Below are 49,006 nucleotides of genomic sequence, written 5' to 3' on the forward strand. Positions count from 1 at the left end.
GAGGCAGGAGGAGGGCGATCCTGGCAGAGATGCTGGCGAGCATGGCAAGCGCGCCAATGGTTTCCATGAGTGCGGCAATCATCGAAGTCTCCCGGTTTCCCTGAAACTCGCGCAAGTGCAACATGCACGGCGAGGCGGTTCGGGCCTGCCACGGCCACCTGGATCGGCGGACCACGGGTCTACCAGGGCCGTACAGGCATATAGGCACGGACGAAGAACGCCAGGGTGATGCAGGCCGTCAGCGTCAGGGTCACGGCGCGCACCACGTTTGCAGGCGTGCGGCGGCCGATCTGCGCGCCCGCGTAGCCGCCGACGGTTGCCGCCAGCAGCATCACGATCGTGTTCGGCCAATGCACCGCGCGCGCGGCCATGAAGATGAAGACCGCCATGGTGTTGGCGGCGGTGACGAGCAGGGTGCGCGGGGCATTCAGGCTCTTGAGGTCGCGGCTGTCGAGCAGGCCCCACACGGCCATCATCATGATGCCTACCGCGCCGCCGAAGTAGCCGCCGTAGACCCCCAGCCCGAACTGGACGGCGAGAACGGCCGCAGGCCGGATGTGGTAGCGGCTCCGCAGCCATTCCCCGGCCCGGCGCCCGAACGACAGCGCCAGGCTGGCCACCAGCAGCAGCCAGGGCAGCACGACGTCGAAGGTCTTTGCCGGCGTCCACAAGAGCAGTACCGCACCGACCACGCCCCCGATGACCGTCGACAGCAGCAATGGCCGCAGCGACACGGCACCGACCGGCCCGAGGTCGCTGCGGTAGGCCCACGCACTCGCGATTCCGCCCGGAAACAAGGCAACCGTGCTCGAAGCATTCGCTTGAACCGATGGCACGCCGGTGGCAATCATGGCTGGCAGGCTGACGAACGAGCCGCCCCCGGCGAGTGCGTTCATGGCGCCTGYAGTCAAGCCGGCCAGGGAGAGCAGCAGAGTATCGTTCATGCCAGCCATGGTAGGTGCGCGAGCTGGCATGGGCAATCTGGCAATTCCAGTGCTAGTCTTCGGAGAAACCGAAAGCAGCTAAGCGAGGACCGACCCCATGCGCTTCGATCTCACCGATATGCGCCTGTTCCTGAGCGTGGTCGAACAGGGCAGCCTCACGGCGGGCGCGCAGGCCGTGAACCTGGCGCTGGCTTCCGCAAGCGAACGCGTGTCCGGCATGGAGGCCGCACTGGGCGCGCCCCTGCTGGAGCGCACCCGGCGCGGCGTGCATACGACCGCGGCCGGCGACGCGCTGGTGCGGCACGCGCGTCTGATCCTGGGGCAGGTGGAACAGATGCGCGGCGAGTTGCGGACCTACGCCACCGGCCTCAAGGGCCGCATCAGGCTGCTTTCGAACACGGCGGCACTGGCCGCGTTCCTGCCGCGCGAGCTGCGCCGCTTCCTGGTGGCTCACCCGGACCTGTCGGTCGACCTTGACGAGCAGCCGAGCGCCGAGATCGTCCGCGCCATTGCGGAGGGGCGCGCCGAGCTGGGCATCGTCGCCGACATTGCCGACCTGGCGGCGCTGCAGACCCGCTTGCTGGCAAGCGACCAGCTTGTCGTGGTGGCGGGCAGCGCGCACCGCATCAGCGGCCAGCCGCGGGTGGCCTTCGCGGACATCATCGGCGAACCCTTTGTCGGCCTGGCGGATGCCGCGCTGGAAAGCCACCTGGGCGAACGCGCGACCCGTCTCGGGCGCCAGATCGGATACCGGGTCCGGCTCAGAAGCGTGGCCAGTGTCGGGGAGATGGTGGAGGCGGGCGTCGGCATCGCCATCCTGTCCGAAGCCTTCGCGGCGGAACTGCGCCGGCCCGGGCTGGCGCTGGTTGCGTTGTCGGAGCCGTGGACGTCGAGGCAGTTGCACCTGTGCGCGCGCGATTTCTCCGCACTGACACCGCATGCGAACCTGCTCGCCCAGCAGCTCATGGCGAGCGGTGCCCGAGCGCCGGGCGAATCGGCCTAGGGCAGGCTGGGCGGGAAGAAAATCGTGCGCCGGGCAGCGGGAAAGTCCCCGGCGCACGAAAAGTGCGTATCACGCACAACACATGGCGCCGGCTTTCCGGCGCCCCCTTCTACTGACCCCTCATTGCTCTTTCATTGCACTGTCACTGCGCGGGCTGCGCTCAGGCGCCCGCCAGCCGGAACGTGCCGACCGCCTTGTGCAGGGCGTCGGCCTGGTCTTCCAGCGAGGCCGCGGCCGCGGCGGCCTGTTCCACCAGCGCGGCGTTCTGCTGCGCCATCTGGTCCATCTGCGTGACGGCCTGGTTGACCTGCTCGATGCCGCCGGTCTGCTCTTCGGTGGCGGCGCGCATCTCGCCCATCAGGTCGGTCACGCGCTTGACGGCCTGCACGATCTCGTCCATGGCCTGGCCCGCGGTTTCCACCAGCGCCGCGCCGTCGTCCACGCGCTGCGCGGAGTTGCCGATCAGGCTCTTGATCTCCTTGGCCGCGGTGGCGCTGCGCTGAGCCAGGCTGCGCACCTCGCCGGCCACCACCGCGAAGCCGCGGCCCTGGTCGCCGGCACGCGCCGCTTCCACGGCGGCATTGAGCGCCAGGATGTTGGTCTGGAAGGCAATGCCTTCGATCACACCGATAATGTCCACCACCTTGCCCGAGGCCGCCTTGATCTCACCCATGGTGTTGACCACCTTGCCGACGATCTCGCCGCCGCGCACCGCGATCTCCGAGGCGCCTTCGGCCAGCCGGCTGGCCTGGCGCGCGTTGTCGGCGCTCTGGCGTACCGTGCCGGTGAGCTGCTCCATGCTGGCCGCGGTCTGCTCCAGCGAAGCCGCCTGTTCCTCGCTGCGGCGCGACAGGTCCGAGTTGCCGGCGGCGATCTCGCGCGCGGCGTTGGCGATCGAATCGGCCGAGCCGCGGATGCTGCCGATGGCGCCGGTCAGCCGGTTCTGCATCTGCTGCATGGCGAACAGCACGCTGTGGCGGTCGTTCTGCGCGAGGCGCACCTCGCTGGCCAGGTCGCCTTCGGCAATCCGCGCGGCAATCTGCGAAGTCAGCGCCGGCTCACCGCCCAGCTGTTTGTGCAGGCCGCCGGCGATGCGCATCACCACCACCGTCATCAGCGTGCCGATACCCAGCAGCAAGGCCAGTGACTTCAGCAGGGACTGGCGGAAGGCGGCGTCGATATCGTCCAGGTAGACCCCGGCGATGAAGTTCCAGTCCCAGGGCTTGAAGTTGGCCACGTAGCTCAGCTTGGGCTGCGGCGCCTCGGAGCCCGGCTTGGCCCACAGGTAATGCACGAATCCGTGGCCCGCGCCCTTGCCGATCTCGGCGATCTCGCGGAACAGGAAGGTCCCGTTGGGATCCTTCATGTCACTCATGTCCTTGCCGTTCATCTCCGCCTTGAACGGGTGCATCACCACCACGGCGTCGGAACGCATCAGGGTGAAATAGCCGTCTTCGCCGAAGCGCATGGCGCGCACGCGGTCCAGCGCCTGCTGCCGGGCTTCGTCCATCGGCAGCTTGCCGCTGCGGCCCAGCGCCTCATATTCCTTCACCATCGATAGCGCGGTATCGGTCACATGCGCCAGGTCCAGCTTGCGCTCGTCCAGGCGCAGTTCGCGCATCTGCCAGGCATCCCACAGCGTCAGGCCCAGCAGGCAGACCCAGCTCAGCAGCAACGGCAACAGTAATTTCTTCCTCAGGCTCAGGCGCTCCAGCATTCTCTCCCCCTTCTTTTAGGTATCGCGATTCATTTCATTGCTGACGCGATAACGGCCGCGACAAAGCCAAACTTGACGGTAGCGGAGTAGGGAGTTTCCTCAAGTGCAGCAAGGGTTGCAGCCGTAGACAGCGTAAGTGTGTACTACTGCACAAACGGATTCGCGGGGCTGGCGCGGCCCGCCAGGCCATGTAATTCCGCGTAATCTTCGCCCCCCGGGCGAGGCATTGCGGTTTCAAATGAGAACCATTATCCTTTCGCCTTATTTGCCTGAAGCGTCACCTCGCGGGGCGCCGTAGCATCAGCGCGCATCGGGCAGGCCGGCCAGCCAGGCGCCATCCATGGCCTCGCACCGCTTGCCGCGCGCCGGAAAACCGATATGACCGAAATCTCGCTGGGAGCCGGCCAGCAGCGCCGCGCCTTCTGGCTCAAGCACCTGCATCAGTGGCACTGGATCAGCTCGGCGCTTTGCCTGATTGGCATGCTGCTGTTTGCCGTGACCGGATTTACGCTCAACCACGCCGGCCAGATCGAGGCCAGGCCGCAAGTGGTCACCCGCACGGAAAGCGCGCCCGCCGCGCTGACCGGTTCGCTGCGCCAGCTCAAGCACGGCGACAAGGGCCCGGTGCCCCCCGTGCTGGCCGAGTGGCTGGCACGCACGCTGGATATCGACGCCGCCGGGCGCGAGGCCGAGTGGTCGGGCGAGGAGATCTATGTTTCGCTGCCGCGCCCGGGGGGCGATGCCTGGGTAAGCCTGGCGCTGGATACCGGCGAAGTGCAGTACGAGAAGACCAGCCGCGGCTGGATTTCCTACCTGAACGACCTCCACAAGGGCCGCAATACCGGCCGCGCGTGGAGCCTGTTCCTCGATGTCTTCGCCGCGGCCTGCCTGATCTTCAGCGTCACGGGGCTGTTCCTGCTCAAGCTGCATGCGGGCGGGCGCATGGCGACATGGCCGCTGGTCGGCCTGGGGCTGGTGGCGCCGCTGCTGCTGGCCCTGCTGTTCATTCACTGAGCGCGCGCTTCGCCGTTCAACCGTTTCACCTTCAGCTGCTAAAAACGAGGTTTCGCTATGCGTCGATTGCTCACCGTCACTCTCACCGGCATGGCCGCGGTACCGTTCGCCAGCCCGGCCGTGGCGGCCGAAATGAACGTCAAGGTCGAGATCCCGCGCCTGAACGTCGCGGAATACCACCGGCCCTATGTCTCGATGTGGATCGAGCGCGCCGACCAGAGCCCGGCCGCCACGCTGGCGGTCTGGTATGACGTCAAGCACAAGGATGGCGAAGGCACCAAGTGGCTCAAGGACATGCGCCAGTGGTGGCGCAAGGCCGGGCGCGACATGCAGATGCCGGCCGACGGCATCTCCGGCGCCACGCGCGCCGCCGGCGAGCAGACGCTCACTTTCAGCGACGGCAAGACGCCGCTGGGCAAGCTGCCCGCCGGCGACTACCAGCTGGTGGTGGAAGCCGCGCGCGAGGTCGGCGGCCGCGAACTGCTGCGCGTGCCGTTTGCATGGCCTCCCAAGGCGGCCGCTTCGGCCAGGGCCAGGGGCGAGCACGAACTGGGCACGGTCTCGGTCGACCTCAAGCCCTGAGCGGCATGCTGCCGTTTCGTCGCCAGCCTTTCCCTTCCACAGCCCGGCTTGTGCAGCCGGAACCCGATTCCTTGCCCGCTTCCCTTAGGAGCATGACGATGAAGACGATCGCCACCAAACTGTCCGTCCGCGCCGCCGCGCTGGCCCTGGCCGCGCTGATGCCGCTGGCCGCCCATGCCCACCGCCAGTGGCTGCTGCCGTCGGCCACCGTGCTCTCGGGCAGCGACCCGTGGGTGACCGTGGACGCCGCCGTGTCCAACGACCTGTTCTACTTCGAGCACGTGCCGCTGCGCCTGGACAACCTGGCCGTGACCGCGCCCGACGGCGCCGCCGCCAAGGTCGAGAACGCCAGCACCGGCCGCTACCGCAGCACCTTCGACGTACACCTGACCCAGCCCGGCACCTACAAGGTGGCGATGGTCAGCCACGGCCTGTTCGCCAGCTACAAGGAAAACGGCCAGACCAAGCGCTGGCGCGGTTCGCCCGAGGCCTTCGCCAAGGAAGTGCCGGCCGGCGCGCAGGACCTGCAGGTGACCCAGGCCGACAGCCGCCTGGAAGCCTTCGTCACGGCCGGCAAGCCGAGCGCCAGGGTGCTGCAGACCACGGGCCGCGGCCTTGAGCTGGCTCCGGTCACGCACCCGAACGACCTGGTCGCCGGCGACGCCGCCAGCTTCCGCCTGTTGCTCGACGGCAAGCCCGCCGGCAATGTGAAGGTGGCCGTGGTGCCGGGCGGCATCCGCTACCGCGACCAGCTGCAGGAGATGTCGCTGACCACCGACGCCGACGGCAAGTTCAGCGTCAAGTGGCCGGCGCCGGGCATGTACTGGATGGAGGCCGAGGTGCGCGACGACAAGGTCGCCACCAAGGAAGCCAAGGTCCGCCGCGCGAGCTATGCCGCGACGGTGGAAGTGCTGCCGCAGTAAGCGCGCTTCCCGCGCGCTTCAAGCGCGGGCGGGCCGCCCCCGGCGCAAGTCCGGCGGCCCGCGCAAGCCATGAGCCCCCAGCGGGCTTTTTGTCTTTGCGGATCGCGTCTCCAGGCTGGCGTCATTTTCTTCAGCCTCTTGTCGTCGTTTCTGACCTATTCCAGCTTTTTCCAACTCCTCCCGCTTGGCCCGCATGCAGCGCGTCCTTATTCCTCTCTCGCTCGGCGCGGCGCCGCCCGCGCCCGATGCGGCCGCGCGCGTGTGCCGGCTGCAGGGCGAGACCATGGGCACCACCTGGTCGGTGGCCTGGGCCGCGCCGCCGGGCAGCCCCGCCGCGGCGGCGCTCGACGCCGGCATCCGCGCGGTCCTGGCCGGCGTGGTCGCGCAGATGAGCAACTGGGAGGCCGGCTCCGATCTCAGCCGCTTCAACCGCGCCGCGCCGGACAGCTGGCAGGTATTGCCGGCGGACTGCTTTGCCGTGCTGCAGGCCGCGTTGCAGGTGGCGCGCGACAGCGGCGGTGCCTACGACCCGAGCGCTGGCCCGCTGGTTGACCTGTGGGGCTTCGGCCCGGCACCGCGTCGCGATGTCGCGCCGCCGCTGGCCGAGATCGAGCAGGCCCGCGCCCTGTGCGGATGGCAGCGCATCGAACTCGATCCCGAAAGCCGCCGCGCGCGCCAGCCCGGCGGCGTGCGCCTGGATTTTTGCGYCATCGCCAAAGGCTTTGGCGTGGACGCGGTGTCGCGCTACCTGGACGCGCAGGGCCTCGCCAGCCACCTGGTGGAGATCGGCGGCGAACTGCGCGGCCACGGTGTCAAGCCCGACGGCATGCCGTGGTGGGTCGCGCTGGAGACGCCGCCCGCCGCCGCGGGAGCCGCCGGCGCCGACACGCTCGTCGCGCTGCATGGCCTGGCCGTGGCCACCTCGGGCGACTACCGGCGCTACTTCGACAGCGGCGGGCGCCGCTACGCCCACACGCTGGACCCGCGCACCGGCTACCCGGCCAGCCACGCGCTGGCCTCGGTCACGGTGCTGCATCCCCAATGCATGATGGCCGACGCGCTCTCCACCGCGCTGACCGTGCTCGGCCCCGAAGCCGGCATGGTGTTCGCGCGCCGCCATGCGCTTGCCGCCCGCTTCCTGGTCCGCCACAGCGGCGGTTTCGACGAACGCCTGTCGCCGGCCTGCGAGGCCATGTTGTCATGAACACGCCATGAACACGCCATGAACACGCCCGAGAGCGCATCCTCCCTGCCGATCGACCTGCCCGCCCCCGCGGCCGAGCCGCCGCGCGCCCACGCCGGCCAGGCCGCCCGGCGCAGCCGCATGCACCAGGCCGTGACCGCGCTGGGCGTGCTTGCCGGGCTGGCCGGCGTCGCCCTGGGCTTGCTCGCCCCCAGCCGCGCGGGCATGGCCGCCGGCGTGGTGGTCGCCTACCTTGGTTTTTGCGCGGCCGTGATCGCGCGGCACCGCCGCCGGCACGCGCGCCCGGCCCAGCTGGCACAGCCGCGCGAAGGCGCCACGCTGGTTGCCTATGCCAGCCAGAGCGGGTTTGCCGAGCAGGTCGCGCTGCACACCGCGCAGGCGCTGCAGGACGCCGGCGTGCCCGCGCAATGCCTGGCCTTCGATCAGCTCGAAGCGGGGCGCCTGGCGCATTGCCGGCAGGTCCTGTTCGTGGTCAGCACCACGGGCGAGGGCGATGCCCCCGACAGCGCCTCCGGCTACGCGCGGCGCCTCACGGCAGCGGCCGGCACGGGCGGCCTGCGCGAACTGCGCTACGGCATCCTCGCCCTTGGCGATCGCAGCTACGCCAACTTCTGCGCCTTCGGCCGCGCGCTCTCGGCGTGGCTGCAACGCCAGCAGGCGCAGGCACTGTTCGACATGGTGGAAGTCGACAACGGCGACGCCGGCGCGCTGCGCCACTGGCAGAACCACCTCAGCGCGCTGGGCGGCGGGGTCGAGATCGCCGACTGGGACAAGCCCCGCTACACCGACTGGCACCTGGCCGAGCGCCGCCTGCTCAATTCCGGCAGCCCCGGCGCGCCCGCCTTCCACCTGGCCCTGCTGCCGCCCGCAGGCGCACCCGCCTGGCAGGCCGGCGACATCGCCGAGATCGGCCCGCGGCTCGCGCCGGCCGAGGTCGGCCGCATGCTGGACAAGCTCAAGCTCGACGGCATCACGCCCGTGCGCTGCGACGGTGCCGCCACCACGCTGGCGCAGGCGCTGGCCACCCGCATCATGCTGCCCGAGCCGCATCTCGTCGCGCTGGCCGGCGTGGCGCCGCAGCGCCTGGTCGACACGCTGCCGCCGCTGCCGCACCGCGAATATTCGATTGCCTCGCTGCCTGCCGAGGGCCGGCTCGAACTGCTGGTGCGCCAGACCCGCCACGACGACGGCCGCCTTGGCCTCGCCTCCGGCTGGCTGACCGCCCACGCGGCGCAGGGCGCCGCCATCGCGCTGCGCATCCGCACCAACCGCGGCTTCCATCCGCCCGCCGACGAGCGCGCGCTGATCCTGATCGGCAACGGCACCGGCCTGGCCGGGCTGCGCGCCCACCTCAAGGCACGCGCCGTCGCCGGCCACCATCGCAACTGGCTGCTGTTCGGCGAGCGCACCGCGCAACACGACGCCTTCCACCGCGACGAACTCGCGGCGTGGCAAAGCGAAGGCGTGCTGCAGCGCATGGACCTGGTCTACTCGCGCGACGGCGGCCCGCTGCGCTATGTGCAGGACGCCGTGCGCGCCGCCGCCGGCATGCTGCGCGAATGGGTCGAAGACGGCGCGGCCATCTATGTGTGCGGCAGCCTGCAAGGCATGGCCGGCGGCGTCGACGCGGCGCTCACCGAGGTGCTGGGCGAAGAAGCGCTGCTGCGCCTGGGCGAAGCCGGGCGTTACCGGCGCGACGTCTATTGAGGCGGCCGACCGCCGCGGCGCTATGCCGCGGCCACCTCCATCAATCCGTCCACCACCACCGCCCCGTCCGCGCCCGCCATCACCGGATTGAGATCGATCGAGCGGATTGCGCCACCGGCCTCGTGCATCAGCCGGCCCACGCGTACCGCGATCCGGCACAGCGCGGCCACGTCCACGGCCGGCTCGCCGCGCACGCCCGCCAGCAACGGTGCGATGCGCAGTCCGGCCACGGCGCGCGCCACCGCGGCCTCGCTGCACGGGGCCAGCAGCACGGCGGTGTCGCACAGCACTTCGACGTACTTGCCGCCGTCGCCGACCAGCACCACCGGCCCGAACACCGGGTCCCAGTGCGCGCCCACCATGCATTCGCGCTCGCCGCGTTCCATGCGCGCCACCACCACGCCTTCGCAGGCGGCGKCCATCCTTTGCAGGATGTCGGTCTGCACGATGTAGGCATGCGCGACGGCATGCTCGTCGTTGCAGTTGAGCGCCACCAGGCCATGCTCGCTCTTGTGCGGCACCTGCGGCGAACTGGCCTTGACGGCCACCGGGCCCTTCAGTTCGCGCCAGGCCGCCACGGCTTCGTCCGCGCTGCGGCACAGCTTGTGGGCAACCACGGGAATGCCGGCCGCCGCCAGCCGGGCCAGGCTGGCGGCCTCGCTCAGGGTTTGCGTGGCGGGTGTCGCGGGCGCGGCGGCCTTGCCGCTTGCGCGCGGCCGGTACGTTGCCGGCAGAGCGTCTTCGTGCGCGATCTCGCGCAACTGCTGCTGGTGCGTGACGAGTTGCGCGAAGGCGGCCAGTGCGTCGGCCGCGCTGTCATAGGTGGGCACCCCGGCGGCGCGGAACGCCGCCGCAACCGGCGGCTGCCATGCGGCCACCGCGATGGGCTTGCCGGCGCTGGCGGCAAAGGCCGCGGCGTCGCGCGCGAAGCGCGGCAGCTCGTAGCCCATGCCGGCCACCGGGATGTCGAGCAGCAGCAAGTCGGCGGCCGGGTCGGCGGCCACCACTGGCAGCACGTCGCCGAACAGGCCGCTGTTGGTCAGCAGCGCCGCGGTCACGTCGACCGGATTCGCGGTGGCGGCGAAGCCGGGCAGGCGTTCGGCCAGCGCCGCCTGCGTGGCGCTGGCCAGCGGCGCCAGCGTGAGTCCGAGCGTTTCTGCCGCATCGGCGGCCATCACGCAGCTCGCGCCCGAGTTGCTCACCACCACCAGGCGCCGCCCGCCGGCCTGCCAGCCGCGCAGGTAAAGCGGCGCGCAGCGCGCCAGCGCGTGCGCATCGTCGACGCGGCAGATGCCGTGGCGCGCCAGGAAGGCGCTCACCGCGCGGTCCTCGTTGGCGATGGCGCCGGTGTGCGACGCCGCCGCGCGCTGGCCCGCGCTGGAGCGGCCGGCCTTCACGGCGACCATCGGCACGCCGCGCCGGCGTGCCACCGCCGCGGCTTCGGCCAGCACCGCCGGGTCGGTCAGGCTCTCCAGGTACAGCAGGATCAGCTTCACGTCCGGGTCGTGCGCCACGGCCAGCGCCAGTTCGCTGACCGTGATGTCGGCCTCGTTGCCGGTGGCGTGCATGTGGCGCACGCCGATGCCCTGGCCGCGCAGCAGGCCGTAGACCATGGCACTGACGCCGCCGCTCTGGCTGACCACGGCCACCGGCCCGTCCTGCGGCGGTACTTCGATGAACATGGTGGAGAAGCTGGCGATGGTGCCGGTGCCGAAGTTGGCGAGGCCCTGGCTGTTGGGCCCCACCAGGCGCAGCCCCGCGGCGCCTGCCACGCGCACCATCTCGTCCTGCTGGCGGCGGCCTTCCTCGCCCGCCTCGCCGAAGCCGGAGGCGATGACGATGGCCGCGGCCACGCCCAGCCGCGCGCAGTCGCGCACGGTCGCGACCGCCGCCTCGCCGCTCACCACGATGATGGCCAGCTCCGGCACCTCGGGCAGCGCATCGAGCGAGGCAAAGGCGGGCAGGCCCTGGATGGTGTCGCGCTGCGGGTTGACCGGGTAGAGCTTGCCGGCGTAGCCGTGCTCGCGCATGTAGTGGATGGGCCGGCCGCCGATCTTGTGGATATGGTCGGAGGCGCCGATCACCGCGATCGAGCGCGGCGCCAGCAAGGCTTGCAGGGTCTGGTTCATGATGAATTGCAGCGTGAAGGCGAAAGGATGAGTGTGAGAGAGAGAGGGCGGGAGTCAGTCGATGGTGGCGCCGGAGGCCTTGACCACCTTGCCCCACTTGTCGATCTCGCGCGCGAGGAACTGACCGGTGGCGGCCGGCGCGGTCCATTCCGCGGCGAAACCCTGCGTAGCGAACCTGGCGCGCACGTCGTCCTGCCCGAGCACGGCCTTGAGCGCGGCGCTCAGCGTGCCGATCACGGCGGGCGGCGTGCCGGCCGGCGCCAGCAGCGCGTTCCAGGCGGTGGCCTCGTAGCCGGGCAGCCCGGCTTGCGCCACGGTGGGCACGTCGGGCGCGGCGGGCGAGCGCRCCGCGCCGGTGATCGCCAGCGCCTTGAGCCGGCCCTCGCGCACGAAGGGCATGGCCGAGAGCATGGTGTCGAACATCACGGTGGCCTGCCCGCCCATCACGTCGGTGAGCGCTGGCGCGCTGCCCTTGTACGGCACGTGGGTCATGTGCGTGCCCGCCATGCTGTTGAACAGTTCGGCGRCAAGATGCGTGGATTGCCCGTTGCCCGAGCTGGCAAAGCTGACCTGATCCGGCCTGGCCTTGGCCAGCGCGATCAGCTCGGTCACGTTGCTGGCCGGCGTGGCCGGCGCCGTCACCAGCACCAGCGGGCCGCGCGTGAGCAGCGACACCGGCGCGAAGTCCTTCTGGGTGCTGTAGCCGGGCTTGCTGAACAGCGTCATGTTGATCGCGTGCGCGGTGGTCGCCACCAGCAGCGTATAGCCGTCGGGCGGCGACTTGGCCGCCGCCTCCGCGCCGATATTGCCGCCCGCGCCTGGCCGGTTCTCCACCACCACCGGCTGCTTGAGCTGCTCCGCGAGCTTTTGCCCGACCACGCGCGCGACGATGTCGGTGGGGCCGCCGGGCGGGTAGGGCACGACCAGGCGCAGCGGCTTGGCGGGCCAGTCCTGTGCGTGCGCGCGGGGCATGCACAGCAGCGCTGCCGCGACGGCGATGGCGCCCGTCAGCAGGGCGAGCGCGGGCCGCCGAAGCGGCAAGGTTCGGTTCATGTCAGTCTCCTCGGTTTTGGTGAAGCAGGCCGTGCGGCGGCGCGCCGGGTGCCGCCTGCTGCTGCGGCTTGTCGCCGCTGTCTTGCTATTCGCGCCGGAAGCGCAGCAGCGTGAGCTCGCCGTGGCGCAGGAAGCCGGCGCGCACGCGCTCGCCGATCGCCACGCCGGGCTCGGCATGGGCCATCACGCGCGGGCCTTCGTCCAGCGTGGCCAGCACCAGCGTGTAGGGCGCCAGCGCGCGGAACGCATCGGTCGGCGCGCGCGCGACTTCGGTCACGGCGTGGACGGTGGCGCCGCCGCCGGCGTCGCGCCAGCCCAGGCGCGTGCTGCCGCAGGCACGGCAGGCATGGCGCTGCAGCGGCTGCCACGCGCCGCAATCATCGCAGGCCTGGTAGCGCACGATACCGGCGTCGAGGCCGGACTGGTAGGTGTGGCTGGCTTGGTCGGTGGTCATGGCTGGTTCCGCGGGGGCGCTGTGCATTGCTGCTGGTTTGCTCCCCTCTCCCACGCCGTGGGAAAGGGGCCGGGGGAGCGAACCCGGGGGCTGGCGAGGGGCGGCATCATTGCGCCTCCAGCACCAGGCTCACATGCGACGACAGCACGCCGCCGTCCGCATGGAACAGGGCGCGCTTGCGCCGCGGCAGCTGCCGCGTGCCGGCCTTGCCGGCCAGTTGCCGCCCGGCTTCGGCCAGGTGCATCAGGCCACCCGCCACGCCCGAGTGGCCGAAGGCGAGCAGCCCGCCGTGCGTGTTGAGCGGCAGCGCGCCGTCGCGGCCAAAGTCGCCGGCGGCCAGCCGTTGCGGCGAGGCGCCGCGCGGCGCCACGCCGAGTTCCTCGAGCAGCATCGCCAGCGTGATGGTGAAGGAGTCGTAGATCGCCAGGTAGTCGATATCGGCAACGGTGTTGCCGGCCTCGCCGAGCGCGCGGCGCGCGGCATCCGCCGCGCCCGTGGCCAGCACGCTGTCGAGCGTGCACAGGTGCTGGTGACGGTGCGCCTGCCCGGCGCCGGTGATGCGCACGGGCCTGCCGCTGCCGCCGCCATTTCCCGGTTCGGCCGACACCACCACCGCCACCGCGCCGTCGGAGATCGGGCAGCAGTCCGACAGCCGCAGCGGCGAGGCGATGGGCTTGGCGGCGCGCGCCGCGTCGAGCGTCACCGGCTCGCGCAGGTGGGCATCGGGATGCCCGGCCGCATGCTCGCGCATCAGCACCGCGAAGCCGCTCAGGTCGTCGGCATGCATGCCGGTCTCGTGCAGGTAGCGCGACGCCAGCAGCGCGTAGTACGCCGGCACCGAGGCGCCGTTCGGCACCTCCATGTCGGGCTCGCCCACCTGGGCCAGCGTCTGGATCGACTGGTCGCGGCTCTGGCCGCTCAGGCGGTTCTCCCCGGCCACCACCAGCACGTTGCGGCAGCGCCCCGCGCCCACCAGCTCGCGCGCCAGCATGGCCATCACGCCGCCGGTGGCGCCGCCCGATGCCACGCCGTGCGCGTACGCCGGATCGAGCGAGGCGTACTCGCAGAAACGCGTGGCCAGCATCAGGTGCGGCAGCGTGGTGGCATAGCCGCACAGCACGCCGTCGATGTCGGCGCGCGCCAGGCCGGCGTCGGCCAGCGCGGCGTCGGTGGCGGCCGCCATCAGGGTCAGCGGCGTGCTGCCCTCGATGCGGCCGAAGCGCGTATTGCCCGCGCCGCGCAGGTAAGCTGCATTTTGCATATCGTCTCGGTCAGTCCATCGCGTTCATTGCCCGGCGCTCATCGCTTCATCAGCGGGCACTGCGACTTGGCCGGCGGGATGAAGGCCTGGTCGCCCGGCACCGTGGCCAGCAGCTTGTAGTAGTCCCACGGGTACTTCGACTCGGCCGGCGTCTTGACCTCGAACAGGTACATGTCGTGCACCATGCGGCCGTCTTCGCGGATGCGGCCGTTCTTGGCGAAGAAGTCGTTGATCGGCATGGACTTCATCTGCTTCATCACCGCCGCGGTCTCGTCGGTGCCGGCGGCCTGGATGGCCTTCAGGTAGTGCATGACCGAGGAATAGGTGCCGGCCTGGCTCATGTTCGGCATCTTCTTGAGCTTCTCGAAATACCGGCGCGACCACGCGCGCGTGGCATCGTTCATGTCCCAGTAGAAGCCTTCGGTCAGCAGCAGCCCGGACGCGGTCTTCAGGCCGATCGCGTGGATGTCGTTGATGTACAGCAGCAGCCCCGCCATGCGCTGGTTGCCGCCCCTGGTCAGGCCGAACTCGCTGGCCGCCTTGATGGCGTTGACCGCGTCCCCGCCGGCGTTGGCCAGGCCCACCACCTGCGCCTTGCTGGCCTGCGCCTGCAGCAGGTAGGAGGCGAAGTCGCTGGCGCCGATGGGGTGGCGCGCGGCGCCCAGCACCTTGCCGCCGGTCTCGTTGATGACGTTGGTGGCGGATTCCTGCAGCGTGTGGCCGAAGGCGTAATCGGCGGTCAGGAAGAACCAGGTCTTGCCGCCGCGCTGCACCACCGCGCGCGCGGTGGAATTGGCCAGCGAATACGTGTCGTAGGCATAGTGCACCGACACCGGCGTGCACAGGTCATTGGTGATGCGCTCGGTGCCCGGGCCGGAGAACACCACAATGCGGTTCTTCTGCTTGGCCACTTCCAGCACGGCCAGCGCGGGCGCCGACGCGGCCACGTCGAGGATGGCGTCCACATGGCCGGTGTCGAACCATTCGCGTGCCTTGCTGGCGGCGATATCGGCCTTGTTCTGGTGGTCGGTCACCACCAGTTCGATCTTCTTGCCCAGCACCTTGCCGCCGAAGTCGTCGATCGCCATCTGCGCCGCGGTGGCGCTGCCGCGCCCGGTCACGTCGGCGTACAGCCCGCTCATGTCGAGGATCAGGCCGATCTTGACTTCGTCGTCGGAAATGCCGGGCTTGGCACCTTGCGCGCCGGCCTGGCCGGCGCCGCACAGCAGCGCGGCGGCCAGCGCCAGCACGCCCAGCGGGCGGCGCAGCAGCGGATGGTTGCGGTTCATGGTGATCTCCTCCATGGGCCTTGGTGGCCCGCGTTCTTCTTGGTTTCTATGAAACAGCGGGGAACCGGGCGGCGGCTAGACCGTCGCCACCGGCGTGGTGGGCGAGCCCACCGCGCCCGGCAGCCGCAGCGGCGGCGCGGTGAGCATGAAGCGCGAGCGCTGGTTGGCGCGCAGCCATGCCGCCAGTTCCTTCATGTACCAGAGCTCGCCTAGCGGCAGGCCGAGCTTGAACAGGCAGTGGTGGTGCAGCGGCAGCAGCGGGTGGTGCGTCTCGCCGGCCGGCGCGGGGCGCGCGGGATAGCGCTCCACCGCGTAGTTGTCGGCGATCAGCGCGGCGATGCCGGCATCGGTGATCCAGTTCAGGAGCTTGTCGTCGCGGCCGTCGAGCGCGCAGCAGCTGTGGTGCAGCACATTCTCGTCGGGCTCGCGCTGCATCGACAGCACCACCTCGGCAAAGCCGGTGCGCAGCAGCAGCATGTCGCCGCTCTCCACCTCCACGCGGTCGRCTTCGAGCACGCGCATCAGGTCGTCGTAGCCCACGTTGCGGAAGTCCTGCCCGTAGTTGTGCGCCAGGTCCACCAGCACGCCGCGGCCCTGCATGCCCTTCACGGCGAAGTTCTCGATGCCGAGCGCGCGCGCCTCGCTGTGGTCGTGGCCGCAGGCGTGCGCGGCGAAATGGTCGTCCTCGGCGTAGTCCACCGGGCCGACGATATGCTCGTTGGCGCGATAGCCGTTGTAGTAGACGCGCTCGGCGCGGCCGTCGCCGTCGGCGTCGAACAGCGCGCCCACGTGGGCCAGCGAATCCCATTGCGTGGAATACTGCAGCGACAGCAGCACCTGGTCGTCGCTGATCACGTCGGTGGCGGCGGGATCGACCTTGGCCAGCGGGAAATTCACGTAGGGGATGTCGTCGCGGAAGGTGGGGCGCAGCACCGGCGGGTTGCGGCGCGGGTTGAGCTTGTTGCCGCCCGGGTAGTCCAGCGGCAGCGACAGGCAGAACGACAGCCCGGCCTGTATCTCGCGGGCGCCCTTGCGGACCTGCTCCGGGCCGATCAGGTTGACGCGGCCAAGCTGGTCGTCGGGCCCGAAATCGCCCCAGTTGGAACCCTGTGGTCGTTGCTTCCAGCGCATGCTCTATGCCTCCGGTTGTGGGTTTGCGTGCGCGGCGGCCGTCTTGCGTGGCCGCCGTGCAATGGATGATTTTGGCGTGGGGGGGGTCCAGGCCGCGCACACGATCTCGGCTTCGCGCCGCAGCGCGCGCGCCAGCGCCGGCTCGCGCTCGGTGATGCGTTCGTTGAGCGCGGCGATGCTGATGGCGCCGAGCGGATAGCCGTCGGGGTCCGGCAGCGCGATGGCGATGCCGCCCATGCGCTCGACCACCACATCCAGCAGTACCGCATAGCCGCGCGCGCGGGTGGCCTCCACCTCGCGCAGCAGCAGGGCGCTGTCGATGCGCGGGTAGCGCTTGAGCGCGGGCGCGATGCAGCGCACGGCGGCCTCCACCTCGGCATCGGGCAGCGCCGCCAGCAGCGCCAGGCTCCCCGCGCCCACGCCGAGCGGACGCCGGCTGCCCACGTCGAGGTAGTTCGCGCGGATCGGGAAGGTGCCCGGGCGCAACTCCAGGCACACCGATTCGCAGCCGCTCGGCACCGACAGGATGGCGGTGTCCTCGAACGCCTGGGCCAGCCGGATCAGCGCCGGCCGCACGGCGGAGCGCGGGTCGATGCGGCGCACGCTGGTCGCGCGCAGGGCCAGCCATTCGGGGCCGAGCGAGAAGGCCTTGGTGTCGGCATCGCGCGCGATAAAGCCCTCGGCGGCCAGCGTGTCCAGCAGGCGCAGCGCAGAAGCCTTGTCCACGCCCGCCGCGCCGGCGAGGTCGGTCAGGCGCGTATTGCGCGGGTCGGACAGCGCGCGCAGCAGCCTGCAGGCCTTCTGTAGGGAAGTCGTCGGGACCGTCACGCGTGCGCACTCCGGGCAGAGGATTGTTTCAGGGAATGAAACCGGTTTGGTGGTTATAGACGCCTGTACCGGCCTCGTCATTCTGCGCTGCATCAAAGTTTTGCGGGATGAAATTCGTGCGAAGGCCTTGCCGGAACGCGGGGGCGCTTGCCCGGCGGGCGCCGGATTCGACCGCCAGCGCCGTCTTCCGCTATCCTTGGCGGCATTTCGCCGCGCCGGCAGGCGTGGCCAAYCCATGCCGTACCCGCCCCTTCCAGGAGATTCCAGATGGTTCGCCGAGCCCGCCGCCTCGCCGCCGTACTTGGCCTGAGCGCCGCCGTGGGCGCCGCCGGCACCGCGCTGGCAGCGCCGCCGGCCGCCAACAACGCCGCCGCGGCGTCCAGCACCGAGCGCTACCAGGTGGCCGGCCTGGAAAAGCCGGCCAGCATCCTGATCGACCGCTGGGGCGTGCCGCATATCTATGCCAATACGCTGTACGACGCTTTCTACGTGCAGGGTTTCATGGCCGCGCGCGACCGCCTCTGGCAGATCGACCTGTGGCGCAAGCGCGGCCTGGGCGAGATGGCCAGGGACTTCGGCGCCGCTTACGTGGAGGGCGACCGCGCGGCGCGCGCCGTGCTGTTCCGCGGCGACATGTACCGCGAGTGGCTGGCCTATGGCTCCGACGCCAAGCGCGTGGCCGAGGCGTTCGTGGCCGGCGTGAATGCCTACGTGGCGCAGACCGAGGCGCGGCCAGACCTGCTGCCGCCGGAGTTTCGCGTGCTGAACTACAAGCCGGCGCGCTGGCGCGCCGAGGACATCGTGCGCATCCGCCACCATGGCCTCACCCTCAACTTCACCGGCGAGATCGACCGCGCGCAGATCTACTGCCACGTGAAGCCCGACGCCGTGCGCGCCGACTGGGTGCGCCGCGAGCTGGACCCGCCCGTCACGCCCAGGCTGCCGGACGGCCTGGACCCGTGCGCGCTGCCCGCCGCCGAGTTGCGCCGCGCCTATGAGCTGGCCACCGCGGCGCCGAGGTTCCCCAAGGAGTGGTGGAGCTCGGCCGCGGCCGGCAACATCCCGCACGAAGCGCTCTACGCCGTGCTCGACAACAACAGCGACACCGCGCGCAGCCTGGGCTCCAACAACTGGGTCATCGCCGGCGCGCGCACCGCCACCGGGCGGCCCATCCTGGCCAACGACCCGCACCGCGCGCACGGCGCGCCCAGCCTGCGCTATATCAGCCACCTGAACGCGCCTGGCCTGTCGGTGATCGGCGCCGGCGAGCCCTTCCTGCCGGGCATCTCGATCGGCCACAACGGCACCGTGGGCTTCGGCCTGACGCGCTTCTACATGGACCAGGAAGACCTCTACGTCTACGAGACCAACCCGGCGCAGCCGCGCGAGTACAAGTACCGCGGCCGCTGGGAGCCGATGGAAGCCGTGACCGAGGAGATTGCCGTCAAGGGCGAGCCCGCGCCGCGCAAGGTCAGCATCGACTTCACGCGCCACGGTCCGGTGCTCTACGCCGACGCCAAGGGCAACCACGCCTATGCGTTGCGCGCGGCCTGGCTGGATCTCGGCATGGCGCCGTACTTCGGCTCGATGGACTATATGCGGGCCCAGAACTGGGACCAGTTCCGCGCCGCCATGAACCGCTGGGGCGCGCCCGGCGAGAACCAGGTCTATGCCGACCGCGACGGCAATATCGGCTGGATTCCCGGCGGCCTGACCGTGATCCGCCCGAACTGGGACGGCCTTACCCCGGTGCCCGGCGACGGACGCTACGAATGGGCCGGCTACCGCAACATGGACGAGCTGCCGTGGGCCTACAACCCTGCCGCCGGCTTCGTGGTGACCGCCAACGAGAACAATATCCCGCCCAAGCATCCCGCTGCGAAGATGGGGGTGGGCTACGAGTGGAGCGACACGGCGCGCGCGCGGCGCCTCAAGAGCCTGGTCGCGGCCAATGCGCATTCGACGGTGGCCGACAGCATGGCCTGGCAGAACGACACCACCTCGCTGCCCGCGCTGCGCGTGGTGGCGCTGCTGGCCAATGTGCGCAGCGACGACGCGCAGGCCCAGCGCGGCCTGGACCTGCTGCGCGGCTGGGACGGCAACGAGCGTGCCGACAGCGCGCCGGCCGCGCTGTTCGAGGTCTGGTTCAGCAAATACCTGCGCCCGGCGGTGGTGCGCGCGGCGCTCTCGGCGGACGGCGCGCGCCTGGCCGGCTACGGCGATGCCAGCCGCGTGCTGGCGGTGCTGGAGCGGCCCGAGCCGTGGATGCCGGCGGAGCGCCGCAACGATGTCATCGTGAGTTCGCTCAAGAGCGCCATGACGGAAGTGGAGCGCAAGCTGGGGCCCGATCCGAAGACGTGGCAATGGGGCAAGCTGCACACCGCCGTGTTCGACCACCCGCTGCACCCGATCCTCGACGCCGCCGCGCGGCAGCGCTACGAAGTCAACGCCGGTCCCATCGGCGGCTCGTCGTTTACGCCGATGAACACCAGCTACCGCAACAGCGACTACCAGCTCACCGCGGGCGCCTCGTTCCGCATGGTGCTGGACGTCGGCAACTGGGATGCCTCGCGCGTGGTCAACACGCCGGGCCAGTCCGGCAATCCGGCCAGCCCGCACTATCGCGACCTCGCGCCGCTGTGGGCCAGGGGCGAGTACTTCCCGCTGCTCTACACGCGCAAGGCCGTGGAGAAGGAGAGCCGCGAGAAGGTCGAGCTGGTGCCGCAGTAACGTGGCTAAGCGGCTAAGCGGCTAAGCGGCTAAGCGAAGGCCACCGGCGCCGCCAGCGCCATCTCCAGGATGCGCGCCACATGCAGCGCCTCGCGCTGCGCGCCATCGTGGATCTGGTGGCGGCAACTGGTGCCGTCCGCCACCAGCAGGGTATCCGCATCCGCCTTGCGGATGGCCGGCAGCAAGGCCTGCTCGGCCATCCGCATCGAGGCGTCGCGGTGCTCCGCCTCATACCCGAAGCTGCCGGCCATGCCGCAGCAGGATGATTCGATCAACTCGGTCTTCAGGCCGGGGATCCATGACAGCACTTCCTGCACGGGGCGCACCGCGTCGAACGCTTTCTGGTGGCAGTGGCCATGCAGCAGCGCCTGGGTCGCGGCGAGCTGCGCGAGGGCTGGCGCGAAGCGCCCGGCCGCGCGCTCGCGCACCAGGAATTCCTCGAACAGGAAGGCGTGCCCGGCAAGCTGGCGGGCGGCGTCGCCATAGCCGTACTGGAGAAACTCGTCGCGCATGGTGAGCAGGCAGGATGGCTCGAGCCCGACCACCGCCACGCCGCGTGCGACATGGGGCAGCAATGCATCGAGCGTGCGCCGTGCCTCGGCCTTGGCCTCGTCCACCAGGCCGGCGGCGAGGAAGGTCCGCCCGCAGCACAGCGCGCGCTGGCCCGGGGCGGTGCCGAGATGCACGGTGTAGCCGGCGGCTTCCAGCACACGCCGCGCGGCGCGCGCGTTGGCGGGCTCCATGTGGTTGTTGAAGGTGTCGACGAACAGCAGAACCTCTTTGCCGCCTTCCGCCTTTGCGGAGGTGCCGCGGGCGTCCGCGCCCTGGAGGAAGGCGGGCTGCCAGCGCGGCAGCGTGCGCCGGGCCGACAGTCCCAGCACGCTTTCGCTCAGCCTGGCCAGCAGCGGCACGCGGTCGCGCAGGTTGAACAGCCATGGCAGGCGGCTGGCCACGCCGGCGTAGCGCGGCATCCAGGCCACCAGGCGGTCGCGCGCGGACAGCCGCCCGGCGCGCGCGTGGGCTGCCCGTACTTCGATCTTCATCTTGGCCATGTCGATGCCGGTAGGGCAGTCGCGCTTGCAGCCCTTGCATGACACGCACAGGTCCAGCGCGTCCTTCACCGCCGGCTCCAGCAGGCCTTGGGGCCCGAGCTGGCCGGACAGCGCCAGGCGCAGCGTATTGGCGCGCCCGCGCGTGAGATGCTGCTCGTCGCGCGTGATGCGGTAGCTCGGGCACATGGTGCCGGCGTCGAACTTGCGGCAGTGGCCGTTGTTGTTGCACATCTCCACCGCGGCGGCGAAGCCGTTGGCGGGATCGAGCCCCGTGCCTGGCGCGCTTTCCGCCTCGGTGACCGGATCGCGCATGACGTTCCACGCGGACCAGTCGAGCGCGCCCGCGAAGGGCTTTACCGTGTAGCCAGGCGGGAAGCGGAACAGCGCCGCTTCATCCATGCGCGGCGTGCGCACGATCTTGCCCGGGTTGCAACGGTGTTCCGGGTCGAACAGCGCCTTCACTTCCTCGAACGCGTGGTTGAGCGCGGGGCCGAACTGCCACGCCACCCATTCGCCGCGGCACAAGCCGTCGCCGTGCTCGCCGGAGTACGCGCCCTTGTATTCGCGCACCATGGCCGCGGCCTCTTCGGCGATGGCGCGCATCTTGGTGGCGCCGTCGCGGCGCATGTCCAGGATGGGGCGCACATGCAGCGTGCCGACGCTGGCGTGCGCGTACCAGGTGCCGCGCGTGCCGTGCTTGTGGAAGACCTCGGTCAGGCGGCTGGTGTACTCGGCCAGGTGCTCGAGCGGCACCGCGCAGTCCTCGATGAAGGAGACCGGCTTGCCGTCGCCCTTCATGCTCATCATGATGTTCAGGCCGGCCTTGCGCACTTCCCACAGCGCCTTCTGCGGCGCGGCTTCCGGCATCTCCACCACGGCGCCGGGCAGGCCCAGGTCGGCCATCAGCTCGACCAGCCGCGCCAGCCCGCGCAGGGTTTCGGCGCGCGCCTCGCCGGCGAACTCGACCAGCAGGATGGCCTCGGGCTCGCCCACCAGCGCGCGTTCGATCACCGGGCGGAAGGCGTCGTTGCGGCGCGCCAGGTCGATCATGGTGCGGTCCACCAGTTCCACCGCGGCGGGGCGCAGCCCGACGATATGGCGCGTCATCTCCATCGCCTGGAAGAAGGAGGGGAAGTTGATCACGCCGAGCGCCTTGTGCACCGGCAGCGGCGCGAGTTGCAGCGTGATGCGCCTGAAGTAGGCCAGCGTGCCTTCGGAACCCACCAGCAGGTGCGCCAGGTTGGCACTGCCGTCGGCCGTGTAGGGACGCTCGCTTTGCGGATGGAAGATATCGAGGTTGTAGCCGCCCACGCGGCGCAGCACCTTGGGGTACATCTGCGCGATGGCGTCGCGCTCGCGCTCGGCAATGCGGCGCACGCCGTCGGCGATATGGCGGTGGGCGGCGCCCTCGCCGGGCCAGCGCGCGTCGAAGCGCACCTCCTCGCCGCCGGCGAGGATGGCGTCGATGCCCAGCACGTTGTGGACCATATTGCCGTACTGGATCGAACGCGAGCCGCAGGAGTTGTTGCCRGTCATGCCGCCGATGGTGCATTGCGCGGCSGTGGAYACGTCCACSGGAAACCACAGSCCGTGCGGCYTGAGCCASKCGTTCAGGTGRTCGAGCACGATGCCGGGCTGCACGGTGACGGTACGCGCGTCCTTGTCGAACGCGATGACCTCGTTGAGCCACTTGCTGTTGTCGATCACCAGTGCTTCGCCCACGGTCTGGCCGCACTGGCTRGTGCCGCCGCCGCGCGGCAGCAGCGGCGCCTTCAGGTCGCGCGCGATGTCCAGCGCGAGGCGTGCATCGGCCTCGTCGCGCGGCACCACCACGCCCAGCGGCATGACCTGGTAGATCGACGCATCGGTGGCGTAGCGGCCGCGGCTGGCCGTGTCGAACAGCACATCGCCGCGCAGCTCGGCGGCAAGGCGGCGCTGGAGCGCGGAGCCGGCCCGCGCGGCGCCCTGCATGCCGTGCGCGTCGCGGGGGATGAAGCGCAGTGGCTGGACGGCGGTGTTCTCGGTGGGCAATGCCATGGCTGTCTCTTCCTGGTGTGGGTGCAGGGAACGCAGCCGTGGCGCCGTCCTGCGCCGCATGCCTTGGCTTGCGGCGCGGCGTGCCTCAGGCCGCGTCCAGTCGATCTAGTTCGGCGATCAGCGCATCGCGCTTGTTCTTCAGGTGCTGGCRCAGGATCTCGCGCAGCGTCGCGCCATCGCGCGCGGCCAGCGCATCGAGCATGGCGCCGTGCTCGCGCACGGCCAGGTCCCATTTGTCCTGGTCGAAGTTGGAACGAAAGCGCAGGGCCTGGATGCGCAGGTTGATTCGGCGGTAGGTCTCCTCCAGGATCGGGTTGCGCGCCGCCGCGTTGATCGCGTCATGGATACGGCGGTTCAGGCTGTAGTAGTTCGGCAGGTCGCGCCGCGCGTGGCACGCCAGCATCTCGAAATGCAGCGCGCGGATCTCGGTCAGCTCCGCCGGCGTGATGCGCTGGCAGGCCAGCTCGCCGGACATGGCCTCCAGCCCGCCCATCATCTCGAACAGGTTGTCGATGGTCTCGCGCGAGAGCTGCACCACTTCGGCGCCCCGGTTGGGCAGCAGCGTGATGAGCCCGTCGCTGGCCAGCACCTTGAAGGCCTCCCGCAGCGGCGTGCGCGAAACCTGCAGCTGGTCGCACAGCACGCGCTCGTTGAGCCGAGTGCCCGGCGCGAGCTCGCCTTCGACGATCATCGTGCGCAGGCGCTGCGCCACCGCCACATGCAGGATCTGGCGGTCTACGGCGATGGCTTCGGGGGTCGAGATCATGTTCATGGCTTGACAATATTGTATTCAAAATCTACATTGGGGCAAGCAAGAACTTGCTTCGAGCTTGCCGGGCCGCACCGCGGCCCCGCCGCCGCCCCGCCAAAGCACAGCCAAATTCCCCGATAGGCCTTGAATTTACTGGGGTTTTTCCCTGATTGCAGCACGCGCGGCGGCACTACATTATCCCGTATCGCAGCGCCGCAGTGTGTCATTGTTTTTTGAATACAAAATTCAAAACCACGCCTGAGAGGTGACATGATCCGACTGAACTCCCATCCCAGCGGGCGGCATTTCCTGCAGATTCCCGGCCCCACCAATGTGCCGGACCGCGTGCTGCGCSCCATCGACCATCCCACCATCGACCACCGCGGGCCCGAGTTCCAGCAGCTCGGCAAGAAGGTGCTGGCCGATGTGCGCAAGGTCTTCCAGACCGCGCAGCCGGTGGTGATCTACCCGGCGTCCGGGACCGGCGCATGGGAGGCCGCGCTGGTCAACACGCTGTCTCCCGGCGATCGCGTGCTGATGTTCGAGACCGGGCATTTCGCCTCGCTGTGGAAGAAGATGGCCGACAAGCTCGGCCTGCAGCCGGAGTTCCTGGTGGGCGACTGGCGCCACGGCGTGGACGCCGCCGCCATCGGCGCGTACCTCGGGCAGGACCGTGGCCATGCCATCAAGGCGGTGTGCGTGGTGCACAACGAGACCTCCACCGGCGTGACCTCCGATATCGCCGCCGTGCGCCGCGCCATCGACGCGGCCGGCCATCCGGCGCTGCTGCTGGTCGATACGATTTCCTCGCTCGGCTCGGTGGACTACCGCCACGACGAATGGGGCGTGGACGTGACCGTGTCCGGTTCGCAGAAGGGCCTGATGCTGCCACCCGGCCTGTCCTTCAACGCCGTCAGCCAGAAGGCCATCGCGGCCTCGGCTTCGGCGCGGCTGCCGCGTGCGTTCTGGGGCTGGGACGAGATCATCGAGGCCAACAAGAACGGGTACTGGCCCTACACGCCGGCCACCAACCTGCTCTATGGCCTGTCCGAAGCCTGCGACATGCTGTTCGCCGAAGGGCTCGGCAACGTCTTCGCGCGCCACCAGCGCCACGCCGAGGCCACGCGCCGCGCGGTGCGCGCCTGGGGACTGGAGATCCTGTGCCAGAACCCGGCCGAATACAGCCCGGCGCTGACCGCGGTGCTGCTGCCGCAAGGGCATGACGCCGACGCCTTCCGCCGCATCGTGCTGCAGCACTTCAATATGTCGCTGGGCCAAGGCTTGTCCAGGCTGTCGGGCAAGGTCTTCCGCATCGGCCATCTCGGCGATTTCAACGACCTGACCCTGATGGGCACGCTGGCCGGCGTCGAGATGGGGCTGGCGCTGGCCGGCATCCCGCACCGGGCCGGCGGCGTGCTGGCGGCGATGGACAGCCTGCGCGCGTCCTCGGTGGCATTGGAGGCGGCGGCAAGGTAGGCGCGGTTCGCAGCACGGGCGGGCCCCGCGGTGCCGCCCGGCATGTGCCGATGTGCCGACAGAGCGCACGGCGATCCAACCAAAGGAGACAAGTCATGACCTTGCGTTTGACCTTGCGCGCGCTTGCGTGCGCCTCGCTGCTTGGCGCCGTGGGCACGCCCGCGCTGGCCTGGGAGCCGACCAAGCCGGTGGAGATCGTGGTGCCGTTCAGCGCGGGCGGTGCGTCCGACCAGATGGCGCGCTCCATCCAGGGCATCATCGCCAAGCACAAGCTGATGGCGCAGCCCGTCATCGTGCTCAACAAGGCGGGCGCCTCCGGCGCCGAAGGCCTGATGGACACCAAGGCTTCGCGCGGCGACGCGCACAAGCTGCTGGTCACTTCGTCCGCGCTCTATACCGTGCCGATGATCAGCCAGCTCCCGTTCAACTGGCGCGACCTCACGCCGGTGGCCATGGTCGCGCTCGACGAGTTCGTGCTGTGGACCAATGCCGAGGCGCCGTACAAGACCCCCGCCGACTTCGTCAACGACGCGAAGAAGATGGCCGGAAAAATGAAAATGGGCGGCACCAGCTCCAAGCGCGAGGACCAGATCATCACCGCGCAGGTCGAGCGCAAGACCGGCGCGAAGTTCATCTACATCCCGTACAAGGGCGGCGGCGAGGCCGCCACGCAGCTCTCCGGCAAGCACATCGACGCCAACGTCAACAACCCGTCCGAATCGATCGGCCAGTGGCGTGCCGGCGAGCACCGCGCGCTGTGCGTGTTCGCGCCGGCACGGATGAACTACTCGGCCAAGATCACCGCCACGCAAAGCTGGGGCGACATCCCCACCTGCAAGGAACAGGGCCTCGACGTGCAATACCAGATGCTGCGCGTGTTCATGCTGCCGGGCGGCGTGACGCCCGACCAGCAGAAGTACTACGTCGAGCTGATGCAGAAGGTGGTCGCCACGCCGGAATGGAAGGACTACCTCGAGAAGAACGCCCTCAAGAACGACTTCCTGGCCGGGCAGAAGCTGGTCGATTTCCTCGGCGCGGACGAGACCCGCCACAGGGACATCATCAAGGAAGCGGGATTCGTGGCGGCGCGGTAGGCGCAGGCGCCTCGCCGGGTTTCTTCTGTCTGTGTTTCTCCCCGCTCCCCGCTCTCCTCTGCGCGCTCCCGCTCGCGGGAGCGGGGAACACGGCACCGCACCATCCGCGTACTTGCACATCCTTCAACAGAAGACAGGCGCGGCCCGCGGCCGCAGCCTCGCAAAAGGAGACCCCAGCATGAACGAACATCCCGAAGGCCATGCCGGCGCGGCGGCGATCTCGGTGCGGACCGCCGAGATCGCGGTCGCGCTGCTGATCGCCCTGGGCGCGGTGGTGGTGATGGTGAGCAACTACCGCATCGGTGCCGGCTGGGCGCCCGACGGCCCGGAGGCCGGGTATTTCCCGCTGCGCATCGGCGCCATTATCTTCGTGTCCTGCCTGGCGGTGCTGTGGCAGGCATGGCGCATGGACGGCGGCGGCGCCCCCTTCGTTACCTGGCCGCAGCTGCGCCAGGTCGGCGTGATCGTGGTGCCGCTGACCGTGTACGTCGGGCTGATCGCCGTGCTTGGCATCTATGTGGCGTCGGCCGTCTTCATCGCGGGGTTCATGGTGGCCATCGGCAAGTTCGCCTGGTGGCGGGCGGTGCTGGCCGGCGTGGCGATCAACGTGGTGCTGTTCTGGGTCTTCGAGATGCAGTTCCGCGTGCCGCTGCCCAAGGGCCCGCTCGAAGCGGCGTTCGGTTTCTGAAGAGGCGGCCATGGAAGAACTCAACTCACTGATGGGCGGCTTCGCCGTGGCGATGTCGTGGCACAACGTCGGGCTGATGCTGGTCGGCATCCTGCTCGGCATCGTGGTGGGCGTGCTGCCCGGCCTGGGCGGCCCCAACGGCGTGGCCATCCTGCTGCCGCTGACCTTCAGCATGGAGCCCACCTCGGCCATCATCATGCTGTCGTGCATCTACTGGGGCGCGCTGTTCGGCGGCGCCATCACCTCCATTCTCTTCAATATTCCCGGCGAGGCCTGGTCCGTGGCGACCACTTTCGACGGCTACCCGATGGCGCAGCAGGGCCAGGCCGGGCGTGCGCTGACATCGGCCTTCACCGGCTCCTTCGTCGGTGCGCTGGTGGGCGTGCTGCTGATCACCTTCCTCGCGCCGATGGTGGCGAAGTTCGCGCTGCGCTTCGGCCCGCCTGAGTTCTTCGCGGTCTACTTCCTCACCTTCTGCAGCTTCATCGGCATGGGCAAGGAAAGCAAGCCCAAGATCCTGATCGCGATGTGCGTGGGCTTTGCGCTGGCGGCGGTGGGCATGGACACGGTTTCCGGCACGCTGCGCATGACCTTCGGCTCCACCGAGCTGCTGCGGGGCTTCGATTTCCTGGTGGTGGTGATCGGCCTGTTCGGCATCAGCGAGATCCTGATGACGATGGAAGAAGGCATCGCGTTCCGCGGCAAGCGCGCCAACATCGACCTCAAGGTGGTGCTCAAGACCTGGGCCGAGCTGCCGCGCTACTGGCTGACGCTGCTGCGCTCGTCGGTGATCGGGTGCTGGCTGGGGGTGACGCCCGGCGGCGCCACCGCCGCGTCCTTCATGGGCTACGGCGTGGCCAAGCGCTTCGCGCGCGACCCCGACAGCTTCGGCAAGGGCAATGTGGAGGGCGTGATCGCGCCGGAATCGGCCGCGCACGCGGCCGGCACCAGCGCGCTGCTGCCGATGCTGGCGCTGGGCATTCCCGGCTCCGCCACCGCCGCGGTGCTGCTGGGCGGCCTGATGATCTGGGGGCTGCAGCCGGGGCCGCTCCTGTTCACCGAGCAGAAGACCTTCGTGTGGGGCCTGATCGCCAGCATGTACCTGGGCAATATCGCCGGGCTGCTGGTGGTGCTGTCCACGGTACCGCTGTTCGCCGCCATCCTGCGCATTCCGTTCGCCATCATCGCGCCGCTGATCCTGGTGGTCTGCGCCATCGGCGCCTTCACCGTGCACAACGCCATGTTCGATGTCTGGCTGATGCTGATCTTCGGCGTGGTGGGCTATGTGCTCAAGAAGCTCGACTATCCGCTGGCGCCGCTGGTGCTGGCCCTGGTGCTGGGCGACCGCGCCGAGGACGCATTCCGCCAGACCATGCTGATCTCCTCCGGCAGCATGGAGGTGTTCTGGTCCAACGGGCTGGTCGGCACCATCATGGCGCTGGCGGTGACCAGCCTGGTGTGGCCGCTGATCGGCGGCCTGCGCCAGCGCCGCCGCGCGCTGGCCTGAGCCGAAGAGGGAGACCCCGCATGAACGAAATCCCGAACGCAGCCACCACCGGCGAAGCGCCGCTCCTGCTCGAACGCGACGGCGCCGTCGCCACCGTGGTGCTCAACCGCCCGGCCAAGCTCAATGCGTTGACGCTGGCGATGTGGCAGCAGCTTGGTGACGCCTTTCGCACCCTGTCCGCCGATATGTCGGTGCGCTGCGTGGTGGTGCGCGGCGCCGGCGAGCGCGCCTTCTCGCCCGGCAACGATATCTCCGAGTTCGCCACGGCCCGCTCCAACAAGGCGCAGGCCATTGCTTACGGCCGCGTGATGCACGCCACCGCGCAGGCCATCCTCGACTGCCCGCACCCGGTGGTGGCGCAGATCCACGGCATCTGCGTGGGCGGCGGGCTGGAAGTGGCGGCCATGGCCGATATCCGCATCTGCGGCGCGGGCAGCCGCTTCGGCGCGCCGATCAAGAACCTCGGCCTGGTGATGGCGCATGCCGAGATGGCGCCGCTGATCCGCCTGGTGGGCGAGGCGCGCACGCTGGAGATCCTGTTCGAAGGCCGCATCATCGGCGCCGACGAAGCCCTCGGCATGGGCCTGGTGTCGCGCGTGGTGGCGGACGCCGAGGTGGCCGCCGAGACGCGCGCCACCGCCGCGCGCATCGCCGCCGGAGCGCCGCTGGTGGCGCGCTGGCACAAGAAGTTCGCGCGCCAGCTGGCAGCCGGCAAGACGCTGGACGCGCGCGAGCTGGACGAAGCCTTCGACTGCTTCGATACCGGGGATTTCCGCACCGGCTTCCAGTCCTTCCTCGCCAAGGAAACCCCGCGGTTCAGCGGCAGCTAGGCCCCGACGGAGCGCACCCGCGATGCAGGATACCAACGCATTTCCCCGCCCCGGCGCTCTTTCCGGCATGCGCGTGCTGGAGCTGGCGCAGATCATGGCCGGCCCCACCTGCGGCATGATGCTGGCCGATCTCGGCGCCGAGGTGATCAAGATCGAGAAGACCGACGGCGGCGATGACGCGCGCGGCTACCGCGAGCCGCAGATCAACGGTGTCTCCGCGCCCTTCCTGATGCTCAACCGCAACAAGCGCGCCATTGCGCTGGACCTGAAGCAGCCCGAGGGCCGCGAGGTCTTCCTGCGCATGGTGAAAGATGCCGACGTGGTGATCGAGAACTTCCGCAAGGGCACGATGGAAAAGCTCGGCCTCGGCTACGACACGCTCTCGCGGCATAACCCGGGCCTGATCTACTGCGCCATCTCCGGCTACGGGCGCAGCGGCCCCGCCGCGGACAAGGGCGGCTTCGATCTGATCGCGCAGGGCTTCGCCGGCCTGATGAGCATCACGGGCGAGGAGGGCGGGCCGCCGCTGCGCACCGGCAACTCCATCGCCGATATCAACGCCGGCATCCTGGCCGCCTTCGGCATCCTCGCCGCCTGCCAGCACAAGCAGAAGACCGGACGCGGCCAGGTGGTCGAAACCTCGCTGATCGAGGCCGGCCTGCAGCAGCTCTACTGGCACGCCGCCATCCATTTCGCCACCGGCGAATCGCCGGGGCCGAGCGGCTCGGCGCATATCCTCGCCACGCCTTACCAGGCCTTCCCGACGCAGGACGGCCATATCATCGTCGGCGGCGCCAACGAGAAAAACTGGGAACGCATCGCGCAGGTGCTGGGCAAGCCCGAGTGGCTGGACGACCCGCGCTACCGCCTGAATGCCGACCGCATGCGCCACCGCGACAGCCTGCTGCCTGCCATGGCCGGGATCCTCTGCGGCCGGCCGTCGGCGCACTGGCTGGCCGAGTTCGACCGCGCGGGAGTGCCGGCGGGGCCGGTGCATTCGATCGGCGAGGCGCTCGCCCACCCGCARACGCTGGCGCGCGGCATGGTGGTCGAGCAGCAGCATGCGGTGGCCGGCGCGATCAAGACGCTGGGGTTGCCGGTGCAGTTGTCGGAGACGCCCGCGCAATACGTGCGGCCCGCGCCAGGCCTGGGCGAACACACGCGCGAGCTGCTGGCCGAATATGGCTACGGCGAAGCCGAGATCGAAAGCATGCGGGAGACGGGCGCCGTGCGGTGAGGATGGCGCCGCCGGCGCCTATCCCACGTACCAGAAAATGCTCGCGAACTGGCAGGCGCTGCCCGCCAGCACGAACAGGTGCCAGATCCCGTGGAAATGGCGCACCTTCTCGTCGAACAGGAAGAAGCCGATGCCCGCCGTGTAGAGCGCGCCGCCGGCCACCAGCCAGTACAGGCCCGCGGCCGGCAGCGCCGCCACCAGCGGCCCGAACGCGAACAGCACCAGCCATCCCATCAGAACGTAGATCAGCAGCGAGAAGATGCGCGTGCGCTTGCCGATCCACAACTCCTGCGCAATGCCGATCAGCGCCAGCCCCCAGTTCACCCCGAACAGCGTCCAGCCCCACGGCCCGCGCAGCGTCACCAGCGCGAACGGCGTGTAGCTGCCGGCGATCAGCAGGTAGATGGCGCAGTAGTCCAGCCGCCGCAGCACGTCCTTGGGGCGGCCGCGCAGGCTGTGGTAGAGCGTGGAGATGGTGTAGAGGAACACCAGCGTGCTGCCGTAGACCACCGAGCTGACGACCTTCCAGGCATCGTGGTACAGGGCGGAGGAGGTAACGAGGACGGCCGTGCCGGCGGCCGCGAGGACGGCGCCGGCGAGGTGGCTGTAACCGTTGAAGCGTTCTCCGTGGTACATGGGCGTGGCTTCTCCTGTGTCTGGCCGCCCGGGTGGCATCGTGAAACGATTTCCCGGGCGATTGCGTCAGGGGACGTTGCCGCCGCAGCGCTGCTGCGGTGCAATAGGCCGTATTCTTGCACGGATCACCGGTCTGCAGAACCCTGCCGGGCCGCAGGGTCTTTCCGGGGCGGCGGCCCGCCCCGGTGATTCAGGCCTGGCTCAGCGCCGTTCGCCTTGTGCGTAGACGCGTTCGCCGGCCACCCACGTCTGCAGCACGCGGGTCTTCCAGATCTCGCCCGGCGCGACCTTGAACAGGTCCTGGTCGACCAGGATGAAATCGGCCCACTTGCCCGGCTCCAGCGAGCCCAGCGTCTTCTCCTGGTGTTCCGCGTAGGCGGCGTCCAGCGTGAAGGCGCGGAAGGCCTGGGTCAGCGTCATCGCTTCTTCCGGGTGCCAGCCCTTGATCGGGCGGCCCTGGTGGTCCGTGCGCGTCACCGCAGCGTGCAGGCCGTAGAAGGGGTTGGCGGATTCCACCGGGAAGTCCGAGCCGCCGGCGATCACCGTGCCTTGCCTGAGCATGGTCTGCCACGCATAGGCGCCCTTGATGCGTTCCTGGCCGATGCGGTCCTCGGCCATGTTCATGTCGCTGGTCGCATGGGTGGGCTGCATCGAGGCGATCAGGTCGAGCTTCTTGAAGCGCGGGATGTCCGGCAGCGACACGACTTGCGCGTGCTCGATGCGGTTGCGCAGTTCGCGGCCGCCGACTTCCTTGTAGGCCACTTCGAGCGCGTCCAGCACCTGGTGGTTGGTGGCATCGCCGATGGCGTGCACATTGACCTGGTAGCCGGCCTTGATGGCGGTCTTGACGGCTGCCTGCATGGCGGCGTCGCTCATGAACAGCAGGCCGCTGTGCACGTGGTCGTCCGAGTAGGGCGCCATCAGGGCCGCGCCGCGGCTGCCCAGCGCGCCGTCGCCGTACAGCTTGACGGCGCGCAGGTAGTAGCGGTCGTTGCCATAGCCCGAGAGCGGGCCCTTGGCCGAGAGCGCCTTGAAGTCGTCGCCGGTGTCGCGGATCATGCCGTAGATGCGCGTGGTCAGCTTGCCCTGGTCGGCGAACTCGCGGTAGATGCGGTCCTCCTGCGCGGTCACGCCAGCGTCGCCCGCCGCGGTCAGGCCGAGCGCGTTCATATGCGCGAGCGCGGCGGCCAGCGCGGCGCGGCGGTCGTCGTCGGAGTAAGGCGGGATCACGTTGTTGACCAGCGCCATCGCCTTGTCGACCAGCACGCCGGTGGGATTGCCGTTGGCGTCGCGCTCGATGCGCCCGCCTGCCGGGTCCTTGGTGTCGCGCGTGATGCCGGCGGCCTGCATCGCCCTGGTATTGAGCCACGCGGCGTGGCCATCCACGCGCACCAGGCGCGCGGGGCGGTCGGAGACGGCGGCGTCCAGTTCGGCCGCGGTGGGAAAGCGGCCCAGCTTCCAGTTGACCTGGTTCCAGCCATAGCCCAGCAACCACTTGCGTTGCGGGTTGCTGACGCCATAGGCGCGGATGATGCCTTGCGCTTCCTGCAGGTCCCTGGTTTCCGACAGCGAGATCTCGGTGGTCTTGAAGCCCAGGCGGAACACATGGCCGTGCGCGTCGATCAGGCCCGGCAGCAAGGTCTTGCCCTGGCCGTCGATGCGCTTCGCATCGGGATACTGCGCACGCAACGCGGCGGCGTCACCGGTGGCCAGCACCTTGCCCTGGTCGAACACAAGGCCGGTGAAGCTGGCGACCTGGTCGTTCTTCAGCGTGTAGCCCTGCACGGATTCGACCAGGCTKGGCGCGGCGTGGGCCGACAGCGCGAGGCCGGCGGCCAGCGCCAGCAGGCTCTTGTGGATTGCGTGTTTCAAATCAACTCTCCTTGTTGTTGTGGTACAGCGCTTTGGTTTTCTTATGGGCTCTCAGGATGACTGCTTGGTGCTCTTTATTCGGCCGTCGCCGCAGCGGGAAGGGCGGGGCCGCCCGCCTCGCTTCGCGCAGGTGGCAGCGGCGGGAATTTCATGTCGGCATAGCGTACGAAATGCGTCTTGCGCACGATGCGATAGCCCAGCCAGATCGCGAGGAAGATCGGGATGCCGATATAGGTGGCGGTCACCGCCACCCAGTCGATCTTGCCGTCGGTGAAGGCCTGGTAGTTCTGCCCCAGCGTGACGACCAGGCACAGCCCGAAGGCGAACAGCGGGCCGTACGGGAAAAATGGCGAGCGATAAGGCAGGCGCGACAGGTCCAGCCCCTGTGCCACGAAGCCGCGGCGGAAGCGGTAGTGGCTCACCGCAATGCCCAGCCAGGCGATGAAGCCCGTCATGCCCGACAGGTTGAGCAGCCACAGGTAGACCGACTTGCTCTCGAACAGCGAGGTCAGGAAGCACAGCGCGCCCACCGCGGTGGTGGCCAGCAGCGCCGCCAGCGGCACGCCGTTGCGCGTGAGCCGCGCGAAGATGCGCGGCGCGCGGCCTTCGGTGGCGAGGTTGTAGAGCATGCGGGTGGAGGCGTACATGCCGGAGTTGCCGGCGGACACCACCGCCGTCAGGATCACCGCATTCATCACCCCGGCGGCGAAGGCGAGGCCCGCATGGCGGAACACCAGCGTGAACGGGCTCACGCCCACCGTTTCCACGTCGTTCTTGAGCAGGCTCGGGTCGGTGTAGGGAATCAGGATGCCGATGATCAGGATCGCCAGCACGTAGAACAGCAGGATGCGCCAGAACACCTGGCGCACGGCGCGCGGGATGTTCTTCGCCGGATCGGCCGATTCGCCCGCGGCCACGCCGATCAGCTCCGTGCCCTGGAACGAGAAGCCGGCGATCATGGCCACGCCGATCATGGCGGGCAGCCCGCCGACGAAGGGCGCATCGCCCGCGGTCAGGTTCTGCAGGCCGACCGGCAGGCCACCGCCGTCGCCGCGCAGGATGCCGAAGATCATCAGCACGCCAATGACGATAAAGGCGATCACCGTCACCACCTTGACCAGCGCGCACCAGTATTCGGCCTCGCCGAAGCCGCGCACCGAGATGGCATTGAGCAGGAACATCACGCCAAGGAACAGCGCGCTCCACAGCAGGCCGGGCGTATCGGGGAACCAGTACAGCATCACCAGTTGCGCCGCCGCCAGCTCCACCGCGATGGTCACCGCCCAGTTGTACCAGTAGTTCCAGCCCAGCGCGAAGCCGAAGCCTTCGTCCACGTAGAGCGCGCCGTAGGTGGCGAACGAGCCCGACACCGGCATATAGGCCGCCAGCTCGCCCAGGCTGGTCATGAGGAAGTACACCATGGCGCCGATCAGCACATACGCCGCCAGCGCGCCGCCCGGGCCCGCCTGCGCGATGGTGGCCCCGGAGGCGACGAACAGGCCGGTGCCGATCGAGCCGCCGATCGCGATCATGGTGAGGTGGCGCGCGCGCAAGGTGCGGCGCAGGGCGGGCGGAGCGGTGCCGGTGGCGGGAGGCTCGATGGTCATGGGCGAGAGGGGTTGGGGCAGGAGGGCCGGGCCTGCCGGCACCGCCCGCATTCGCCGGCGGTGCCGGCGTGCGACCCAGCCCGGCTGGCATGCCGCGTACAGGCATGCAATACATTCACCGGCTGGTACATACGGCGGCATCATAAGAGAAAACGCGGCGCGGCGGAAGCGGTCGCGCACCGCGATGGGGCATGGTTCCGTGCGTGCCGGGTCGCGCGCGGGAAGCCATGTTTTGCGATCGTGCATTGCAGCATGGCTAGAATCGGGGTTTGACTTCGCGCAGGCGCGGCCCTGCCGGCAGCGCTGCCAAGCCGTATTCGGACTAATCCTCATGACCCTGCCCTTCAACGATAGTTATCTGCTGCACATCGGGCTGAGCCTTGCCATCGTGCTCGCCGGCATGGTGGCGGTGAAGTTCGTCAACCGCTTCTTCCAGTCGCGCCAGCTCGCCGACAAGGACAACCGCGGCAGCTACCGCACCTGGACGGTGGCCTCGCGCAACGCGGTCGCGGCGGTGGTGTTCCTGCTGCTGCTCGGCATCTGGGTGTCCGAGCTCAAGAGCGTGGCGATCTCGCTGACCGCCTTCGCGGTGGCGCTGGTGATCGGCGGCAAGGAACTGGTGATGTGTTTCCTGGGCGCCTTCCTGCGCATGATGGCGCGCCCGTTCCAGCTCGGCGACATCGTGGAGATCGGGCCATATTCCGGCGAGGTGGTGGACATGGACGCGCTCACCACCACGCTGGTGGAGATCGCCGGCACGCGGCAGTTCACCGGGTCCACGGTGCAGATCCCCAACAGCACGCTGCTGACCTCGGCCGTGCGCAACCATTCGCAAGCCGGCAAGTACACGCTGGATACCCTGCGACTGCCGTTGCCGGAGAAATGCGACCCGGACCGCGTCGAGGCCGACCTGATCGCCATCACCGAGCAGGTCTGCGCGCCGTTCCTGGCCGAGGCCCGGCACAGCCTGCAGGAGTACGGCGGCTCGCGCTTCCTCGATCTCTCGCAGTTCGAGCCGCGCGTGCTGTTCGAGGCCGTGGCCGCGGACAAGCTCGACGCGCTGGTGCGCTTCCCGGTGCCGGTGGCCTCGCGCCTGTCGGTCGGGCAGCAGATCCTGCGGCAGTATCACCGCCAGCGCGGCGAGGCGGCTGCGGCCGCGGCCGCAGCCGCGACGCCCGCCACAGCGGCAGCGGCGACCCCTGCCGCCTCTGCCACCTGACGAGGGCCGGCCGGACGGCTTCACCGAATCCCGTTTCGGCTGTATGGTAGCCCTTGCTGCGCGAGGCGCCGCATGCGCATTCGAACCCTGTCGGACAACGAGGAGACCCATGAAAGCCGCCGTCATGCATCAACCCAAGACCCCGCTCGTGATCGAAGACGTCGCCATCGGCAAGCCCGGCCCGCGCGAGGTGCTGCTGCGCACGGCCGCGGTGGGCGTGTGCCATTCGGACCTGCATTTCCTGGACGGCGCCTATCCCTTCCCCACGCCGGTGGTGCTGGGCCACGAGGCCGCCGGCATTGTCGAGCAGGTGGGTTCGGAGGTGCGCACGGTCAAGCCCGGCGATCATGTGATCACCTGCCTGTCGGCCTATTGCGGCCATTGCGAGCACTGCCTGACCGGCCACTTGTCGCTATGCGTGGAGCCCGACACCAGGCGCCGCGAGGGCGAGGAGCCGCGCCTGCTGGCCAAAGGCGCGCCGATGAACCAGTTCCTCAACCTGTCGGCCTTCGCCGAGCAGATGCTGATCCATGAGCATGCGCTGGTGGCGATCCGCCCCGAGATGCCGCTGGACCGCGCCGCGCTGATCGGCTGCGCCGTGACCACCGGCGTGGGCGCGGTGGTGCATACCGCGCGCGTGCAGCCCGGCGAGACCGTGGCCGTGATCGGCTGCGGCGGCATCGGCCTGGCCACCATCAACGGGGCGGCCATCGCCGGCGCGGGCCGCATCATCGCAATCGACCGCGTGCCGGGCAAGCTGGAGCTGGCGAAACAGTTCGGCGCGACCGACGTGGTCAACGCGGCGGATACCGATGCGGTGGAAGCCGTGCGCGCGCTCACGCGCGGCGGCGTGCATCACGCCTTCGAGGCCATCGGCCTCAAGCAGACCGCCGAGCAGGCCTTCTCGATGCTGCGCCGGGGCGGCACCGCCACCGTGATCGGCATGATCGCGCCGGGCGTGAAGATCGAGATCAAGGGCACCGATTTCCTGGCCGAGAAGCGCATCCAGGGCTCGATGATGGGTTCCAACCGCTTCCCGGTGGACATGCCGCGGCTGGTGGACTTCTACCTCTCGGGCAAGCTCAGGCTGGACGAACTGATCTCGCGCCGCATGCCGCTGGAGAACATCAACGAAGCCTTCGACGAACTGCGCCGCGGCGAACTCGCGCGCTCGGTGATCATGTTCGAGCACTGAGCGCGGCGCGCCGAACCGGCAAAAGGAAAGGGCGGGCTCCGCCGTCCCGGGCTCGCCTAGCGTTGCGGCTGGCTCGCCGCTGCCGCTTCGGCCGCGCGGCGCACCGCCTGCGGGTAGCGGATGGTGAAGAGCACCGCGCCGCCCATGGCGGCCAGGCTGACCGCCACGTCGACCCACAGCGGGATCGCGCTCACATACTCGGCGGCCGCGTCGGCGGCCACCAGCACGGCCAGGGCCACCGCCCACACCAGCGTGATGTGGCGGTTCACCGCCAGGAAGCGGGGCGAGTCCCACAGCTCCGGCGCGACCCGTTCGCGCGCATATTGCAGCGTGAACGGCTTGCCGATCGCCAGCGAGATCACGATGATGGCCAGCAGGCCGCCATCGACCGCCAGCCGCACCGTGGCTATCGTCCAGCTTGGCGCGGCCACCAGCGTATAGGCCAGCAGCAGCCCGAACAGCACCAGCGTGCCAAGCTCCAGCACCTTGAGCGATTCGCCCCGCMGCCACATGCGTGCGCACAGGAACAGCGAGACCGCGAGGGCGGCGGCCAGTCCCGCCAGTGGCGAGACGCGGCGCGTGGCGATGAAGAAGGCGATGAACGGGGCGAAACCAGTCAGAATTCCCATGCTGTTCTCCTTGGGGATCTTGCGGCCCGATGGTTGCCCGGCCGCGTGGCAATGAAAGTGTCCGCAGGCGCGGCGGCGGTTCAGTCGGCGCCGAGCCAGTTGCCGTGGAAGCCGAACGGGACGCGGTGCGACAACTGCACCGTGGCCACCGGGCCGTCGGCGATGGCGCCGGCCTCGTAGACCACCATGTCGCTGCGGTTCTCCGCGCCGCGGAAGACCGTGGCGATCAGCCAGCCGTCGCCTTCGGCGCTGTCGGCCGCGCGCGGCACGAATACCGGCTCGGAGACCGCGTCGCCCTCGTCGAGCACGTGCACCGTGCGCTTGCCGCTGCGCAGGTCGATATGGGCCAGGCCGTCATAGCTGCCCCGCGCGCTGCTTTCGTGCTGGCGAAACGCGAAGTAGCCGTGGCGGTAGGGCAGGGTGGCGAAGCGCTCGTCGAAGCGCGGGAACTCGCCCGCCATGTCGTCCAGGTATTCGCGCGTGAAGGTGTCCGAGTTGCCGGCCATGTCGAAGGTCCAGCGGCACAAGCGCGCGCGTGCGCCGTCGGCGTTGGGGTTGAACAGCGGTGCGGTGTCGTACTGCATCACGTCGGCGATGATCCTGTTGCCGGATTCCCATGCATTCATCACGTGGAAGACGTAGCACGCTTCGCCGCGGAACCAGCGCATCCTGGCCACGCCGCCCTGGCGCGGCATGATGCCGATATGCGAGCCCTTCTCCGGCTCCCACGCATAGGCCGGTTCGCCGCGCATGGCGCGCTCCATGCTGCCGGTCACCGGCAGGATGGGAAACAGCACGTGGTTCTGCGTCACCATGAAATCGTGGACCATGCTCGGATATGGCGCCTCGAAGCGTTCCAGGCGCTGGAGCTGGCCGGCACGGTCCACCACGCCGTAGCGCAGGGAGGGCGTGAAGGGGCCGTCGGCCGAGTAGGCGAAGAACACCATCTCGCCGGTGACCGGGTCCACCTTGGGGTGCGCGGTCATGGGACCCGTCAGCTTGCCGCCGTAGTCCACGTCGCCGCGCGTGGCCAGCGTCTCGCGGTCCAGCTCCACCGGCAGGTCGGCTTCTTCCAGTGCCAGCAGGCGCGCGCCATGCCACAGGATATTGGTGTTGGCCACGCCGTCGTTCTGGCCCGCCACCGCGGGGTCGGTGGTGGCCGGATTGCCCCAGCTGCCGAACAGGGCGCCGCCGGCGGCCTGTTCGCGCTGGAACTTGTTGGTGCGCACCCAGCGGTTGCGGTAGCGCACGCGCCCGTCCTCGATATGGAAGGCATGCACCATGCCGTCGCCGATGAACCAGTGGTAGAAGGCATCGCGCGGCGCGAACTGCGGGTTGGGTCCGTTGCGGTAGAGCGTGCCGCGCAGCGCGCGCGGCAATTCGCCCAGCACTGGCAGGTCGGGCGCGTCGCACTCCATCAGGATGGGGGCGAAATTGCCGCTGAGATAGGGCGAAGGCGGGAACGGCTTGCTCATGTCGTGCTCCTTTTCCTGGTCTGCTGCCGGGCCGGTTCCGGTTCGGCGGTGGGGGTGGCTTGGGGTTTGGCTTGGGGTTTGGCTTCGGGTTTGGCTTCGGGGGCGGCTTCGGGGGCGGCTTCGGATGTGGCGGCCGGCGTGTGCGCGGCGGGCGCGCTGGCCGGGCCGGCCACCGGCATGCGCATGCCTTGTCCCAGCAGGCGCATCATCTCGGCGTGGATGACGCGGTAGCCGGGTTCGTCCGGCAGCTTGCCGGCCAGGCGCAACATCACCAGGCCGTGGATCGAGGCCCAGATCACGTAGCTCAGCACATGCGGGTCGCCGTGGATCAGGCCGCGCTCGGCCATGCCTTCCAGGTGGGCGCTCATGGTGCGGCGCGCCCGCGACCCGGCGCGCTCCAGTTCCGGATAGCGCGCATCGCCCGGCTGGGTCAGTTCGAACATCAGCCGGTAGGCATTGGGCTCGGCGAAGGCGAAATCCAGGTAAGCCTGGCCTACCGCGCGCGCCCGGTCGCGCGGCTCGGCGGCGCTGGCGCCCGCGCCGGCGGCCTCCAGCGCGGCGGCGAAGCGATCGAATGCCGCGGTGCGCACTGCGGCCAGGATGTCGTCCTTGTCGCGGAAATAGCGGTACGGCGTCATCGGGCTGCAGCCCAGTTCATCCGCGAGCTGGCGCATGCTGACGCTGGCCACGCCGCCTTCGGCGAAGCGCCGTTCGGCCACTGCGCAAAGGCGTGCCTTGAAAGCGTCGATTTCGTCCTGGGTCAGGTTTTTTGCCATGGTTCGGGTGGCGCGGATACGGGGTGGATACGCAGCAAAGCGCGGCAAAGTGATTCACGAGCCTGGCCGGCCGGTGTGCCGGGCAGCGATGATTTACAGTGTATATTTACGTTGTAAATTATCAAGGCATTTTTTGCCGGGGGTGTTTCTTCCCCTCCGCGGACACTGCCCGCCGCCCATGCCATTGTTCGCCCTGTGGGACAATGGCTCCGGCGCCGGCAGGTGCGCGACGAGGCGACAGGAACGACGCATGAAGACGATCGAATGGAAGGACTGGGAGATTTTCTGCCGGGTGGTGGAGGGTGCCGGCTTCACCCGGGGCGCAGAACTGGCCGACGTGCCGAAATCCTCCGCCAGTGCCGCCGTGGCGCGGCTCGAAGTGCAGCTCGGCGTACGCCTGTTCGAGCGCACCACGCGCCGCGTGCGCGTGACCGAGCGCGGCCAGCAGCTCTACGACCGCGTCGCGCCGCTCTTCTCCGAGTTGCGCGAGATCAGCGCCGAGGCCGCATCCGTCAGCGAACAGGTCAGTGGCACGCTGCGCATCTCCACGCCCTACGAAGTGGGCTCGCTGCACCTGTCGCCCGTCATCACGCGGCTGTTGCGCCTGCATCCCGAGCTGCGCGTGGAAGTGGACGTGACCTGGGACCAGCCTGATCTCGTCGAGCGCGGCTACGACCTGGCCTTCGTCATGACCGATACCGGCCTGCACGACAGCTCGTTCGCCAGCAAGCGCGTGGTGCTGATCGAACGGGGCTTCTTTGCGTCGCCCTCGCTGATCCGCGCGCGTGGCCTGCCCCGCACGCCGCAGGACCTGGTCTGCTGGCCCATACTGGGCAATGCCGAAGACCGCCGCTGGGAGTTCCTGCGTGACGGCAGCGAGGTCGCGAGCCTGCCGGTGGAGCCGCGCATGCGCACGCAGAGTGCGGAGCTCCGCCTCAAGGCCGCGCTGGACGGGCTGGGCGTGGCGCGCCTGTCGCCGCGTTACGTACAGGACGAGCTCGATCAGGGGCGGGTGGTGCGGGTGTTGCCCGCCTATACGACATCACCGCTGAAGGTGTTCGTGCTGATGCCGGCGCGCAAGCTGATGCCGGCCAGTGTGCGTGTGTTCCTCGATGTGCTGGAGGATACGCTGGGCCGGATCGATCCCCGGCTGTCGCCGCCCAAGGGGTGAGCCCTCAGTACGGCTGATCTCCGGCGCGGATATCGAGCCCGAGCATTTCCGCCGCGCTCGTCATCTCCTCGTCATCCTCGCCGCGGGCAATCCATCCGGCATAGGCATCCCCATCGGTATTCCAGTTCCACAGCGTGATGCCCGCCATCCGCAATTGCTCGGTCGCCAGCTCCATCAGTTCGGGAACGGTGGCCTTCTCGAGGAAGTCCTCGTCCTCCGGATCCTCGACGCCCCAGTCGATCTCGATGTCCAGCCGTGCGCACAGTTCGTCCAGGCAACTGATAAAGGACGCGCAATCCTTCCAGTCGACATAGAAGCCGGATTCCCAGTCGATCACGTCCTTGAGCAGCCACAGCAGTTCCTGGCCTGCGATCTCGTCCGCGTCGTCGGCGTTGGCGAGCGCCTCGTCGAACAGCTTTTGCTGTTTCTCGGCCATGGCCGCGTCGCCGAGGTTGATCAGTTCGATCAGGCGCCAGAGTGTCTCGCGCGCTTCGTCAGTCAGTCCATCGCTCATCGCATCTACCTCCTTTGCTGCGGTCTTGGTGTGGTCGGAAGAATCATTGGCCCGGTGGCTCGCCGGGGCTCAGCCGGCGATGCGCCAGATCTCGCGCTGGCCCAGCGGTGTCACGCGCAGGGCGCGCGAGGCCGACGTGGGTTCGATCCACCGCTGGTCCATCAGGCTTTGCAGCAGCGCGGCGCCGAGCGCGCCGCCGAGATGGGGCTTGCGCTCGCTCCAGTCGGGGCAGGTGCAGGCGAACTGGCGGCGCTTGCGCCTGGCCATCTCCAGGTCGATGCCAAGTTGCGCCATGCCTTGCGTTCCGCTCGCGGTGAGCTCCACCGCATTGCCGGCCACCGCGATCCAGCTGGCGCGCGCCATGCGCTCGAACAGGGCGACGGCAAGCTCGCCGGCCAGGTGGTCGTAGCAGGTGCGGGCCTGGCGCAGCGCCGCCGGCGCGGTACGCGACGTGGGCACTGCGCGCGCGCGCGTCGGACGGCTGGCCAGCGACGCGCTGGCCAGCGCTTCGATGGCCACGCCGATCTCCGGCGTGGCGAGGCGATAGTAGCGATTGCGCCCGCGCGTCTGCACCGCCAGCAGGCCTCCTTCGCTCAGGCGCGCGAGGTGACCGCTGGTGGACGAAGCCGAGAGGCCGGCAATGGCGGCAAGTTCGCCCGCGGGCCGCGCGCTGCCGTCCATCAGGGCCCACAGCATGGCGGCGCGCCCCGGGTCCGCCAGCAGGCCGGCGAGCTGGCTGATGCTGGGAGCGTATTCCATAGTTCATCCTGCAGTGAAACGACGATCGTAGTATAGGTCGGATTGAGGGTGAGCTGAGCTGCTACTTCTGCGATGAGTAAGCTGGGAATGGCCAGGGCGGAAGTACGAGGTGGCCATCGCCTTCGGCGCACTTCGTCCTGTCTCCGACCTGTCACGCTCGAGTTGACCTGTACCGCAGCGCTACGCCCGTTCGAGAGGGACTGCCTTGACACCCGGATCAGCCACTCGGCCATCGTGTCGGCCAGGCGCAAACACCCACGGCATTGTCGCTTCCGACGCAACTCTGAGTCGAGGCGCGGGCCGTTATTCATTTGCATCGACCGGCCTAGAGTGAGCACGTTCTGGACTACTTCAAATGAGCCAACTCTATGTCTTCTTTGTTCGATCCGTACGATCTTGGACCGTTTCGCCTCAAGAACCGTGTTGTCATGGCACCAATGGAGCGCTCGCGCGCGCGCAACGCGGACTGGGCGCCGCAGCTCGACACGGCCCGCTATTTTGCGCAGCGCGCGGGCGCCGGTCTCATTGTCACTGGCAGCATCTCCATCAGCGAATGGGCTCGCACCTGGGCGTTCGAGCCCGGCCYGTACACCCCGGCCCAGATCAAAGCCTGGCGCCATGTAACCGGAGCGGTTCATGATCATGGCGGGGTGATCTTCGGGCAGATCAGGCATGGTGGCCGCGCAAGTCACGTTTCACATCAGCCGAATCGCCAGCGCACAGTCAGCTCCACCGACACTGGGGCGACGAAAGCGATTTCGATGGCGTTCGACGAAAATGGCCAACCGGCCTTTCTGTTGCAAGGCAGGCCTCGCGCGTTGCGCACTGAGGAGGTGTCCCAGATCGTCGGCGAGTTTGCCCAGGCCTCGCGCAATGCTCGCGAAGGTGGATTCGACGGCATCGAGATCCACGGTGCCAACGGTTATCTTCATGATCAGTTCATCAATGGAGCGCTTAACACCCGCGACGACCGGTACGGCGGCTCGATCGGGAATCGTCTTCGCTTCACGCTTGAGACGGTCGATGCGGTCGTCAACGCCATCGGTGGCGAGCGTACTGGCATCCGCCTGTCGCCCTTTGGCCGCTACAACGAAATGCCGGCTTTCGATGACGAGGCCGAGACGTACCTGACGCTTGCGTCCGAGCTTTCGGCGCGCGGCATCGCCTATGTGCACATCAGCGACCAGACCCGATGGGCCGACGACGTCGCCATTCCCGAACATTTTCTACGGGCGTTCCGCGGCGCCTTTCGGGGACCCGTGATCCTCGCCGGCGGCTATCTGCGGGATAGTGGACAGGCAGCTGTCGATTCGGGAGAGGCTGATCTGATTGCGATCGGAAAGCCCTTCATCGCGAATCCCGACCTGATCAAGCGCCTGCGCAACGGCTGGCCGCTCAATGAATGGGATGAGGATACGTTCTATACGGCGGGAGCCCGGGGCTACACGGACTACGGGGTCTACGAGTAGGACCACGTCGTATCTCCCGCCCTGAAGTTCCTTCCCGCAATCTGGTGAACGCGGCGAGCAGACAGGGATTCGCCGTTGTCCGACCGCTGGAGCGTGGCGTGGCTCGTCAACTTCGGTCACACGAGGTAAGCGGCTTATCGCCCGGGCGCCGCTACCGGAAATTGACGCGCGCGGTCGAGCAGGGCATCGACGATAACGCGAACCTTCGCCGGCAACGCGGGTGTCCGGGCCCACAACAGGTTGATTGGCACCTCGCTGCCCGACATCCTGTCGAGCACGGTGACAAGATGGCCGCTTCTGATGTCATCCTGTGCCATCCATAGCGGGAGCTGACCGAGCCCATGTCCCGACTTGATCGCCGCCAGCACCATCTCGAAGTCGCACACCCTATGCTTGATCGGTACGGTATGCGGAACGACTGAGCCGTCAGGCTGTTTGAGCAACCAGGCCATGCGACGCGGGGAATTCCAGCTGGCAATGCAATCGTGACGGGCAAGGTCGGCCGCATGCTGGGGCGCGCCACGCGCAGCGACATACGCCGGCGATCCACAAATGACTATTTGTTGCACGCCCAGCCTTCGAGCGACCAGATCGGTAGAGTCGCCTGGTTCGCCAATACGCACTGCGAGATCGATGCCCTCATCGATCAGATCGACCAGCCGGTCGGTGAAACTGACGTTGAGTTGCAAGGCAGGACATCGGGCCGCCACCTCGAGCAAGACCGGCATCACGTATAGCCGGCCGAACGCGGTCGGGAGGTCGATTCGAACCTGACCTGCCGGGCTGTTCTGCGCGACCTTCAGAATGTCCTCGCCTCGTTGTAGTTCATCCAGCGCGGCCGCGCAATGTTCTAGCCACGCTTCGCCATGGGACGTCAGCGTAAGACGACGCGTCGTGCGGTGAAGTAACTTCGCATCAAGTCGTGCCTCAAGGCGCGAAACCGCGCGAGCGACTGCGGACTTCGTCAGGCCAAGCTCGTCGGCCGCAGAAGTAAAGGAACCCAGTCGCGCTACCGCCACGAACTCTGCGATGCCATCGAACTGCAGGCTGGTAGGAAAATCAGAAGGCATATATCGTGTCCAAGCCGACGGTGCTTTCGAGCTTCGTATGTTCGGGCAGCAACGGCAGCGTCCGAAGACGTTTCGTAGCCGCAGGCAGTTGAAGTAACAAAGCGTGTGAGGCGAAGCTCGCTCACGACGCTGCGCCGCGATTCTTCAGCGCTCAGAGGCCTTGAGATGGTGAAGTCGTGTTCGCTCCAATGTTACACAATGAGTTCGGGGGCAGGCTCGCTAATCAGCGCATTGCCAGTGAGCGGTTGAAGCCCCAACCCATCTGATACATCCTTGGACCGAATCCTGAAGGTCGGTTTCGAGACGTAAGCGATCATCGGTCTCCTACCCTGTCGCTCGAATCTTGATCATGCGAGGAGTCTCTCGAGGCTCGAAGGTCGAAACTGTCCGACGACGGACTCAGCCAACCCAGTGGTCCGTCGGCGTTTTCGATCCATTCGACAAGTTCGACCCGACAAATCTCCATGTTTTTTTCTCCTCCCAAGGATGCTTGATTTGCCGGAGCGGAAACGGTTGGCGCGCGATTCCGGTTACGGCTGCGTACCAGAGCGGCTTAGTACTTTGTTTCTGGATTCACCTTCTGGCGGGTCTTCTCGTGTGATAGCGACCCCGTGCGGCCAGACTACGACGTCGTCATAGGCGTAGAGGCGGCAATTGGTGAAGCGCATTTCCCGGCAGCGTGCCATGGCTTTGTCGATGGCGTTCGAGTTGTTGGTCCAGAAGGCATAGTGTCCGCCATCGGCCAGCACGAATGCTTTAGGTGCCTTGCGTTCACGATAGGTTGCGTAGCCTTTGCGTGCGCGCATATAGGGCACGGCATCGACATTGGCAGCGTCAGCATAGCCGGTGGCCGCGGGAAGAGAGGCTTCGACGTGCGCTAGTCCACCACCCGTTGTCGGAATGCTGACAATCGAGTTTTCACCCATGCGTACCAGGATGACTTCAGGGTAGTCATAAGCCGCGCCCGAGGCGGTGTCCACGGCGACGCCAATCGCGCCACCTCCACCGAATAGTATGTTCCCGAAGGCCATGGCTTTTGTCGTCGACTTCACTGTGGCCAGGCCCGGCTCTTGCCCGTCCTTGTCGCACCGCACGTTGATATCGCCATAGGCTCTATTGATGGTGACCGTGCCCGGAGTGGTGACGTAGTAAGTCCCCTTGCTATTGGTCAGCTTGCATTTCGCACCGGCATGCGGCTGATCATTGTCACGGGTTTCCACGGAAACCACCTGGTTGGTGCCGCTTACGATGGACGCGCAGCCTGCAAAAAGGCTGCTCGCATAAACAAGAGCGATGGTGATGGCTCGCATGTTTTCCCTGAAATTTTGTTTTTTTAATTTAGATTGATTCGCAATATACCCGCGGAGAATTACAGCATTGATTCCCGGCAACGAATACCCCCCGGATTTCGTAATGTATCTGGCAAAAGACAGGCAGATTAGACGTGAATGTTTGGGGTTTAAAGAGGCTGCTCGGCGGAGCGATTCCATCAAGCTGTTGCGTTGACCGGTTGAATCCGCAACCCACAACGGCATTTCAACATTCGCGTTAGCGGACGGCCACGGCGGCCCGTGCGGGTTCCACCGGTCTGGCGGCGGTGAAGCGGGCAAAAAAACCTGGCGACAATGCGAGCGATCCGGCTCGTAAGCCGCGTGACTATGGAAATGCGAAACAAGCAGTTGGCCGTGCGCGGCATCGTTTTTATACTCAGCACTCACCGGCATTGAGTGCTGATTGCAAACATCGCGGTGTCACCGCGGTGTGCTCATCTGCCGATTCGATTCGATCCGATTCGACCTGTTACCACTCCCTGCATTTCATTTCCCTGGAGCCAGCATGAGCCTTCGTCCCCTGCACGATCGTGTCCTCGTCAAACGGTCCGACAACGAGACCCGCACCGCATCCGGCATCGTGATTCCTGACAGTGCCGCCGAGAAGCCCGACCAGGGCGAAGTCGTCGCCGTCGGCCCCGGCCGCCGCAACGAGGCCGGCGAACGCATCACGCCGGACCTGCGCCTGGGCGATCGCGTGCTGTTCGGCAAGTACGCCGGCCAGGGCGTCAAGGTGGACGGAGAGGAACTGCTGGTGCTGCGCGAGGAAGACGTCGTCGCCGTGGTCGAGCGCTGAAGTACCGCGACACGAACAATCAAGATCAACCAGACAAAGACACAGGACCAATAGCAATGGCAGCAAAAGACGTAGTGTTCAGCGACGTGGCACGGGCCAAGGTGGTGGAGGGCGTCAACATCCTTGCCAACGCAGTGAAGGTGACGTTGGGCCCAAAGGGCCGCAACGTGGTACTGGAGCGCAGCTTTGGCAGCCCCACGGTGACCAAGGACGGCGTGTCCGTGGCCAAGGAAATCGAGTTGCAGGACAGACTGCAGAACGTGGGTGCGCAACTGGTCAAGGAAGTGGCCTCGCGCACTAGCGACAACGCCGGCGATGGCACTACCACCGCCACCGTGCTGGCCCAGGCCATCGTGCGCGAAGGCGTCAAGTATGTGGCGGCGGGGCTGAACCCGCAGGACCTGAAGCGCGGCATCGACAAGGCGGTGGCGGTGGCCATCGAGGAGCTGCGCCGCATCAGCAAGCCCACCACCACCAGCCGCGAGATCGCCCAGGTGGGCACCATCTCGGCCAACGGCGAGAGCGCCATCGGCGAGCGCATCGCCGAAGCCATCGACCGTGTAGGCAAGGAAGGCGTGATCACCGTGGAAGACGGGAAGTCGCTGGCCGACGAGCTGGAAGTGGTGGAGGGCATGCAGTTCGACCGCGGCTACCTGTCGCCATACTTCATCAACAACCCGGAGAAGCAGGTAGTGGTGCTGGAGCAGCCCTTCTTGCTGCTGGTGGACAAGAAGATCTCCAGCATCCGCGACCTGCTGCCGGTGCTGGAGCAGGTGGCCAAGGCCGGCCGCCCGCTGCTGATCATCGCCGAGGACGTGGAAGGCGAGGCGCTGGCCACGCTGGTGGTCAATAACATCCGCGGCATCCTGAAGGCTGCCGCAGTCAAGGCGCCGGGCTTCGGCGACCGCCGCAAGGCGCTGCTGGAGGACATCGCCATCCTCACCAACGGGCAGGTGGTGGCCGAGGAAGTGGGCCTGTCGCTGGAGAAGGTCTCGCTGGAGCAGCTGGGCCAGGCCGCGCGCGTGGAGATCGGCAAGGAGAACACGACCATCATCGACGGTGCAGGTGATGCCGATCAGATCCAGGCGCGCGTCAAGCGCATCCGCACCCAGATCGACGAAGCCACCTCCGACTACGACCGCGAGAAGCTGCAGGAGCGAGTGGCCAAGCTTGCCGGCGGCGTGGCCGTGCTCAAGGTGGGCGGTGCCACCGAGGTCGAGGTCAGGGAAAAGAAGGCCCGTGTGGAAGACGCGCTGCATGCCACCCGCGCCGCGGTTGAGGAAGGCATCGTCGCCGGCGGCGGCGTGGCGCTGATCCGCGCGCGCCAGGCGGTCAAGGACGTGACCGGCGCGAATCCCGACCAGCAGGCCGGCATCAAGATCGTGCTGCGTGCGCTGGAGGAGCCGCTGCGGCAGATCGTCACCAACGCTGGCGAAGAGGCGAGCGTGGTGGTGGCGCGCGTGGCCGAGGGGGCAGGCAACTTCGGCTACAACGCGGCCACCGGCGAATACGGCGATCTGGTGGAAGGCGGCGTGGTCGATCCGACCAAGGTAACCCGCACCGCGCTGCAGAATGCGGCCTCGGTGGCCGGCCTGATCCTGACCACGGATGCGGCGGTGATCGAGCTGCCCAAGGCGGATGCCGCACCGGCGCTGCCGGGCGGGCTGGACTTCTAAGCCCGGCTCGGGGCATGAACGACAAAGGCCGCCAGCAATGCTGGCGRCCTTTGTCGTTCATGCCGGCTTCCTGGGAGGAGCCTTCGACGCCTAGGCGCCCGGTTGTTCCACGAACGCAAAGCGGCCCTCGGCCACCAGGTGCGACAGCGGATGGCGTTGGGTGGGCTGCT

40 protein-coding genes are annotated in these 49,006 nt (G+C 68.4%); 19 read left to right on the top strand and 21 right to left on the bottom strand.

Translation table 11 applies throughout. The annotated features are described in order from the left end of the window. Nucleotides 1-179: 179 nt before the first annotated feature. Nucleotides 180-944 (bottom strand): sulfite exporter TauE/SafE family protein, encoded by a 765-nt coding sequence (locus AC1DO7_RS07255; protein ID WP_477115943.1) that lies wholly within the window; start codon nucleotides 942-944, stop codon nucleotides 180-182. 97 nt (nucleotides 945-1,041) lie between these two features. Here AC1DO7_RS07255 and AC1DO7_RS07260 point away from each other — a divergent pair, with 97 nt between their 5' ends. Further along, nucleotides 1,042-1,947, top strand: coding sequence for a LysR substrate-binding domain-containing protein (locus tag AC1DO7_RS07260; protein ID WP_441611841.1), 906 nt, complete (start codon nucleotides 1,042-1,044; stop codon nucleotides 1,945-1,947). A 160-nt stretch (nucleotides 1,948-2,107) separates the two neighbouring features. On the opposite strand, the gene AC1DO7_RS07265 is transcribed toward AC1DO7_RS07260, so the two are convergent. Beyond that, nucleotides 2,108-3,664, bottom strand: a complete 1,557-nt coding sequence (locus AC1DO7_RS07265; RefSeq protein ID WP_441611842.1) for a methyl-accepting chemotaxis protein — start codon at nucleotides 3,662-3,664, stop codon at nucleotides 2,108-2,110. A gap of 378 nt (nucleotides 3,665-4,042) precedes the next feature. Between AC1DO7_RS07265 and AC1DO7_RS07270 the strand changes: the two genes are divergently transcribed. The 5 genes from AC1DO7_RS07270 (at nucleotide 4,043) to AC1DO7_RS07290 (ending at nucleotide 9,094) form a co-directional block, all read left to right on the top strand. Further along, nucleotides 4,043-4,678: a PepSY-associated TM helix domain-containing protein gene (locus AC1DO7_RS07270; RefSeq protein ID WP_441611843.1), complete on the top strand. Its 636-nt coding sequence runs from the start codon at nucleotides 4,043-4,045 to the stop codon at nucleotides 4,676-4,678. A 57-nt stretch (nucleotides 4,679-4,735) separates the two neighbouring features. Next, entirely contained in the window at nucleotides 4,736-5,260 is a 525-nt protein-coding gene (locus AC1DO7_RS07275) for a DUF2271 domain-containing protein (protein ID WP_441611844.1), read from the top strand. A 98-nt stretch (nucleotides 5,261-5,358) separates the two neighbouring features. Further along, nucleotides 5,359-6,183: a DUF4198 domain-containing protein gene (locus AC1DO7_RS07280; protein WP_441611845.1), complete on the top strand. Its 825-nt coding sequence runs from the start codon at nucleotides 5,359-5,361 to the stop codon at nucleotides 6,181-6,183. A gap of 193 nt (nucleotides 6,184-6,376) precedes the next feature. Beyond that, nucleotides 6,377-7,387, top strand: a complete 1,011-nt coding sequence (locus AC1DO7_RS07285) for an FAD:protein FMN transferase (protein ID WP_477115944.1) — start codon at nucleotides 6,377-6,379, stop codon at nucleotides 7,385-7,387. A gap of 120 nt (nucleotides 7,388-7,507) precedes the next feature. Then, nucleotides 7,508-9,094 carry a sulfite reductase subunit alpha gene (locus AC1DO7_RS07290; RefSeq protein ID WP_441643135.1) on the top strand — a complete coding sequence of 529 codons (1,587 nt, stop codon included), beginning with the start codon at nucleotides 7,508-7,510 and terminating at the stop codon, nucleotides 9,092-9,094. A gap of 20 nt (nucleotides 9,095-9,114) precedes the next feature. On the opposite strand, the gene AC1DO7_RS07295 is transcribed toward AC1DO7_RS07290, so the two are convergent. The 7 genes from AC1DO7_RS07295 to AC1DO7_RS07325 form a co-directional block, all read right to left on the bottom strand. Beyond that, nucleotides 9,115-11,223 (bottom strand): acetate--CoA ligase family protein, encoded by a 2,109-nt coding sequence (locus AC1DO7_RS07295; protein ID WP_477115945.1) that lies wholly within the window; start codon nucleotides 11,221-11,223, stop codon nucleotides 9,115-9,117. A 54-nt stretch (nucleotides 11,224-11,277) separates the two neighbouring features. Next, the gene (locus tag AC1DO7_RS07300) at nucleotides 11,278-12,276 is read right to left on the bottom strand and encodes a tripartite tricarboxylate transporter substrate binding protein (RefSeq protein WP_477115946.1); all 999 of its coding nucleotides are present in this window, start codon (nucleotides 12,274-12,276) and stop codon (nucleotides 11,278-11,280) included. Between the two features lie 85 nt (nucleotides 12,277-12,361). After that, nucleotides 12,362-12,730 carry a Zn-ribbon domain-containing OB-fold protein gene (locus tag AC1DO7_RS07305; protein ID WP_441611849.1) on the bottom strand — a complete coding sequence of 123 codons (369 nt, stop codon included), beginning with the start codon at nucleotides 12,728-12,730 and terminating at the stop codon, nucleotides 12,362-12,364. Between the two features lie 106 nt (nucleotides 12,731-12,836). After that, nucleotides 12,837-13,991: a thiolase family protein gene (locus tag AC1DO7_RS07310; RefSeq protein ID WP_441643112.1), complete on the bottom strand. Its 1,155-nt coding sequence runs from the start codon at nucleotides 13,989-13,991 to the stop codon at nucleotides 12,837-12,839. Between the two features lie 38 nt (nucleotides 13,992-14,029). Then, a complete protein-coding gene (locus AC1DO7_RS07315; protein ID WP_441611851.1) occupies nucleotides 14,030-15,280 on the bottom strand; it encodes an ABC transporter substrate-binding protein in 1,251 nt (416 codons plus the stop codon). Between the two features lie 75 nt (nucleotides 15,281-15,355). After that, the gene (locus AC1DO7_RS07320) at nucleotides 15,356-16,411 is read right to left on the bottom strand and encodes a cyclase family protein (protein WP_477115947.1); all 1,056 of its coding nucleotides are present in this window, start codon (nucleotides 16,409-16,411) and stop codon (nucleotides 15,356-15,358) included. A gap of 3 nt (nucleotides 16,412-16,414) precedes the next feature. Continuing rightward, a complete protein-coding gene (locus AC1DO7_RS07325; RefSeq protein WP_441611853.1) occupies nucleotides 16,415-17,239 on the bottom strand; it encodes an IclR family transcriptional regulator in 825 nt (274 codons plus the stop codon). Between the two features lie 267 nt (nucleotides 17,240-17,506). Here AC1DO7_RS07325 and AC1DO7_RS07330 point away from each other — a divergent pair, with 267 nt between their 5' ends. Then, nucleotides 17,507-19,969: a penicillin acylase family protein gene (locus tag AC1DO7_RS07330; protein ID WP_441611854.1), complete on the top strand. Its 2,463-nt coding sequence runs from the start codon at nucleotides 17,507-17,509 to the stop codon at nucleotides 19,967-19,969. Nucleotides 19,970-19,998: 29 nt separating this feature from the next. Here AC1DO7_RS07330 and AC1DO7_RS07335 read toward each other — a convergent pair whose 3' ends face one another. Continuing rightward, on the bottom strand, nucleotides 19,999-23,058 hold the full coding sequence (locus AC1DO7_RS07335) for an FAD-binding and (Fe-S)-binding domain-containing protein (RefSeq protein WP_477115948.1): 3,060 nt from the start codon (nucleotides 23,056-23,058) through the stop codon (nucleotides 19,999-20,001). Between the two features lie 85 nt (nucleotides 23,059-23,143). After that, the gene (locus AC1DO7_RS07340) at nucleotides 23,144-23,830 is read right to left on the bottom strand and encodes a GntR family transcriptional regulator (RefSeq protein ID WP_477115949.1); all 687 of its coding nucleotides are present in this window, start codon (nucleotides 23,828-23,830) and stop codon (nucleotides 23,144-23,146) included. Nucleotides 23,831-24,079: 249 nt separating this feature from the next. Between AC1DO7_RS07340 and AC1DO7_RS07345 the strand changes: the two genes are divergently transcribed. The 6 genes from AC1DO7_RS07345 (at nucleotide 24,080) to AC1DO7_RS07370 (ending at nucleotide 30,641) form a co-directional block, all read left to right on the top strand. After that, a complete protein-coding gene (locus AC1DO7_RS07345) occupies nucleotides 24,080-25,285 on the top strand; it encodes a pyridoxal-phosphate-dependent aminotransferase family protein (protein WP_477115950.1) in 1,206 nt (401 codons plus the stop codon). 95 nt (nucleotides 25,286-25,380) lie between these two features. Next, nucleotides 25,381-26,379: a Bug family tripartite tricarboxylate transporter substrate binding protein gene (locus AC1DO7_RS07350; RefSeq protein WP_441611858.1), complete on the top strand. Its 999-nt coding sequence runs from the start codon at nucleotides 25,381-25,383 to the stop codon at nucleotides 26,377-26,379. 178 nt (nucleotides 26,380-26,557) lie between these two features. After that, nucleotides 26,558-27,067: a tripartite tricarboxylate transporter TctB family protein gene (locus tag AC1DO7_RS07355; protein WP_441611859.1), complete on the top strand. Its 510-nt coding sequence runs from the start codon at nucleotides 26,558-26,560 to the stop codon at nucleotides 27,065-27,067. A 10-nt stretch (nucleotides 27,068-27,077) separates the two neighbouring features. Next, entirely contained in the window at nucleotides 27,078-28,574 is a 1,497-nt protein-coding gene (locus tag AC1DO7_RS07360) for a tripartite tricarboxylate transporter permease (protein ID WP_441611860.1), read from the top strand. Between the two features lie 20 nt (nucleotides 28,575-28,594). Beyond that, nucleotides 28,595-29,404, top strand: coding sequence for an enoyl-CoA hydratase/isomerase family protein (locus AC1DO7_RS07365; protein WP_441611861.1), 810 nt, complete (start codon nucleotides 28,595-28,597; stop codon nucleotides 29,402-29,404). Nucleotides 29,405-29,426: 22 nt separating this feature from the next. Beyond that, nucleotides 29,427-30,641 carry a CaiB/BaiF CoA transferase family protein gene (locus AC1DO7_RS07370; protein ID WP_441611862.1) on the top strand — a complete coding sequence of 405 codons (1,215 nt, stop codon included), beginning with the start codon at nucleotides 29,427-29,429 and terminating at the stop codon, nucleotides 30,639-30,641. A gap of 18 nt (nucleotides 30,642-30,659) precedes the next feature. On the opposite strand, the gene trhA is transcribed toward AC1DO7_RS07370, so the two are convergent. The 3 genes from trhA to AC1DO7_RS07385 form a co-directional block, all read right to left on the bottom strand. Further along, nucleotides 30,660-31,277: a PAQR family membrane homeostasis protein TrhA gene (trhA, locus tag AC1DO7_RS07375; RefSeq protein ID WP_441611863.1), complete on the bottom strand. Its 618-nt coding sequence runs from the start codon at nucleotides 31,275-31,277 to the stop codon at nucleotides 30,660-30,662. Nucleotides 31,278-31,478: 201 nt separating this feature from the next. Then, nucleotides 31,479-33,149 (bottom strand): amidohydrolase, encoded by a 1,671-nt coding sequence (locus AC1DO7_RS07380; RefSeq protein WP_441611865.1) that lies wholly within the window; start codon nucleotides 33,147-33,149, stop codon nucleotides 31,479-31,481. A 74-nt stretch (nucleotides 33,150-33,223) separates the two neighbouring features. Next, nucleotides 33,224-34,756 (bottom strand): amino acid permease, encoded by a 1,533-nt coding sequence (locus tag AC1DO7_RS07385; RefSeq protein ID WP_441611866.1) that lies wholly within the window; start codon nucleotides 34,754-34,756, stop codon nucleotides 33,224-33,226. Nucleotides 34,757-35,087: 331 nt separating this feature from the next. Between AC1DO7_RS07385 and AC1DO7_RS07390 the strand changes: the two genes are divergently transcribed. Continuing rightward, nucleotides 35,088-35,975, top strand: a complete 888-nt coding sequence (locus tag AC1DO7_RS07390) for a mechanosensitive ion channel family protein (protein WP_441611867.1) — start codon at nucleotides 35,088-35,090, stop codon at nucleotides 35,973-35,975. A 109-nt stretch (nucleotides 35,976-36,084) separates the two neighbouring features. Further along, complete coding sequence (locus tag AC1DO7_RS07395) at nucleotides 36,085-37,170, top strand: Zn-dependent alcohol dehydrogenase (protein ID WP_441611868.1); 1,086 nt, start codon at nucleotides 36,085-36,087, stop codon at nucleotides 37,168-37,170. 56 nt (nucleotides 37,171-37,226) lie between these two features. Here AC1DO7_RS07395 and AC1DO7_RS07400 read toward each other — a convergent pair whose 3' ends face one another. From AC1DO7_RS07400 to AC1DO7_RS07410, 3 genes are all read right to left on the bottom strand, one after another. Then, on the bottom strand, nucleotides 37,227-37,799 hold the full coding sequence (locus tag AC1DO7_RS07400) for a hypothetical protein (protein WP_477115951.1): 573 nt from the start codon (nucleotides 37,797-37,799) through the stop codon (nucleotides 37,227-37,229). An 80-nt stretch (nucleotides 37,800-37,879) separates the two neighbouring features. Further along, nucleotides 37,880-39,274, bottom strand: a complete 1,395-nt coding sequence (locus AC1DO7_RS07405) for a carotenoid oxygenase family protein (RefSeq protein WP_441611870.1) — start codon at nucleotides 39,272-39,274, stop codon at nucleotides 37,880-37,882. Next, a complete protein-coding gene (locus tag AC1DO7_RS07410; protein WP_441611871.1) occupies nucleotides 39,271-40,050 on the bottom strand; it encodes a TetR/AcrR family transcriptional regulator in 780 nt (259 codons plus the stop codon). Before AC1DO7_RS07410 ends, AC1DO7_RS07405 begins: the two co-directional genes overlap by 4 nt. Before the next feature lie 250 nt (nucleotides 40,051-40,300). Between AC1DO7_RS07410 and AC1DO7_RS07415 the strand changes: the two genes are divergently transcribed. After that, the gene (locus AC1DO7_RS07415; protein ID WP_441611872.1) at nucleotides 40,301-41,221 is read left to right on the top strand and encodes a LysR family transcriptional regulator; all 921 of its coding nucleotides are present in this window, start codon (nucleotides 40,301-40,303) and stop codon (nucleotides 41,219-41,221) included. A 4-nt stretch (nucleotides 41,222-41,225) separates the two neighbouring features. Here AC1DO7_RS07415 and AC1DO7_RS07420 read toward each other — a convergent pair whose 3' ends face one another. Together AC1DO7_RS07420 and AC1DO7_RS07425 are read right to left on the bottom strand one after the other, a co-directional pair. Further along, a complete protein-coding gene (locus AC1DO7_RS07420; protein ID WP_441611873.1) occupies nucleotides 41,226-41,735 on the bottom strand; it encodes a DUF6630 family protein in 510 nt (169 codons plus the stop codon). A gap of 69 nt (nucleotides 41,736-41,804) precedes the next feature. Beyond that, nucleotides 41,805-42,494: an ArsR/SmtB family transcription factor gene (locus tag AC1DO7_RS07425; RefSeq protein ID WP_441611874.1), complete on the bottom strand. Its 690-nt coding sequence runs from the start codon at nucleotides 42,492-42,494 to the stop codon at nucleotides 41,805-41,807. 368 nt (nucleotides 42,495-42,862) lie between these two features. Here AC1DO7_RS07425 and AC1DO7_RS07430 point away from each other — a divergent pair, with 368 nt between their 5' ends. Further along, the gene (locus AC1DO7_RS07430) at nucleotides 42,863-43,963 is read left to right on the top strand and encodes an alkene reductase (protein ID WP_477115952.1); all 1,101 of its coding nucleotides are present in this window, start codon (nucleotides 42,863-42,865) and stop codon (nucleotides 43,961-43,963) included. Nucleotides 43,964-44,097: 134 nt separating this feature from the next. On the opposite strand, the gene AC1DO7_RS07435 is transcribed toward AC1DO7_RS07430, so the two are convergent. Continuing rightward, nucleotides 44,098-45,033, bottom strand: coding sequence for a LysR family transcriptional regulator (locus AC1DO7_RS07435; protein WP_441611876.1), 936 nt, complete (start codon nucleotides 45,031-45,033; stop codon nucleotides 44,098-44,100). A 530-nt stretch (nucleotides 45,034-45,563) separates the two neighbouring features. Further along, nucleotides 45,564-46,757, bottom strand: coding sequence for a hypothetical protein (locus tag AC1DO7_RS07440; RefSeq protein ID WP_441611877.1), 1,194 nt, complete (start codon nucleotides 46,755-46,757; stop codon nucleotides 45,564-45,566). Between the two features lie 112 nt (nucleotides 46,758-46,869). Between AC1DO7_RS07440 and AC1DO7_RS07445 the strand changes: the two genes are divergently transcribed. Beyond that, nucleotides 46,870-47,160, top strand: a complete 291-nt coding sequence (locus tag AC1DO7_RS07445; protein ID WP_441611878.1) for a co-chaperone GroES — start codon at nucleotides 46,870-46,872, stop codon at nucleotides 47,158-47,160. Between the two features lie 56 nt (nucleotides 47,161-47,216). Further along, entirely contained in the window at nucleotides 47,217-48,836 is a 1,620-nt protein-coding gene (gene groL / locus AC1DO7_RS07450) for a chaperonin GroEL (RefSeq protein WP_441611879.1), read from the top strand. The last annotated feature ends 170 nt before the right edge of the window (nucleotides 48,837-49,006 follow it).

Source organism: Cupriavidus sp. 05N40 (assembly GCF_056397305.1).

What these genes read in the sequence shown, in the direction of transcription:
- AC1DO7_RS07330 (WP_441611854.1), top strand. Translation starts at nt 17,507, where the DNA reads ATGGTTCGCCGAGCCCGCCGCCTCGCCGCCGTACTTGGCCTGAGCGCC.
- AC1DO7_RS07280 (WP_441611845.1), top strand. Translation starts at nt 5,359, where the DNA reads ATGAAGACGATCGCCACCAAACTGTCCGTCCGCGCCGCCGCGCTGGCC.
- AC1DO7_RS07310 (WP_441643112.1), bottom strand. Translation starts at nt 13,991, where the DNA reads ATGCAAAATGCAGCTTACCTGCGCGGCGCGGGCAATACGCGCTTCGGC.
- AC1DO7_RS07315 (WP_441611851.1), bottom strand. Translation starts at nt 15,280, where the DNA reads ATGAACCGCAACCATCCGCTGCTGCGCCGCCCGCTGGGCGTGCTGGCG.
- AC1DO7_RS07265 (WP_441611842.1), bottom strand. Translation starts at nt 3,664, where the DNA reads ATGCTGGAGCGCCTGAGCCTGAGGAAGAAATTACTGTTGCCGTTGCTG.
- AC1DO7_RS07415 (WP_441611872.1), top strand. Translation starts at nt 40,301, where the DNA reads ATGAAGACGATCGAATGGAAGGACTGGGAGATTTTCTGCCGGGTGGTG.
- AC1DO7_RS07365 (WP_441611861.1), top strand. Translation starts at nt 28,595, where the DNA reads ATGAACGAAATCCCGAACGCAGCCACCACCGGCGAAGCGCCGCTCCTG.
- AC1DO7_RS07435 (WP_441611876.1), bottom strand. Translation starts at nt 45,033, where the DNA reads ATGCCTTCTGATTTTCCTACCAGCCTGCAGTTCGATGGCATCGCAGAG.
- AC1DO7_RS07385 (WP_441611866.1), bottom strand. Translation starts at nt 34,756, where the DNA reads ATGACCATCGAGCCTCCCGCCACCGGCACCGCTCCGCCCGCCCTGCGC.
- trhA (WP_441611863.1), bottom strand. Translation starts at nt 31,277, where the DNA reads ATGTACCACGGAGAACGCTTCAACGGTTACAGCCACCTCGCCGGCGCC.
- AC1DO7_RS07275 (WP_441611844.1), top strand. Translation starts at nt 4,736, where the DNA reads ATGCGTCGATTGCTCACCGTCACTCTCACCGGCATGGCCGCGGTACCG.
- AC1DO7_RS07305 (WP_441611849.1), bottom strand. Translation starts at nt 12,730, where the DNA reads ATGACCACCGACCAAGCCAGCCACACCTACCAGTCCGGCCTCGACGCC.
- groL (WP_441611879.1), top strand. Translation starts at nt 47,217, where the DNA reads ATGGCAGCAAAAGACGTAGTGTTCAGCGACGTGGCACGGGCCAAGGTG.
- AC1DO7_RS07260 (WP_441611841.1), top strand. Translation starts at nt 1,042, where the DNA reads ATGCGCTTCGATCTCACCGATATGCGCCTGTTCCTGAGCGTGGTCGAA.
- AC1DO7_RS07270 (WP_441611843.1), top strand. Translation starts at nt 4,043, where the DNA reads ATGACCGAAATCTCGCTGGGAGCCGGCCAGCAGCGCCGCGCCTTCTGG.
- AC1DO7_RS07410 (WP_441611871.1), bottom strand. Translation starts at nt 40,050, where the DNA reads ATGGCAAAAAACCTGACCCAGGACGAAATCGACGCTTTCAAGGCACGC.
- AC1DO7_RS07445 (WP_441611878.1), top strand. Translation starts at nt 46,870, where the DNA reads ATGAGCCTTCGTCCCCTGCACGATCGTGTCCTCGTCAAACGGTCCGAC.
- AC1DO7_RS07440 (WP_441611877.1), bottom strand. Translation starts at nt 46,757, where the DNA reads ATGCCGGTGAGTGCTGAGTATAAAAACGATGCCGCGCACGGCCAACTG.
- AC1DO7_RS07355 (WP_441611859.1), top strand. Translation starts at nt 26,558, where the DNA reads ATGAACGAACATCCCGAAGGCCATGCCGGCGCGGCGGCGATCTCGGTG.
- AC1DO7_RS07425 (WP_441611874.1), bottom strand. Translation starts at nt 42,494, where the DNA reads ATGGAATACGCTCCCAGCATCAGCCAGCTCGCCGGCCTGCTGGCGGAC.
- AC1DO7_RS07360 (WP_441611860.1), top strand. Translation starts at nt 27,078, where the DNA reads ATGGAAGAACTCAACTCACTGATGGGCGGCTTCGCCGTGGCGATGTCG.
- AC1DO7_RS07395 (WP_441611868.1), top strand. Translation starts at nt 36,085, where the DNA reads ATGAAAGCCGCCGTCATGCATCAACCCAAGACCCCGCTCGTGATCGAA.
- AC1DO7_RS07290 (WP_441643135.1), top strand. Translation starts at nt 7,508, where the DNA reads ATGCACCAGGCCGTGACCGCGCTGGGCGTGCTTGCCGGGCTGGCCGGC.
- AC1DO7_RS07350 (WP_441611858.1), top strand. Translation starts at nt 25,381, where the DNA reads ATGACCTTGCGTTTGACCTTGCGCGCGCTTGCGTGCGCCTCGCTGCTT.
- AC1DO7_RS07405 (WP_441611870.1), bottom strand. Translation starts at nt 39,274, where the DNA reads ATGAGCAAGCCGTTCCCGCCTTCGCCCTATCTCAGCGGCAATTTCGCC.
- AC1DO7_RS07390 (WP_441611867.1), top strand. Translation starts at nt 35,088, where the DNA reads ATGACCCTGCCCTTCAACGATAGTTATCTGCTGCACATCGGGCTGAGC.
- AC1DO7_RS07420 (WP_441611873.1), bottom strand. Translation starts at nt 41,735, where the DNA reads ATGAGCGATGGACTGACTGACGAAGCGCGCGAGACACTCTGGCGCCTG.